Here is a 57,671-nt window from a genome sequence, read left to right as displayed (position 1 = left end):
ATGGCTCAAACTTCTCACTTCACCCTATAGTACTAAATTAACGTTAATTTCTCGTTATTTAGCATTCCTGTACTACGATTTTAATAATGCATCCAAATTGTATGAATGCGTTTTAATAAGGAGAACGATGTGTCTACCACTAAATTTGTATCAGTCGTTGCTCTATTGGTCTTTTACTCTAGTTATGCTGTTGGACAAACCCTTGAGCAAGCCGTCGCTCTAACGCTAGCGAACAACCCTGAAATTAAGAGCTCATTTAACGAATATAAAAGCGCCATAAAACAAGCTGATGCTTCTGGCGGCGCTTACCTACCATCTATAGATTTAGATGCCGGGATTGGCTATGAAGGCATTGATCCTGCCGACTCGACCGGCCAAGCGGAAACAGACTTAACACGTAAGGAAGCAACCTTGAGTCTGACTCAGTTACTGTGGGATGGGAATGCCACCATCAATGACATCAACAGAACAGCAGCGGAGGCTGAATCAATCAGGCTTCAATTGCTCTCTGATGCATCTGATATTGCCTTAAGAGTCACTGACATTTATTTGGAATCCATTAAAGCTACTGAGGTGTTAAAGTTATCTGAAAACAACTTAGCCGTTCACAAAGATATTTACACAGATATAAAAAAGCGCGCCGAATCTGGAATTGGTTCTACCGCAGATGTATCACAAGTGGAAGCACGGCTTGCCAAAGCACATAGCAACCTGCTTGCCGCACAGAACAACCTCTTTGACACTCACACTCAGTTTCGACGCATTGTAGGACAACAACCGCTTGGTTTGATTTACCCAAGAGCAGACGAATCAAAGCTGCCTTTATCATTAGATGAGGCGATTAAACTGGCCTTTGAACGACACCCAGTAATACAAGTATCAAAAGCAGATGTCGATTCCGCACGCTACCAATATAAACAATCCAAAGGTAACTACTACCCTACGTTGTCGGTTGAAGCGAGTCAGACTTGGCGTGACGATGCAGGAGGCGATCTAGGCAACAGCAACGAATCTCTTGCCATGCTAAGGCTAAGATACAACTTGTTTAACGGTGGTTCTGACAGTGCTTTATCCGAAAGAGCGGCATACCAGCTCAATAAAGCCAAAGACCTTCGAGATAACTCCTATCGACAAGTCGAAGAGGGCTTACGTTTATCTTGGAGCGCACTTGATTTAACCTTGCAACAAAAGAACTTTCTCGCCGATCATGTTGACTCTGCTTCTGCAACTGTCATCGCGTATGAAAAGCAGTATCGCATCGGACAAAGAACATTACTCGATCTTCTCAACACAGAGAATGAGCTTTTCGAAGCTCGCAAGGATTATTTGGACGCCCATTATTCGGAACAATACGCCAAATATAGGGTAATGAACGCAACTGGAATCCTGCTTAACGCCTTGCTTGTCGATGTACCTAAAGAATGGACCAAGGAAGTGGAGTACTGATTATGACGCGTACGCTGTTTTTTTCATTGTCACTTTTAAGCGCCTCTGTCGCCTGTTCACTTCAAGCCTATGAAGACCAATACGACTACATACAAGCACCCAAAGCCCTCCAGATCTCAGATTTAACGGATGATGATCGGGACGGTGTCGTTAACGCACGTGATTTGTGTCCAGAGACACCGTTAGGCGCACAGATCGATAATGACGGTTGTGGTTTGGAGGTCACGGAAAAGGAAGAGAGGCAAATGAGGATTCTATTTGCCAATGACTCCTATGACGTCAGCCCTGTCTTTTTAGACCAAATCCGTGCAATGGCGGATTTTTTGGATAAGTACCGCTCCGCTTCGATAGAAATACAAGGCTATGCTAGCAAAACCGGAAGCCCTAACTACAATTTAGCACTATCAAAGAAACGTGCGTTCGCCGTAGAGCAGCAGCTACTTGCCTATGGTACCGCTCCTGAAAGAGTGACTATCATAGGCTATGGAGCAACACATTTGGAATCAGATGGTGAAGGCGAAACCGACCATGCGCTTAATCGAAGAGTGACAGCAACCGTCGTTGGCTTAACCGAAACCGTCGTTGAAGAGTGGACCATATTTTCAGCGATAGATCGATAGCCCGCGAATAGAAAAAGCCCCGATGTTTTCACATCGGGGCTTTACTTTGCTTGGTTGAGAGCTAGTGGTTTGTTTCGGTTGCTGGCTTATCTGCCAGCACTGTCTTTTTTGGTAAAGAAATGTGCAGTAGCACGTATCCTATAATCGCAGCGGTCGTCGAGCCCATCAGGATGCCCAGTCTCGCATAGGTATCAAACTCAGCGTTAACCGGACCAAAGGCCAGCGAAGAGATGAAAATCGACATGGTGAAGCCGATACCACACAACACCGATACTGCGAAAATATGTCTGAATGTAATGCCTTCTGGCAATTTGGCTACACCTGACTTAACAGCAACCCAGCTAAAGCTGAAGATACCCAGAGGCTTACCGACCAACAACCCTAATGCAATACCCAGTGGGAGCATCGAAGTCAGTCCTTCCATCGAGATTCCCTCAAGAGAGATACCTGCGTTGGCAAACGCAAACACTGGAAGAATACCAAAAGCAACGTACGGGTGCAGTGCATGTTCCATGTGTTTGAGCGGAGAGCCCTCACCTTTGTTTCCTTTAAGAGGAATCGCAAAACCTATCACTACACCAGCTAGTGTTGCGTGCACTCCCGATTTCAGCACCGCGAACCAGAGTATCGCACCTACTATCATATAGGGGAGCAATTTGGTGACCTTCCTCGAGTTGAGAATGAACAAGGCTGCGGTCATGGCAAATCCGACGGCTAATGCGGAAGTCGACAGGTCTCCTGTATAGAACAGAGCGATAATGACAACAACACCTAAGTCATCAATGATTGCCAGCGCAAGTAGGAATACCTTCAGGCTGACAGGGACACGCTTTCCTAGCAAGGCCATGATACCCAGAGCGAATGCGATGTCTGTCGCAGCAGGAATCGCCCAGCCTTGAATTGCCTCAGAGTTGCTGTAGTTGAATGCAACATAAACCAATGCCGGAGCTAACATACCACCAACAGCAGCAATAGCAGGGAAAATAGCAGTTTCGCGGGATTTAAGCGCGCCCTCTAGAAGTTCACGTTTTACTTCTAAACCGATGAGAAGGAAGAATACAGCCATTAGGCCATCATTAATCCAGTGAGATACAGACATGCCAAACACATAAGAATGCAATAGTGCCTGATAAGATTCGTTCAGTGGCGTGTTAGCAATGGTCATTGCGATTGCAGCAGCGATGACTAAGAGAATCCCTCCTGCTGACTCCATTTTGAAGAAATCGCGAAAAATATCACTCATGATATCGTCCTTTTATTTTTTATGTTAATAAACGATTAACAAAGAATAGAGTTGAGTTTATATATATCGATTCTTCAGGAAAAATCGCTTGTTTGGATGTTTAACTTCGGAATTTTCGATATAAACACTTCAACGCAACGTTTATTCCATACGTAAAAGTATAGGTAAAATCAAAAAATTACCAACACAAACAAAAACGCAGCTTTTCAGACAATGAAAAACTGCGCTAAGAGTCACTAAATGGCTTACTTTAAATTAGTATCCTGTCAACTGCATAAACCCTTTTGCCTCATGACTGCCCGTAGTTTGAACGGGTCCTTCCCAGTAAGGAATGATGAAAGGTAACCAAAGTTCTTGGTTAAGTACCTGGGTAGTCAAATCAATTTTATACTCCGGAATCTTGATATCCCACTGCAAAGGTAGTTGCTTTCCATTATTAAGTACCGTGGTGTCATGGGGTTCAATGGTAATATCTTCGGCGGATAAGTTGACCACTGTGCCATTCTTACGGGATAAGACACCAAAAAGGTATGGTGAACGATGGGCATGGCGATAGCGACTAATTGATAAGCTAGTTTCCTGATCAAGATGAACAACAAACCAATCCCAACCTTTTTGCTCCTCTGCCATTAAGCCACTACCCCATTCCTTACTCATCCACGCCTCTCCCTCAACTGGAATCAGCTTGTGTGTACCTAATCGGAGAGCGCCTTTGACCTTAACAAACGGAGTGGTTAAGTTATACGAAGCAATAGGCATAAGATCATGTTTTTCAACGTACCCTTTGTCACCAGGTAAGACGTACGGCCCGTAAGCAAAGGCTTTCAATTGAACATCAAAGCTATCTGTCGTCGCGCTCAACTGCCCAGGAAAGGGGCTATCCCCTATTGAGCGCCAAAGCCAGTTATCCATCCAAATACGAAACGGTCGATTCGTCATACCAGCCTGACCGATCCCTCCCCTCGCGAGCCGCTGTTCTTTCCAGATCTTATCTTTATTCGAGACCACCACGTGAGAGATGTATAGTTGAGGGCTTTGCCAACCTAAACCTTCTCTGTCATCCATTGCAACTCGAAAATAGCTCCATTGGATGCCGTATAGCTTGCCATTCTCGTCTCTGACGTTAGCAAAAAAAATGCCACCATTCGTGCTGGTACTCATTGTGAAAGCGAAAGTCTTGAGGAACTTTAACAGGAATACTAGGTAAAACAGGTTCAAAAACTTGTGTTGTACCCGACTGGATGACCGTATTCGCTAAGTCTTTGCTGGTGACTTCAGACGTCAAGTTGAATCGGTAACACATCGTCCAAGCAATCACACCTGCTGCTGTAAGCAGCAAAAAACACCGAATAATGACTGATTTTCTCATTTACAATGCGTCCCTGAGTGACTTCATGGGCGTATTTCGAATCATACGAAGTACCGGTAGTGCACCTGCCATCATTAACGACCCCATCGCCATCAAAAACGTATTAAGATACGCATCTGGAATTATTTGTAGTTCAAGTGTCCAGCCGAAAGATTGTCTTATCACGATATCCACGACTAAATTAGCCAAAGCGAGCCCGAGTGGCAGTGCAATCAATATCGATACAGCACCAAAGACAAACAGCTGCAAGCCACCCATGACAACAAGTTCTTTACCTGACATGCCTAGACATCGCAGCAAAGAAACATGACGCTGACGCGATACCTCACCGGCAACCGTCGCAAAGAAAATACCGAATACAGCGATAATCAATGTAATGTTACCTAAGGTGTCGGCAATAGAGAAGGTTCGATCAAACACTCGCATCGCTTGTTTGTGGATATGACTGTTGTCGAAAACACGCTCCGAACTCAAACGGAAAACAGACTCCATGCGCCGTTTGAGGCCAACGGAATTAACGCCATCTTTTAGTACAGCACCTAAAGCGACGCTACCGCCTCCTGCAAAGGCATACAACCAGTTTCGATGTGACAGCAAAACTTGGTTATACGGGTTACCGTAATCGTAGTAAACCCCCACCACTTGCCAGTTTTGCCCTAGCTTGCCAGACAAATCTATGTAATCGCCGGGGCGAATGCCAAGTTTGAGCGCCATAGACTCACTGATCATCACACCTTTCGAATGATGAAGATGATACCAGTAGTCAGGGATCCCTAGCTTGACAGTGAGCGCATTCAACTCACCTTCTGAAGCACCAGTGCTGACCACCTGAAGCACCCCTTTATTCGAGTTGACTTCTTTTTCCCAGCGCCACCAAACAGAATTAACTTCAGGTTGTTTGGCCAACCAACCACTCATACGAGCCGCAGCACTATTATTGGGGTAGATGTATAGATCGGCAGCTAAACGTTGGCTCAGCCACTTATCAGTCGTATCACGGAAACTGCCCACCATGGTTTCAACACCAATATTAGCCGCCATGGCCAACATGAAAGCCATGGTCGCCACACCACGATAACTCATACTGGCAGCAGCATCAGCAAAGAACCAACGGAGCTTTACCCATTTGAGTGAATAAGAAAGACCATCGAAAACTTTCCAAATCAGGTAAGGCGTAAACAAGGCAACGCTTAACAACATTAAGCCTATGATTGCAAAACCAGATTCCTGAGTCTGAGGTGCTTGGTAAATCGCAATCGCGGCGACACACAACGCACACGCTATCAATGCCTGAATGAAAAACTCGGTACCAGCGAAGCGAACTAATGATAAACGAGCAGTTAATCGGATGGGCTGAGCTCTTAACAAACGTACCAACGGCCAAGCACAAGCAATGAAAGCACCAAGTATCGTCATGTAAAGGCTATAGACACTCGACTTCCAACTCCATGAGATCAACAGACCTACATTGGCATCATACAAATCGCCCAGACTAGCGGAGACCGCTGGAATAAGCTGGTTAGCAAGCAAAATACCAAGCAGATTACCGCAAACCCAACTCACCAAAATAAGTACCAAAAGCTCCAAACACAGGGCTTTGCCTAACTGCCACCCAGAGACGCCTGTCTGGCGCATTGCCCCCACCAAAGGCTGCCTTTGAGTTAGAGATAAAGACATCGCTTGGTAGAAAATAAAGAGACCCACCAAGAATGCCAGCATCCCCATCGCACTAAGGTTCATATGAAAAGCTTGCGTCAGAGACTCGAGTTCTGCACGCGTGTTGCGAACCATACTCATGCCATTCGGCAGATACTCTTTTAAACGGGCCAACTTCTCAGCAGGCATCTCCCCACACGCAATAACCGAGATACCGGAGCTCCTTTCCAGCATGCGCAGTAAAGAAATATCCGCAATGATTCGAGTACCGTTTAACCTATCTTGTGTATCAACAATAATCGGGCCTAATTTACTGCCATCGCTCAGATGGATGAAATCGTTATCTTGCCACTTCATGTGGGCCGCAAGATCTGAACTCACCAAGATAGGATACGGACTGTTCATTAGCTGTAGCGCAGAGAAATCTTTTAGGACCGTTGTCGGACGGAACTGGAGCATGGCCACTGTGTCCACACCAACTAAAGAGAGATCCGTACCATTCGCCATGCGTACTCGAAGGCTTTCAAATGGTGCACACTGGTTGAATCCATCACGGCGAAGCTGGACATAAAAACCCTGAGGGATCTTGTTGGTTACATGTTTAGGACGAATACGGTAAGGGAGGGGGTTTGAGAAAAGTTTTTCACCGTTTTCGTAACTTTTTCTGGCGTGATCATTGATAGAAGTGACACCAACTAGAAGAGAGACACCTAACGTAAGACCAAGCCAGACAAGAAGGATTTGAAAAGGGTAACGTCTGTAGTGGCCAAGCAGCGCTTTAACTACGGGCCATAACATGAAGTTGCCCTCCTTGAAGGCGAACTCGGCCTTCCATATGCTCTGCAACCCGCTCACTGTGTGTAACCAGCAACAAGGTACAATCCAACTGGCGGGTCAAGGAAGTCAAAAGACGCATAACCGCTTCTGCGTTACGTTCGTCAAGGCTACCAGTCGGTTCGTCCGCCAGTAAAATCTTCGGTTCCATGTAAAGTGCTCGGGCAATGGCGGCTCTCTGTTGCTGACCACCAGACACCTCTTCTGGATAACGACCTAGCAGCGGCATTAAGTCCAATGCAGAAAGGATCTGACGCCACAATCCCTTATCTTCAGGCAGCCCCTTCAACTGACGACAGAAGCGAATGTTGTCCGCAACGTTCAGTGTTGGCAATAAATTAAACTGTTGGAAGATAAGCCCAATATTATTGCGGCGATAAGCAGTACGTTTAGTTTCTGCGATCTCATGCATAGAGAAGTTAGGAAACCAAATTTCACCGGAGTCGACGGTATCTAGACCCGCAATCAAATTCAGCAAAGTACTCTTTCCAGAGCCACTTTCGCCCATCAGAGCCACTTGTTCGCCTTGTTCTAATGCCAACTCAGCACCTTGCAAGACAGGGTGAAATTCACCTCCATCCACATACCCTTTACATAGGTCTGTTAGTTGCAGCATTAAAAGTCTCGCAATCGTTCAAAATTGGACTGTGAATCTACACTAAAACCACGCTTGGAGGAAGTATTTTGGATACTGGATCACAAGATATGCATCAAAACACATCTTCTGGACGATTCACGTCTAATTTTCGATCAAATTTTTCATCCAACGTTGAGTTTTCATTCTATACAAAGACCCTCCCCATTTGATCACTTCTTCTGTTAAGAAGAGTAAGAAAACCCATTCTGGCTGCCACCCTAGAACAATAGCGGCAAAGGCGGCGAGTGGAATACCAATCAGCCACTGAGCAATCAAATCTTGGTATAGACAAAACTTCACGTCGCCACCTGCTCTAAGGACACCAACAATCACCATCATAGGAATTGAGCGTAAAACAATACCGAAGCATAAAATAACCATAAACTTTTCTGCTAGGGCCCGAGTCTCCTCAGTTAATGCACTAAAGGTGTCAAGCACTAACCCTTGACATAAGTACAAGAGCAACGCAACAACGACCCCCACAATCAAACTGAGTATAGTCATTCCAATCGCCTGAAAATAGACCGCCTCATAGTTCTTGGCACCGATCTGATTCCCCACCAATACCGCTGCTGCATTGGACATCCCAATTAACAGTGCCAGCGCAATCGACTCTACTGGTGATAGCACAGACAATGCAGCAAGCCCTTGAACACCAGACTGCCCCATGATCGCGTGGTAGGCGAACAACCCACCAGCCCAAGCGAGAAAGTTAAATGTGGTAGGTAAAGAAAGTGTCAGAAATCTCACTACCCTTTGCCATTGAATGACCGCTTTAAGATCATTTACCCCGAAAGCCAGCAGATGCTTTTTGGCGTAGATATAGCCAAACAACGTCGCCACTTCAATCGCTCCGCTTAACACTGTAGCGATTGCTGCACCTTTAATGCCCATAGCTGGAACTCCCAGCTTGCCGAAAATGAACACCCAATTGAGGAGAATATTGGATACGATCCCGATACCACTAAAAAAGGTACTAATGCCAGGTTTGTGCATTGAGCGAAGACCAACGGACATACTGGCTACGCAGGCAACCGCAAACATGGTGACAGCGGTGATCACCAAGTACTGGCTGCCCAACTGGTTCACTTCCTGAGAGTCAGTGGCCAGAGACATGATTTCACTCGGAAACAAAACAAATAGCATGACGGTAAACACCGCAAAAATCATTGCTACCAGCCAAGTTAGAGCCGTACTTTCCTTGACCCCTTGACGATCGGCCGCCCCCCAATATTGAGCCGTTAATAAAGCGCCGCCTGTTGTCACTCCCACTAACATAATCGTGGTGACAAAGGTCGCTCTTGCGGCAACACCGACGGCTGCGATCTCTGCCTCACCGAGTTGCCCTAACATGAGAACGTCCACTAAACTGCGGCTAGAGAACATGATACTTTGCAGCGTAATAGGCAGTGCAATGGCAATCATCCGTCGCAAAAACTCGCCACGGGTATGGAATAGAATCTGTGAGACCGTGCTCAATTACTCACCTCGAACGACAACATCATGATAGAAAAGGAAAAAACATAATGTTTATTATATGATCAGCTTTGCACATAAACCATACTATTAATAAGGGGTCGAGATGAAAAAAAGTACTAGTGCTCGGCGCATCCGGCTATGTGGGATCGCAGTTACTGCTTCAACTGTGTCGCAAAGGCTATCATGTGACGGCAGCCGCTCGTCAGATAGAGTATTTGAAAGCACGGGTCACTGCCCACCCAAATCTAGAATTGATTTATCTTGACTTAGCAGACCAAGAGGAAACACTGCGCGTTGTACCAGAATATGAGGTCATCTACTTTTTAGTTCATGGGATGGCTCATGGGCATGACTTTCTTGAATATGAAATATCTCTTGCTGAGCACTTCTCTTCCGCCTTGAAGAACAGTCATGTTAAACACGTGATCTATCTCAGTGCAATTCAACCCCAGACTGGCAATTCGGAACACCTGAAAGCACGTCGAATGACCGGCGATATTATTCGTAAAGCAGGTATACCCGTCACCGAACTTCGAGCGGGTGTCATTATAGGCCCTGGTTCTGCGGCGTTTGAGATCATGAGAGACTTTGTCTACAACATGCCCCTCTTGATCACTCCGAAATGGGTCGACTCGAAAGCCAACCCTATTGCATTGGAAAACCTCAATCATTACTTGTTGTCGCTTATCGAGGAATCCCCAACCTGTCACGCACTTTACGAAGTTGGAGGACCAGATACACTGAGTTATCGTGACCAATTCGAAACCATCAGCGCCGTAATTCAAAAACCTATCAAGTTGTGGTCCACATCTTTTCTCACTCCTCAGCTCGCATCGCGCTGGCTAGGCATCATCACTTCCGTTCCTTCCAGTATAGGGGCGGCGCTGTTGTCAGGCTTAGAACACGATTTTATTGCCAACTCCGAAGAGATCCATCAACGCTACCCTCAAGCACTGGTCAGTTACGAGCAAATGGTCAGAAAAAGCATCGACGAAGAAGGTCATTTTGTTCGCAGCGAAGTCTGGGGCTTCGACCCAGCGGCTCTTAAGCGCTGGCAAGCTGGCTATGGCTACTACCCAAAACAGACGGGGGCCAGTATAGAAACGGATTTAAGCTCAGAACAACTATGGGAAGTAATCAAGCAAATTGGTAGCAGAAAAGAGGGTTACTTTTTTTGCCAACCTGATGTGGCGTATAAGGGAGTGGCTCGATCTGTTTTTTGGCGGAGGACGACCTGTCCGGCGCTCTCCACCTGGGCCAGAGTTACAAGTGGGCGACTATATTGACTCTTGGAAAGTGATTCGCTGTGAAAGAGAACACTTTCTGTCCCTGCTGTTTGGCATGAAAGGGCCAGGCCTAGGGCGCTTGGAATTTTCATTGGAAGACTTAGGCAGCAAACGCAGACTGATTGTTAGAGCATGGTGGCATCCGCAAGGTTTAAGAGGTTTACTTTACTGGTTCGCCATGATACCTGCGCATTTATTTATATTTAAAGGCATGGTGAAAGCCATTGTCCGAAAAGCAAAAGAGCTTCCCTAATGGAAGCTCTTTTCTAATCAAAATGCACAGCGAGCTATGCTGGATAACCAATTGGAATCTCAGCCAAGTGATTTCCTTGGTTGCCTGGATAAACCAGATACTCCCCGTGGTACTTAACGTTTGACTTGTAGTCGGTGATCTTATGCAGCATGAAACCTGCTGCCGATGCTTTTTCAACAAATTGTGCGTGATTACCACGCACAAACCAACTCATTGGCTTAATCAGTCTTTCTCCGTCGAAACAGTCATCGCACTGATTCGTGCACAACGCGAACGAGTTTGGGCCTTCAGTAAATATCTGAACTTTACCGCAGTTAAGAAGCGGCTCCGAGGTCGAGATCTCCCAGCCACTCTCTTCCATCTGGTCGATAAACTGGTTGATTTCACTGTCTGTAATCACTCGCTCCGCTTCCCCTTGAGGGAAAAACTCAGCGTAAAACTTAGAGATACGCTGAAATGTAGGCATTAATCCTGCCTGATTGCCTTTCGAGCGCCCCGCTTTTTGCCAACGAGTGAGGTCGTCAACGACACAGCGATGAAAACGCTGTGATTTCAAAGCACGAGTCACCCAACGCACCAGATAATGATTGTTTGCTACCGGTGCATCCGCAGCCTTACCTGATTTATGATCTGCGGCCAACTCTTCCAAAGCGGAGTTGACCAAGTTTTGTATTTCAGCAGTGTACTGAGACATTACGCCTTTCTTCCAAATATCCAGTAAAATGCGGCGGACAGAATTGAACACGCCGTCATAACAGTAATCATTGGCCAAGTAGCCCCATCAGGCAATATTGCCACGACAAAACCTATCACAGACCCCGTGCCAAAACGTAGTGTTCCTGCAAGTGAAGAAGCCGTGCCCGCCATCGCTGGATAGCCACTCAGCAATAAGCCCATGGTGTTACTACCTATGGTCGACAACGTACCAATGAAAAGGACCACGAAAGGTACAGTGCCCCACAGCCCTAGGTCAAGTACCCAGCCCGCAAATAGGCCTAACCCAGCAACAAGTTGGACCAACAAGCCGAATCTGAGCATGGAATGAGAGCCGACCTTCTTCACCAGACGACCATTGATGGTAGTCATAATGATCATCGCGACAATATTCAACGCAAACAGATAACCAAAGTGGTCCGGCTGCACACCATATATATCAATATAAACGAATGAACCTGCGGTCAGAAACGCGAACATGCCAGCAAAAGAGAACGAACCAGATAGAATCAAGCCCATAGCGACCGGATTCTTGCATAAACGGAAATAGTTACGCATCGTCGTCCCAAAGCGAAGGGGTTGCTTGTTCTCTTCGCTCAATGTCTCTGGAATTTTCAACAAAACCAGAGCGATCACGACCACAGAAAACGCAGCCAAAATCCAGAAAATCGCACGCCAGCCAAACCAAACTGCAATATGCCCGCCTATCATAGGGGCAACCAAAGGCGCAATCGTAATGACTAACGTGACAAATGACATGGCACGAGCGAAATCTTCGCGGTCGAACATGTCACGCACAACAGCTTGAATGATGACAGCCGCCGCTGCACCTGCAAAACCTTGTGCGGTACGGACTAAAGTCAATGCTTCAATTCCGGTCGTTGTTGCACTAACAACCGAAGCAAGACCAAAGAAAAACACACCGAGAATCAAAATTGGCCTACGGCCATAACTGTCGGCAAGAGGTCCGTGAATCAACTGACCGATGGCAAAGCCGGCGGTGTACATAGTGAGAGTAATTTGCACTGCCCCATCCGCAACACCAAGGTCACGGGCGATGGTCGGCATCGCGGGCAAGTACATATCAATAGCGAGTGGCGTTAATGCGCCGATGGCACCCAGAACAAGAAAAAGAAGAAAAGTGATTTGGGGTGCTTTGGTTTGCTCTAATGCAGTATCAGACATAAATCTCCTACTCAATTGCGTTAGATATGCAGCTTCCGTGCTACAACCAAACAGAAAAGAAAGACTCGCATCCACGAGCCTTGTAGCCGATCTATACTGAGCGATAACTAACTAAAAGACTAGTTCCTAATTGGAACTAAACTATTTCCAATTTAGATGATTAGTTCCAAACTGAATCAATTTCTTGTTGCGTCAGATAACGATACTCACCGGGCTCCAACTCGTCATCAAGAACGATACTACCAATACACTCGCGGTGGAGATGCTCTACTTTATTACCCAATGCGGCAAACATACGCTTTACCTGATGGTACTTACCTTCCGTTATGGTCAGCAGAACTTCTTTTTCTTCTTCATCAACAATGTCTAACTTCGCTGGCAACGTCGCCGCCTTTTCATTTCGAAGTTCAATACCCTGCTCAAATCGTGTTACGTAATCGGCCCCAATCGGGTCAGCCAACCAAACCCGGTAGGTTTTCTCGCATTTATGTTTTGGCGACGTAATACGGTGCGACCACTGACCATCGTCGGTAATCAACACCAAACCCGTTGTATCGACATCTAAACGCCCTGCGAAATGAAGGTCTTCCATCTTCACCTCATCGAGCAACATAAAGGCCGTTTGATTAAATCCATCTTCATGCGAACAGACAAAACCATCGGGTTTGAACAACATGATATAGCGAGGTCCCGGCTTTTGGATCTCACGCCCTTGCCACTCGACAATACAGTCGTCGGTCACTTTCACGGCACCACTTTTCTGTACAGTATCGTTAACGGTGACGTCACCACTTTTAATGATTTTTGTTGCTTCTTTACGTGTCGCACCCAGTGCATCACACAAGTATTTATCTAAACGCATGAATACCTCATCTCAATCAGGTGGGGTATTATAAAGCCACTAGACTAAATAGTTGAGCTATTTCACACGATTTATGTATACACTCAGACCTTATCAAGCCGACTCGGTGAAAGCCGTGATCCACTATTTCCGTAAACACTCCAGCCCCGCCGTTCTCGTGTTACCAACAGGAGCAGGAAAAAGCCTGGTGATTGCTGAACTCGCCAGACTGGCTAAAGGTCGGGTATTAGTCATGGCACATGTTAAAGAGCTGGTGGAGCAAAACCACGCGAAATACGAAGGGTACGACCTCAAAGGGTCAATCTATTCTGCCGGTTTAGGCCGCAAAGAGACCGACCAACAAGTGGTGTTTGCGTCCGTACAGTCCGTCGTGAGAAATCTCGATGACTTCAAGAACCAATTCTCACTGCTGGTCATTGACGAATGCCATCGCGTTCCGGATAACAAGAATACGAGTTATCAGAAGGTCATTTCTCACCTTCGTGAGCTAAACCCGGGCATCAAGGTGCTCGGTTTAACTGCCACGCCTTATCGTCTTGGCATGGGTTGGATTTATCAATATCACACGCGCGGCCTAGTCAGAACAGAGGAGCCAAGGTTCTTTCGAGACTGCATTTTCGAGTTGCCTATTCGCTATTTGCTTGATGAAAAGTTTCTCACCCCTGCTCGCATGATGGACGCTCCTGTACTGAGCTACGACTTCTCACAGCTCAAACCCGCCACCACAGGCCGCTACAAAGAAGCGGAACTGGACATGGTGATCGACAAAGCCAAGCGTGCGACACCTCAAATTGTCGAGCAAATCATTCACCTAGCTAAAGACAAACAAGGCATCATGGTTTTTGCAGCAACGGTGCGACATGCTCAAGAAATCTATGGTTTGCTTCCCAAAGGCCAAACAGCTCTTGTGATTGGCGACACCCCAACACCAGAGCGCGACACCATCATCCAAGATTTTAAAGATCGTAAAATTAAGTACTTGGTGAATGTATCTGTGTTGACCACGGGATTTGATGCCCCTCATGTCGACCTGATCGCCATTCTGCGCCCAACTGAATCCATCAGCTTATATCAGCAGATTGTTGGACGAGGGCTACGTCTTTCGCCGGGCAAAGAAGAGTGCTTAGTTTTGGACTATGCCGGCAATAGCTACGATCTCTATCAGCCGGAAGTGGGAGATGCAAAACCAGACTCGAACAGCGAAATCATCACCATCCCCTGCCCGGCTTGTGGTTTCAACAACAACTTTTGGGGGAAACTCGATAGTAATGGCTTTCTGATTGAGCACTATGGCCGAAAATGTCAGGGCTTTTTCGAAGACGAAGAAACGGGGGAACGCGAGCACTGCAATTATCGTTTTCGCGCAAAATATTGCGGGGAGTGCGGTGCGGACAATGATATCGCAGCACGAATTTGTCACGAATGCGACGCCACCTTAGTCGACCCAGACAAGAAGCTTAAAGAGGCATTAAATTTAAAAGACGCCTTAGTATTCGAGTGCTTGTCGATGGATTTGAGCGTTCACAAGGATGACAAAGGCAAAAGCAGCCTTAAGGTTTCCTATGTGGGAGAAAACCAAGCTCAAGTGCATGAATTCTGGTCTTTAACGACGAAGAAACAGAAACAGACATTCAAGGATATGTTTGTTCGCCCGCATCTTGCTGATAAACATCGTCCATTTGACGATGCCTCTCCCACCAAAGTGGTCAATAATCAACATCGTTTCAGGCCGCCGCAGTTCGTGATCGCACGCAAAGCTGGGCGATTCTGGAAAATGCGTGACAAAATCTTCGAAGATGAGCTGACCAATTAAGCCCTAACAGCTAAGTCTTAATATTCACTTTGTATTCAGAAAACATCCATTATACTGAGTCATAGAATTTCTGAGAAGGTAACGCTATGTTTCATAAGCAGTTAATTTGCTCCCTTGTTGTCACTTTCGCTATGGTGCTGGCTTACCCTACCTACGCTGACAGACATGATGATAGAGATGGCCATGCTCTGGTACAGGATGTCCATAAAGCGGGGACAGAAATTGAATTTGAAGAAGATCAGGACGAAGTCTACGACGCGGTTCGTAAAGGCTATATTCGCCCCTTTTCCGAACTATACGCGGCGGTAGAACAAGACCTTCATGGACGCATTATCAAAGTCGAGCTTGAAGAAGACGATGATATCTGGATTTACGAACTAAAGTTAAATTACAACAACAACATCATCAAAGTTGAATACAACGCGAAAACGCTGGAAATGATGCTCATCAAAGGTCGCAATTTCAAGCAAGCCCTGAAAAAATAGTAGAAGAACGTCATGAAAATACTTGTAGTGGAAGATGAACCTCGTCTTGGGGAACAAATTGTACAAGCACTTGAACAGAATGGTTGGGTGCCCGAGCTGTCTATAGATGGCATTGACGCACTTTATCGTGCGACCTCCGAGGACTGGGACGCCATTGTGCTCGACCTTGGCCTGCCAAAACTTGACGGTCTGACCGTGCTCAAAGGTATTCGAGATGAGAACATCAATACCCCCGTCATTATTCTCAGTGCGCGAGACACACTTACTCAGCGCGTTGAAGGCCTCAATGCAGGTGCAGACGACTATCAGACTAAACCGTTCGAAATGGTTGAACTGATCGCTCGAATTCGTGCTCAACTTCGCCGCGCGTCCGGTAACGCCTCTCCTGTCATGCAAGTAGGCAACCTGAGCTTAGACACTCGCTCGTCTAAAGTCATGTGGCAAGGCCAGGCGATTGACCTAACAGCACTCGAATATAAAGTGGTTGCTTACTTTATGCATAACCCAGAAAAGGTGATCTCGCGGACCGAGTTAGTAGAACACATCTACAAGCAAGATTTCGATCGCGATTCCAATACCATAGAAGTATTTATCGGCCGGATACGCAAAAAGATCGCACCGAAGGTGTTCAAAACCGTCCGAGGACTGGGATACCAGCTCAATGCCGAATAAAAAAGCGCATTTACTTAAAAAGCTTAGCCTTAGGAGCCGCCTCGTTCTAGCGGCGGTTGTCTGGCTGACCGCGATGATCATCGCCGCTGGCGTAATGGTACCTTCTCAGGTGTATGTCTACATGGAAGATGAAGCCAAGGCTCAGCTAGCCACCTACATGGACGAAATTGCCGCGACAATCGAAGCAGATGAAAAAGGCAATATCACCATAGGGACTCCCCTCTCTGATCCAAGATTCAATCGCCCCTATAGTGGCCTCTACTGGTCCGCCAAAACAGATAAAGATTTATTGCGCTCTCGTTCTCTGTGGGACAAGGTGCTGACCGAAAAAGGTGATCATAATGTGCTAGGCGCCCGAGAGGAAAAGCTCATCCATATCGAATCAACACTGTATTACCCTGATTACGATGGCCCTATCGAAGTCACCATCGGCATTGACGAACAACCCATAGAGGACACGGTCCGCAACTTGATGGGGCAGCTTTGGGTCATACTCGCTCTGCTTTACCTTGGGGTCCTGACACTTATTGTCATTCAGGTACAGTGGTCTCTGAGCCCATTAACCAAGATGCACAGAGAGCTCTCTCAGCTCCGCTCCGGCAACAAGACCCAACTCGAAGAAGACTATCCACGTGAAGTCGCGCCCGTCGTGTCCGATTTGAATGCTCTTGTTTTCCATTATCAGGAATTATTAGAGCGTGCTCGCCACCATGCGGGGAACCTTTCTCATGCACTGAAAACCCCGCTTTCAGTGCTAAAGAATGAAGTCGCCAACCAAGACCAACACACCAAGCAACAACTTCAACCTTCGCTCGATCAGATTCAAAGCCAGATAGATTACCACTTGGGCCGCGCCCGAATGGCTGGCGCTAAAAACATTCTTTCTGTGAAATCCTATCCATCTGAACGTGTCGATGCGATCTCAATGGCTTTTGATAAAGTCTACGCTGAGCGTGATATCACACTGATCAATGAACTCGATTCTGAATTGGTTACCGCGGTCGAACAGACTGATCTTGACGAAATGGTCGGCAATATTCTAGAAAATGCTTATAAATGGTCTGACAGCATCATTCGCGTTCACGCGACTCAAAATAGCGAAGACGCCGAAGCCATCGATATCATCATTGAAGATGACGGGCAAGGTATCCCCGAAGAGAAACTCAAGCAAGTACTTAAACGCGGCGTACGCTTAGATGAGACCACTCCGGGCACAGGGTTAGGTTTGAACATTGTCAGTGAAATGGCCCACAGTTATCGTGGCAAGTTAACCTTAGACCGCAGCTCTATGGGTGGTTTAAAGGCTATCTTATCAATGAAAACCACCCACTAAACCACCTCCCCACAACACACCTCAAAAGCAGACATTTTTGCCTGCTTTACTGTTGACTATTGCCGCCCAACAGCCTCATTCCATCGTCTTGGCTCAGTCACCATATCGTCAAGCAGATCAGCGCTTCCTTTGACCGAATTTGACAACATGAAAACTAAACCAATCATGATTTATGATGATTCAGTTAACATTTGCGGGCATGCAAACATAATGAGCAAACATTGTACCAAATCCGCTTTATTCAAATGAAAACAAAATCAATGATTGCTTTGGCTGTTGCTCTGGCTACGACTGAAGCACACGCAGAGGAAGAACAGCCCCTTCCTCAAGATCCTTTTTCAGCTCAAACAAAACTGGGGTTTATCTATACCGAAAACACCAGTTCATCGCTGTCTTATAATACCGCATTGATTTTAGGCTATAGCAAAGACCAATGGGAACACAAAGGTAGTTTTGAAAGCTACTATACGGAGGCCGATAACGCTGAAGACGGAGCCAACCGCTACACCATTAATGCGGGATCAACCTATGACTATACTCAAACCAGCTTCTTAAGAGCAGCCACTCGTTTTGAGAACGACCTATACGGCACCTATCGCAAGCAGTGGGTCCTGATGAGTGGCCTCGGTTTCTATTTGCGCAATACCGATAGAACTAAACTGTCAGTCTCACTGGGTCCGGGTTACCGAATCTCTCAACGTCAACCAACGGATAGTGAATTTCCCTCTCTGCGTAACTACGAAGTGATCGCCACCTCAACCTTGGATGGTTCGATCGCCTTTTCAGAAACGTTTTCCATCGGTGCCGTTGTAGACCTAGCGCATGGTGAAGAGAATACTCATTACAGCACTAAAGCGTACGTAAAAAAACACGCTAATGGGCAGTCTATCCTTGGTCTTTGATATGGAATACATCTACAACACTACCGTTGCTGAGGATCAATCCAATGATGAAATCTACTCAACCATGAGCCTTAATTACGATTTTTAAGGTTATTTTATTTATTAATAAGCTATGCAATCAGATAGATTTGAGTTAGGAAACGACGTCAAAACTCACCAAAACAGCAAGAGGCTACACAAGGATGATTGTATGAAAAAAGCCCTCGTAGTGTTGTCATTGACTGCCACCATTATTGCTAGCGGCAGCCTTATCACCAGTTACCTGCGCTTGGAGCAGAACAAACGGGTAGATGCACAGGAGATCCTGACAACCATTCAGCACGACAACCAACTCAGTATCGCCGATCGCATTGTGCATACCTCTGGTATCTTTATTGGTGTTGACTATAAAGACAATACGTTGACCTCTATTAATTCAGAGAAAGAGGTGCTGATCAAAGACTTAAACCACGTCGATTGCTTTACTCTGCTCGACTACGTCACTTCCCTCGCCTTTTCCGACTCCTTCGGCCAATTCGATAAAAACCTTAAGCTCGCACGCTACTTATACGGTAACGTAGACTTTCTCATGCGCCGTCATTTCTTTTCTGATTGGTTGGATAATAGTCCATTTAATGTCCAAGATGTGACGCTCGACCTTGATTCTAGAGCGGTCACAACAGTGAAGCAGATCAACCAAAGAACCTCAGACGGTGAACGCTGGGTACCTTCAGTACCAATCAAAGACAAGAACATCAGTTTCATTCCACGTGAATTTATCGATGAGGCATTAATCAAAGAGCTTAGAAATGGTGATCTGATTGGCATTTATAGCCATAAGCGCGGGCTTGATGTTTCCCACACGGGGATCTTTGTCGAGAATGGTAATCGACCTATCTTCCGCCATGCCTCTTCCCTTGAAGGCAAAGTCGTCGACACACCAATGCTGGAATATCTAAAAAGCAAACCCGGTATCATCGTTTATCGGTTCTCCACCAGCACTTCTTCAAGTTAAAAAAAACGGCAACTTAACAAGTTGCCGTTTTTGTCTGCGATTAACGCCGATTTAGTAAGTCATATGCAATATGACTTTATGCCCCACAAGCGCCGCATTGTTTTCCCCCAATTTGGCCACTTTCATGTGACCGTCAAAGGAACCAGGTCTGACGAACAGTTGCTCGATAATGCCCTTACGTAACGGTTCTATATCTAGCGGTTGATGTTCTTGCATAGCAAAAAACACACCATCACTGTCAAGCTCGTAAAGCCCTGAACCCGTATAGCCAACTCGACTTTGCGGTAATACCGCGTAAACGTCGTAGCTGCTGTTCTCTTTCAGGGTCAGTTCAATTCTCATTGGTAGCGTAACGGCAAAATCATCGTCCGGATTGGTAGAGGACACATGCACTACCGTATGGCTGATCATATGGCGGTTCACTTGGTTGTCATCGCCATACGAAACCGCCGCCCCAAAGGCAACGCCCGCGATAAGCGGAGTAATGGTCAATAATTTATTCACAACTGAGCACTCCACTGTCTGATTTAAAACTCAGAGATCGACCTTTTTCGTCCACGAGCAACGTCAACTCGCCAAAGTCGTATAACGTCGAATTTGGGTAATGCACTTTCGCTGCGTTGTTTTCCGGGGCAAACCAACAAGAGGCAAACGCTTGCTGCTCAAAAGAGGCATAAGCCAATGGTGAGCTCGAATTTTCGATGATTGAGTAGCTGGCGACTGCGCCAAAAACAAACCATCCAGTTGCAATAAGCAGGGAGCGGTACTTCGCCATACGACTGTGCAGCGCGCCTTCGAGTTGTTGATCGGTGGAGGTTTCCATCCTTTCAGCGAAGACCTCTTCCACTTGCTCAAGGTCACTTTCGGGCTGGTACGTCTCTACCCTTCCGACAAATTCATAACCGATACCACGTACCGTGCGGATGATGTCACCAGCACGATCTTCCAGTGCTCGACGACAATTGGAGATGCAGTGTAACAAACTGCTGCTCTCGACTACGATGCCCCGCTTTAGCCACACTTCATGCATCAATTCGTGTTTAGTCAGCGTCTCACCCTCTCGCTCGATCATATAGTTCAGTAGCGCTATCTCATTGATTCCTATCGGATGACGAACATTACTCCCCTGACTGTGAATATAACCTTGCTCAACATCGAGAATATGGCTTTCATTAATCAGTAACATGCTTTAACCCTCAACGAGCTGCTTACGCAATACGCTTTTTCGCGAAGCTTTGCTACCGCAACATAAGCCATTGGAACAAAGAACAGCGAGAAGAAAGTACCAAACGTCAAACCGCCGACCAGAACCAGACCAATGTTTACTCGACCTAGCGAACCCGGACCTTCTGCCAGAGCAAGAGGAAGTGAACCGATGATCATCGTCAGAGACGTCATCAGGATAGGACGTAGACGAGAGCGCGCACTCATTAACGCCGCTTCCATCACTTCCACACCTTCCTTACGCTTAAGGTTGGCAAATTCCACCATCAAGATGCCGTGCTTGGTCACCAAACCAACCAAAGTCAGCAAACCAATCTTAGAGTACAGGTTCAGGCTTTGACCAAAGACACTTAACGTCAGTATCGCCCCCACCAGACACAGAGGAACGGTGATGAGAATCACCAATGGGTCTACAAAACTCTCAAACTGAGCAGCAAGGATCAGGAAGATAAAGATCAGCGCCAGACCAAACAGCATCTGCATACCCGCTGATGACTCGTTAAGCTCTTTAATCACGCCATCGTACTCATAGCTTTGCCCCGATTTCAGCAGCTCAGGAACCTTCTTATCAAGAAACGCTTGAACATCATCGGCGCTGTAACCCGGAGCCAAGTCTGCGGTGATCTCTGCGGCGTCTTTACCTGCGTAGGTTTTGATGTTTGATTCTGCCGTCACAGGCTTAATCGATACGAACTGAGACAGTGGCAACCTTTGACCAGATTCAGAGCTCACATACAGCTTATCTAAAACTTTAAAGTCACCTAACGCTTGGCGGTTTACCTGAACCTGAATTGGGTAAGTAAATCCATCATCGGCTTGCAGATCGGCCGCTTTCACAGAGCCTAAAAAAAGTAGAGATGGCATTGGTGACGTTGCCATAGTCTACGCCAGACAACACAATCGCATTACGGTCAATCGACATATCAAATCGTAACTGGTCGCGGTGCGTCGAGTTATCTACGTTCGACAGTCCAGGGTAATCCTCAAGTAGCTCCGCCACTTTTGCAGCGGTATCAGATAACTCCTCTAGATCGCGGTTCACCGTCGTCAACTGAAGAATCAAGTTATTTGCCACATCAAGGTTATCCGCAGAACGAACAGAGAACGATGTCGTATAGGCCGAAACGGTTTGTTTCGCTTTCGCAATCATCTCATTGATGATGTCATCTGCGCTCTTACTCCGCTCTTGCCAAGGTTTCAGCAGCACATGGTTAGTTGGAGCACTTTCAATATAAGCCAGATTCGCTTCAATTTGGTTATTGCCAGCAAACACTGCGTTGATTTGGTCTGCATTATCCAGGTCGTAGAGACGACCTGCCCCCGCAGGGCCATGAGACGTCACTTCAATGAAGCCAGTATCTTCAGTAGGCAGAAGAACTTTTGGCATAAACCATACAGCAACAACAGACAAAACAGTCAGGATTGCAGTACCCGCTAAAACCTGACGTGGACGCTTAAACCATGCATTCAGGTACACCATATACTTGTCGGTCATGGCGTTCAGTTTGGTTTCGACCCACTGGAACCATTTTGGTGACGTTGTCACCGATTTCAACATATAGGCACTCATCATCGGAGATAGAGTTAATGCTACGAATCCTGAGATGATGACTGATGCCGCTAGCGTAAAGGCAAACTGTCGAAACAGATCCGCCGTCAGACCTGACATCAAACCAATCGGTAAGTACACCACGGCCAACGTTAAGGTCATCGCGATGACTGGAAAAACAATTTCTTTACAGCTCTGAAGTGCGGCTGCAAATGGTGAAAGACCTTCCTCAATATGTCGGTAACAGTTTTCAACCACAACGATAGCGTCATCTACCACTAGGCCAATGGCAAGAATAATAGCTAAGATGGTCAGCACGTTGATGCTAAAGCCCAACATTGCCATCACACCAAATACACCGATCACACAGACAGGAATGGTTATAAGAGGAATCGCTGCAACGCGCAGTGAACCTAAGAACAAAACAACAATCGCCGATACGAGCACAATCGCTTCAAGCAAAGTCATAAAACCTTGGTCAATCGCTTCTTCGATAAAGTCAGCCTGATTGTAGACCATCTTCATCTCAACATTGTCCGGTACTTCCATCGTTGCCATGGCCGCTTTTACGCGGTTCGCAACCGTCACTGGGTTTTCAGATTTAAGTGGTAACACCTGCAGAGACATCGCCATATCACCATCGACATGAAGCATGCTTGGCTCAAGGCTCTCCTCACCCATTTGAACGTCGGCCACATCGTTAACACGAACAATATTGCCATTATCGACACGAATAACGAGGTCACGCACATCTTCAATAGACGTAACCTGATTAACAGGGTTGATTGAGAAGTCACGGACTTCACCCTTGATCGTCCCTGCAGTAAACGTCGCATTGTAAGTGCTCAATGTACCCACAACGTCAGAAGCACTGACGTTCAGAGCGGCCATGCGTTCAGGTTGCAACCAAACACGAATCGCTCGGTTAGCGCCACCGTAAGGTCCCCACACACCACCAACACCCAGTACGTTTTTGAACTGGGGGGCAATCTGCTGACTGATGAAGTCATACAGCTCCTGCTTCTCCATCTCACCACGGTTAACGAATGTGATAATGTTACTTGGCATTGCCGTGTCAGAAGAGTCATCCGTTACTGTCGGTTTGTCTGTCATCGCTGGGGGAAGTCAGAAATACCATCCACCTTACTGCGCAGATTGTTCATCAGGCTTGCATACTCCACCTCACTGACCCCATCCTCAAATTGGATCTTGAGAGAACAGCTGCCTTCCTGACAATCGGTTGTCATCGTCTTGATCTTATCCAGACCAGTAACCGCCGTGATCAGCTCCTGCGCGACGTTTTGTGACATAAACTCTGCGCTCGCCCCGGTAATTGATGCACTGACCGTTGCCGTTGCCGTCTGGCGTTCAGGAAAATATTGAATCGCAAGTTTTTGATACGAAACTAGGCCTAATAAAACAATCGCAATGCTCAATACTGATGCGAGTACTGGATGCTTAATGCATATCTCAGGCAGCTTCATTCGTCACCTCCGCAGGCTTTTCGTTTGCCGGCTCAGCGACCTTTTTTTGTACTTTTTCTACTTCGGTCGGAAGTTCAGCGGCAGGTTTCTCAGCCTCCGCTTCTATGGCTGGCTGAGCAGGTAAAGTGCGTGACGGCAAAGTCACTGGCGATGTAGTATTTTGAACAGAGACAGGCGCCTCGTGATTGAGATTTTGTCGGCCTGTTACAACCACGGTTTCGCCTAGTTTGAGGCCAGATTCAATTGTCACATAACCACTATTGGTATTTTCACCAAGCTCGACTGGACGCTTGATCGCTTTGTTGTCTTCAACGACCCAAACGAAACGCTGGTCTCCGTCAGCGCCAACCGATGTCTGAGAAACGACGAGGTGTGGTTTTGCCTCACCAATCGTTTGAGAAACCTTGGCGAACATGCCTGGCACTAACGCATTTTCAGGGTTATCAAAATGCGCGTGAATTTCTACACGGCCAGAGCTTTCATCAACAAGTGGTGCGATATAGTTTACCTTGCCAGTGAACGTCTGGTCTTGGTATGCATCGACCGTTAAAGACACGTGCTGACCCAGCTTCGCTTTACCGACTTCTGACTGGCTGATTGAGTAATGCACTTCCACCGGATCAAGCTTGATCAAGCTTACCAAAGCCGTTGCTGCTTCCACTCGACTACCAACAGAGTGGGTAAAATTGGTCAGCTGACCATCAAATGGAGCAACCAACTGATAGTTCTGCATATCCGTTTTCTTTTGACGGAAGTCTGCACGCGCCAGATTTGCTTGTTGCTTCAGTTCTTCGACATCCTGAGCAGACATGGAGTCAGGTTGTTTCTTTAGCAATGCCAACACACGGTCTAGCTTAGACTCAGCCAAGGCCAGCGAGCTTTCTGCTTTATCGAGTTCAGCTTTAGCTTGGTCATCATCAAGTTGAGCGATGAGCTCGCCTTCCTTAACCACGTCACCATCGCTGAATTTTAACGACTTAAGTTTTTCACCTGCACTGAACGTCAACGCAGCAGAATCGGTTGCTTTAATTTTGCCCACTTCATTCAGTGAAACCGCGCTTGATTGCTCGGTGACCACTTCGATGGTGACCGGAATAGCAGGAACTTGGTCTTGTGCAATCACGTTAACGGCGTAAACCGAGCTCGCAGTGCATAAAACAGACAACGGTAAAGCCTTAGCATTTTTCATGACTTGTCTCTAATTGATGAAACTTGCCGCTTGTTATACCTAAGATTTTCCTTACTAAGTTAGGGCTTTGTCAGGTGAGCAATCTTTAATCATTAACCATTATTAAAAAACCTCAAACCCATGTTTTAAAAGAAGAAATACACAAAAAAGCCAGCATCTAAATGCTGGCTTTTGCACTATTTTTGAACACTAGGGCTCTGCAAAAATAAACAGGTAGGAGTACCTTGGTGCAACCAAGATCGTTTGTGCTTTACCGATACGAATGACTTTCAAATCTTCCATTGAGTGCATTCCCCGTTGACTAAACATCGTTTCCATCAGGTTTAACTTTTTACCATCTGGGACAACTTGCTCAGCAGAGGTCGGCATGAGTGATAACCCATAAGAATCAAAATGGTAGTTGCCTGCGGTATTAAATCCAACCAGATTGCCGGTTAAAAAATACAATTCATACTGACCAGAGCGCTTCAAGTTCATTGAAGCGCGCATATTAACTAACTCACTGCCTTCGATTTTGGGGACAACAATTTTCGTGTGACTTTCGAAGTTTTGGTGCATGGTCGGAGAGTTGACGTAAGCCGCCATACCACCAATTGCTAAGCCAGCTATGACACTGGTGATCGCCATGGTCTTACTCACACACCACCTCCACTTCCTCTGGCAGGTAACTGACCGACGTGCCATCCTGATCAACCAAGATCACCTGATTACCCGTTTGGAAAGCTCGGACATTAGCCAGTGTAATCGGCTTATCCGTTTTAACCGTACACCCCAAATAACGCGTTTCCGTATAGTCAGCTTCAACCCAAGGCGAGCGTAAATTAAACATAAGCAGGTATCCTACCAATGCACTCAAACTAAACGACACCAAATAACGTGCATTACGCTTTTTCAATACCGTTGACGCAAGATCTGAGGCCACCACATTGTCAGGCGAAACTAAGGGTGCCACCTCATTAGCAACAACCTCAGGTGCGTATTCCCTGACATCACCGTTAAATTGATAACCCACACCACGAATCGTGCTGATGATTTCACCGTTTTTATCTTGGAGTGCCTTGCGGCAGCTTGACACGCAGTGCAACAAACTGCTTTCTTCAACAATGACGCCTTTTTTTATGCCAGACCTGTTGCAAAAGTTCGGTTTTAGATAGAGGTTTATGAGGGTGCTCGATCATGTATTGAAGCAACGCAACTTCGTTACCGCCTAGCATGTTTTTTTGGCCGGACTCCGCGTTTTCCACTGAACCGGCAAGCAAATTGAGAATATGATTATTATTAATTATCAGCATCGTAATCGACTGAATGGGGGAACGTTCTATTCTCTAACCATATCTCAAAACTTGAAAAAAAGAAAAACCCAACCCAAGAAGAGTGAGTTTTCGCAAAGCTTTTTGTTGGCTATTTTCCAGCGTGAGCCACCATTGCTTCTTTAATAACCAATACTTGGCCATCCGTAAAATAGTCATGTTGATCATCTAACGCAGTTGGCACAGAAAGCGGTTCAAAAGCGATGGTTCGCTGCGGCCGTACCAACTTCACTTGTTGAGCAAGTTTATCTCGCTCTTCATCCACATTCGGATCTACGGTGTGTAGTACGGTAACAATGCCCGAATAAGCAGTAAGCGTTAATCCATCGTCATAGCTTATTGCTCCTAGCCAAAACGGCTGATTACTTTGTGGGTCTACTCCTCCCTTCCACCAACGAATGTGGCTTCGCTGAACCCAATCTCCGGGCAGCTGAAACGCCATATCTTGAGGGATTTGGTTCCAAAACAAATCAGACACTGGTGGAGTCTGGTTATTCATCAAATCCAAATATATGGATGGGTCAATCTCATGACGTGAAAAAGTGTGATTTTCTATCCAGCCAAGTTGTGACATCAGTTGACGAGGAGATTCCCCAAAATAGAGCACATTGATTGCCTGGGCATCAAACACGGAAGATTTCCCCGGATAGGCTTTGAAGTTAAGCGCTGTAGGCGCAATTTTGGCAGCTGGCCCTGTCTGCACAGCAAAATCATCAGATAGATGGAAAAAATGCGTGTAGTTGGCATACAGCATCGAGCCCAGCAGAAACAGCGAGAATTTAGGCAACATTAAACGCCACTTTAAGCGTTTACCGATAAACAGAAAAATAACACTAGCAGCAACAGCCATCAGGCTGGTTTGGTGCTCAACAATGACGGCTTTGACTTCAGCAACGATTGGCAATGAATCGATACCATAAGCGAGCAGATAGCCCCACATCACAAATTGGCCAACGCCCAACACTAGGCCTATCGAAGAGAAGATGCTGAAGCGTCTCCATGTTACCTTGTGGGTTCCGGCCATAAAAGGGACCACCCATGCAATAGGCCCAAGTAGACGAGCAAACACCAATACTGTGTTACCTCGCTTTGCCATCAGATGGCGACATCGGGCTATCGGACGCCTAGTCTTAGGCTGCCACTTAACCAGTTTCTTCTGAGCAGGTAACCCTACTTTTCGTCCTATGAAATAGCTGGCCTGATCGCCAAGCAAGCCACCAAGCAGTACCGCAAAAACGCCAGTGATAACCCCCTGATGCAACTGATAACCCGCAGCGATCAGAAAAGGCTCTCCCGGTACAAATAGATTGGGGCCTATCAGCGCATCCAGTAAGGCCCCAACAAACAGGCTAGCTCCTTCAAACATCACCAAGATCCCTGAGCTTTATTGCTCTTTGTAGTGGCCGAACTTGTATTCCATCTCGTTATTGCGCATTTCCCCAAAGAAGAAACGGCGAACATTGGCTTTAAAATAAGTCATGCCCATTTTGAACATACCCTCTTGATCTAAGCGACGAGGGTCAAAACCAAACGTCAGGTTCAACAAGCGGAATCGCCACGTCTTGCTGGCGCGTTTCACATAGTCGCAGTCTTCACACAATACGATTTGCTCATCAAAGCCATTCAGTTGTTCATGTACGCGTTTGGTCGAGAAAATACACGCCCCTACCGCGGTGGGGAAAATAAACTGCGTTGTAAACAGACCTAAGTTAAACAAACCATAACCTAGCTTGTGCACCACGGGCAGATCTTTGGCACCCATATACACACCCGCAACCTCAAGCTGCTTTTCTTCTAACTGGCTGACGGCGTTGGCTAAGAAGTTTGGCGCTAGTCGCACATCGGCATCGAGAAACAACAAACGCTCATGCTTAGCCATAGTGGCTCCCGTATTACGCCCTAGGCTCACACCACGCGTTTCCATCTTATGCACCGTCAATGCAGGTAGAGAAGCCTCATACGCGCTGGCCACTTCTCTTGTCGCATCTTCGCTGTCTGAGTCGACAAGAATCACTTCAAAATCGCGATGTGTCTGCTTGCTCAAATCTTCCATCAAACGGCCAATGCGCTTTTCTTCATCCAAGGTAATAACAACAATACTTACTGGTCCCATAATGAACTCCTCATCAATCATTCACGATATGTACAATACGCCGGTGAGACTTAATCATTAGTGAGGAGAATGTTCAGATTCGGTTCAGATTGAAGGCCTACTTTGGATACTGTAATGTGAGCCAGTGGCTCCTTTTGCAACCAAGGCTAAGCCACTGAAAGTATTTACTCAAAAGATCACCAGTTAGATGGGTTTCCTATTGCGGGAAAAGCAAGACAGTGATAGTATCCGCGCTCGCTTGAAGAGTTACTACCAATTACTCGAAAGCGTTTACCACATTCACGCGAGGTCGCATCGCAGAATGTGACGTTATTTTTTTCATATTTGAGAGTAAATACTATGAAATTTGAAGCAGTAGTACGTACTGAACTAGGTAAAGGTGCGAGCCGCCGCCTACGTCACGCTGGTCAATTCCCTGCTATCGTTTACGGTGGTGAGGCTGCGCCAGTATCTATCGTTCTTAACCACGACGACGTTGTTAACCAAATGGACAAGCCTGAGTTCTACGAAGGTATCGTTCTAGTGATCGACGGCGCAGAAGTTAAAGTTAAGCCACAAGACGTTCAGCGTCACGCTTACAAGCCAAAAGTTGAGCACATGGACTTCATCCGCATCTAATTCCCTACCAAGGAATTAAATCGGATTAAATCCAGCCTTTTGCATATAAGATAATCGGACTTACCAACCGAGAAATCTAAAAATTCGAAACCCCGATGCTACCAACATCGGGGTTTCACCGTTTTTGGGCCCTCAAAAACGCTCTCAATTCTCTTCAACTTACTGAAACTTAGTCACTTTAACTCACGCTACAATAGCCACATCATTTCTGTGTGGATTAAGTCATGTATGAGAGTGCCTCCAAGAACATCTAAACGGTTTGCGAGTAAATCCTATATCATTGTTGCACTTCCTATTAAATCGCTTACTAATGAGGCTACAGGAATGGATAACAAGACTTTTACCGAGCAAGAACGACTCGAAGGATTAGATGCTCACACTGCACATGCAGATGAGTGGGCGGATCTGGTTAAGGAAGAGGTTGGTTTGGATGAAATAAACGAAGATGGCAGCTACGAATAGAGCATTTAGTAGCAGCTGCTTAGCTTTAAATTGACCGGAGGGGCTTACTCATTTTTAAACAAAAGCACGTTAAAGTATGGATTATAACGAGCCAAAATTGGATTAGAAAAAGTATCTTGAAGCATTAAATGTGTTAACTATTTTTTAATGGCTTCCCTTGTAGGTTTACCGCTTTGTTGATGGTTCCCCAGAGCATATTAGTTCCCCACAAGATAACTACAAAATAAATAAGCCAAAATGTAAGTGCGAGGTATACAGTAGCCGCATCATTAACTTGATATATGATTACACACCAAACCAAAGACAAGAATGCAAGTAAACCAAAGCCTACACTCACAATTCTCAGTTTTTCAATCATTCGTTTTTTACGAGTTGAAACTATTTCAGTTAGAGAAAACTCATTAAGTTCTAAGTCGACAGTGCAATACCTACCATTTATTCTGCCATAATGCTCAAGTTTTAAGAAAGCACCGGGTTCATTTAAAAACCACTCGATTTCACCCTTAGTTAACTCTGCCCTTGTAATTCCATTGAGTAAAATTAGTATCTCCGGATAGTTGTTATCAAGGTCACTTGCGAGTCCCTTAATTGTGGAATACTTGCTGTGTAGCTCTTTGGCTTGTTCTCCTCTTATACTTTTTAGCTTTTGGAAGGTAATTAAAAGAGTAGTGATACTAACCATTATCCCAACTAAACCAGCAAGTGGAGTTATATAATTACTAATGTCCATGTAATTCCCTTAAGATAGTTAACGCCTTGCTCTTACGAATCCCCTCATAATTTCTATATAAAACAATGAGTAGACGCGCATCGCTCATTCTTATCTAATGAATTTCGCCAAAAACACACCTGATTAAATCGATCTAATAGGGAGCCCTAACGATGCGCGACATTCAATTCTACAGCAAACTATTGTGAATCAATGCCCTGAAATTCACAAAAAACGACTTAGTTCTCTGATACTTGCAACCAAAGCGGTTTTTGATGGCTCTGACCTAACACTCACTAAAATTGTAAGAGCTCTCGACACCAATACCACAGTGAAACATGCCATCAAACGTATATTAAATTCAGTACACACACCAAAAGACCCACCAAAGACCGCCTTAGTGACTAATACATGGCCCATCGTTCGACAATATTGAGCTCAGTAGTTAGAGCTACTACAAGATTCCAATACCACGACACATGGAGACTGTTGACGCAACAACTCACTAAACTGCTGAGGTGTCAGTTCTTTATTGGAAAGCACCTTTGAGTTTAAATAAACACATACTTGGATAGCCTTAGTGGCTAGGTCAATACCAATGATCGTGGATTTCATCTTGTTAAGCGACTCATATACCAGAAACCTGTAATGACAAACTAGGTTTTAACCCTAGCTTATGGAAAAGTTCAACGAGCTCTAAAGCTATATTGATTGCTAATGATGAGTCTTCAGCATTGGGCTTATACTTTAGATCTGAGTGCGCTATTTTGTTCCTAGCAACACGAATTTTTTCAAGTTTTTTATACAATGCAAACGGAAGCACGCCTCCTAGTTCAAGCATATTGATGATAATGCTAATCGTATAGTCTCGATCCGTCAGTTTCTTTAATCTTTCTGAGTTAACTCGCTTACTTTCTTCTCCGATTTGGTTAAATGAAATTAAATACTCCACCCACTTTTTCGATAATAGGCGTTCGATACAGAACCAAGCTAAGACGATTGATGTATCATAATTACCAATCTTATATTCGCTTATGCTTTTCGAGATAGATGCTATTGATTTCTCCATACCTGGAAATGAAAATAACAACTCAAAATTACAAACAGCTAGTTTCAGAGCCTCGGCACTAACGATTCCTCTAGCTAAAATTCTATTATCGATGCTTAATGGAATGTCCCGTCTATAACTGGATAAGTACCTAGCCATTTGATATGTCGAAGCTATACTTTCAGTGGAAATGTTCTCGCCTTTAACACGACTTCCTTCAACCGTCATAGAAAAAGCATCACGACTAGTTACCTCATGAAGAGAAAATATTGCAATACGAGAAGTCAGAATGATTGCCGAGTCTAACACCAAATAAAAAGCGTTTAGATAACTAAGATAAAGACCCCAACGGTCTATCGTCTCTTCAAGATTCAGGTCTAAAGATCTGCTAGCATCTTTCAAACTGAGCATGATTCGTCCATCGCGACAGATTGCTAACTCAAACTTTTCATGTTGATGCTCAAAAACAATTTCACTCATTAGCTCTGTAAAACTAGCCTGTGTCTGAGATTCATCGACATTAAGAGGAGCGATAGCCCAGTAAGGCTTTGATGGATAGAATGCTACATATGATTTTGTCACTGAAAACTCCAAATTATTCGCCTAATTTTCTTAATGACAGACAGTCTAATTTTTGTAGTGGTCAACAAATTCCGGACACTAACTTAAGCCGATTTTCGGCAGTAACTGGGGACAGCCCATCATTTGCTTGATGAGGCCGGTGCCTATTGTAGTAATTCATTAAGTAATAGCTGATATCCCTCTTTGCCTGAGTTTGGGTTAAATATCCTGTCGCTGGTATCCATTCGGTTTTTAGGCTTCTAAATAGCCTTTCCATAGGAGCATTATCCCAGCAATTACCTCGACGACTCATGCTCTGAGTTATGCGATATCGCCAAAGCCTTTGACGGTATTTTAGGCTACTGTATTGGCTTCCTTGGTCTGAGTGGAACATCACGTTGTTAGGTCGTCCTCGTTGTTCCCAAGCCATGTCCAAGGCTTTGCAAGTCAACTCTGCATTAGGTTTGTCTGATAGTGCCCAACCCACTACACGACGGCTAAATAGGTCGAGTACAACAGCCAGATAACTCCACTTTGAACCGCACCAGATGTAAGTAATATCGCCACACCAAACTTCATTTGGAGTGGTAACAGAGAACTCACGCTTCAACCTATTGGGGATATCTGGTCGCTCTAGCTTAGCCTGCTTATAGCGATGCGAGCCCGGTTGTTTGCTTATCAGCTCTGCTTCTTGCATAAGCTTACGTACTTTGAAACGTCCGACATCAAAGCCTTCAGACTTCAGCATAGAAGCAAGAGTTCTGCTACCAGCAGCGCCGCGACTCATGTTAAAGAGCTGCTTCATTCTGCTGGCTAACCGAATGCGATTAACATCCGGCTTTCGTTGTTTAAACTCGTAGTAGCAGGAAGACGCAACATCGAACAGCTCACAAAGAACTTTGACCGTTTCGTGCTCCCTCAACTGGTCAATTAGCGAGAACGTTCTAGTTCGTCCGACATTAAGAGAGCTGTAGCTTTTTTTTAGTATGGATTTTTCTCTTTCTAAGCGATTAATCCTAGCTTCTAACTCTTGGATCTTCTGCTGTTCTGGCGTCAAAGCTTTAACCGTTGGCGTTTCTCCGCCACGCTCAATCTTTAGTTGCTCGACCCAGCGTCGTAAGGCTGTATCACCGATGTCTAGAGAGCGTGCCGCCTCAGATATTGAGTAACCTTGATCAAGAACCAAGCTTGCAGCTTCTACTTTGAATTCAGAAGAAAATGTACGTCGTTGTCGTTTTGTCATTGAACACCTCATGTATGGTGGAGACTTTACCACCTAATTTGGTGTCCGGGATCATTAAACCACTACATTTTCTGTCCACCTGACTTTTAATCAAATTACCATAACTCATTAAAAACCATCTAATGCGCACAATGTTGCACACTCTTCCATCACATAAAAACGCGCGAGCGCGTTATCTTGGCAAGAATTGCGCTAATCCTATGGCTAACAATAACTTATAAAACCCTTCAACAGCTAAACAAGACTGAACTCTCAACAAAACAAGCCACTTTTCATACTCAAACCGAGTCTAACCCCAATAAACGGTATAAATGAACACCCCAAAAGCTTAGAGCGAACACTCAACTCCAAACCTCTGTAATATCAGACCTGCTCGTTGATAGCCAGTTAACGCGAGGTGAGAGTTTGCTCTGCCTTAAGCGTTTTCACGATGCCGTCTCGCTGACTATCAGATAGCGGAAACCAGCGGTTCTTCTGGATCTGCGGTTCAGACAGTACCTCAAGCAGTGCGTCTGGGCTGAGTTTCGCCTTCCCATGCGCCACCAGCTCGATCGGCTGTGCACACAAAGACTGTAAACGACAAATACATTGGTCAACGTCTTGGGTAAAACATAAATTATAGGCATTTTGGTTCTGCATCTTAACTAAACAGAGATCGGGGGTGTCACGAGATGGGGAGCAATGCTCAGTAAAGCGATTGAGTTGCGCTTGTCTAATAATCGCTTCAAGCCAGCTATATTTGGACGTTTGTTTAGGGTCGGGCCCATTGAGCAGCGTCGATAAATCACGCATATGGGAGCGAATCGATTCCGGCTCGGTGTGAATGCGATAGCAAATAGAGTTGAGAACCTTCAGAACGTGCTCGTCTGTGAGTTTTGGCATGGTAACCTCCAACAGGAAAACATTTCCATCACCACACAGAGACCCCATAACAAAGGGTGGTGAACTGAACAAGGTTGATACTACCGGAACATTCGAAACGGCCAGCCGAAGCTGCCTCGCCCAGCTCACCGTAATACCGAATCGAATTGCGCAATAACTAAGCAATTCGAATTTCGACGGGTGCGCCGAAGCACACATAGCGAAAGCCAACAGTTCAGTTAGCTACTATGCGTAGAATGTTCAACGGGGTATCAATCCCGGCACCGGATTTTGCCAGTGCTTTTGCAGGATATCGCTGGGGTTCAGAAGAGTCAACGGTTTCAGCGTGTAGGCCGATTAACTGGTCAAAAATCAGTATCTTGTAAAGAGGTGTGTTAACAATGTGTCGAGTAAAGGATGAGGTTTAGAAAAGCCCGTCACAGAAAACGGCTTCTATTGTTTGAGGCAGAGAAGAGATACCCGACCAAGAAAGTAAAGCTTACCAAAGATGTGACGAACGATTTAGGGCTTTTTGCAAAATCCAATTGGGACAGACACCTTAAAAATCCGTGCTTAATGACCAAAATGACAAAGCGAAGTGGATAACTTTGTTGTTCGAAGAGCATTGGCTGCTCGGGCAGCCAACAGGATGTTATTGCCTATTGACAGGCAGAAGACTCATATGTGTTAGGCGCTTTGCCCCACCACTTCAGCTGTTCCAATACAAGCGACTCGGCCTTCAATATCAGTAACTATATCTCCGTATAACTGATGATTAAGCTGAACTTGAACATTAGGTAGGCCTATTGGTGAAATATTAATTAAGTACCCATCTTTTATGGTTTCCACTACGTATTTATGCTCACCAGAAACTTTAAGCTCAGATAGAACGAGCCCTAAATTGCTATCGATTGCCTCTGAAGATGACGCAGATAAGCTGAAAACACACTCTCCTGATTCGCCTGAATTGGGAGATAACAACATGAAACCCACATGTCTACCATCTATTGTTTTCAATACCATCGCTTTTGGAAGTTCATTACCCATAAATCCCTCGATATTTAAATACGCTAGCGCATAACATTCTTATTATGTGCGCGGTTAAGTGATTCTCATATCTTTTCTGAACGATGCATCACCGTATAGTGAGTGCCCAGTTTTGTACATTAATCTGATGAATTCAGGACACACACCAAAAGACTTTGGTGCGCACCCATAAACGAACAGCAAAGTTGCTTACACCTTGGCTGAGCCTGAAGATAACTGGAAAACAACTGTTTAACCATTTTTTTGAATAGCGCCTGCTGAGGTTAACCGATAAGTGTCTAGTGACCCTATGACAAGTCATAGGCAGCGGCGAGACCGCAATAAGAGATCCTCAATATGTGTTTGTCGTAAGCCATGCTTAATGACCGAAATGACAAAGCGAAGTAGATAACTTTGTTGTTCGAAGAGCATTGGCTGCTCACGCAGCCAACAGGATGTTATTGCCTATTGACAGGCAGAAGGCTCATATGTGTTATATTCCAGACTCACCATATTTACTGTATTTAGCAAACCAACCGTCGTCAGAGAATAACTCACCATTTAACCCATCTGACTCTTTGGCTATAGCTTTGCCATTTATTGATACAGACAGTTCGTCTTGTTTCTCACCAAGAGTATAAAGAAAATCATGAATACCAGTATCAACGCAGCTAGTTACTAGCCGCTTTACGACGGAGATTTGCTCATCCGTTAAGCTAGATAAGCTGTCGTTGATTTCTATACATTCTTGAGATTTCACTTTTCGTTCTATGATATCCAAGCACCTTTCCAAGGCTTGGTCTCGTAAACTTTTAGATATCAACTGACCAAATTCATCGATATTTTTCATATTTATCACCTTAGGAATATAGACATAATGCCCCCCATGAGGTGCTAGTCTCCAATTTCGTGGGTTCAAATCCAATTGGGACAGACACCTCAATAATCCTGGTAACCTCCAATTAGTATTGAAGATGTCCACTAGATCGAGTCAACTACGCGGGTCACCTTGATTGCCTTGTTAAGGCACTATGCCACTGATGCGAGTGCTGGTAAAAATGGCGCAACTACTGGACCCAAAACCTGCATATGATCAGCTAACATAGACATAAATTTTTGATAGTGCCCTTTAAAACTTTCTGATCCTTGAGTTGAGCGCATATCTTCTACTGTTTGCGATAAAGGTTCCGTTAATTCCCTATAAATCCAATTGGGACAGACACCTTAACAATCCGTGCTTGATGGCCGAAATGACAAAGCGAAGTAGATAACTTTGTTGTTCGAAGAGCATTGGCTGCTCGCGCAGCCAACAGGATGTTATTGCCTATTGACAGGCAGAAGGGTCATATGTGTTATGTTTAGTCTACGAGGTTGTTTTCTTGTGCATATTGAGCATACAAAATATCTGCAAAATCGGTTTCCGATATTTCAGCAAGCACTAGGTCTCGAACTGCATCAGCCAACAAATCGTTATCACTTGTCAACTCAAAGTCATTTAAAGACAAGTACTCAAGAGCTACCATTAAGCCAGTTCGTTTATTTGCATCCGGAAGTGCATGAGCTACCGCAATACTAGCTGTATATTTTGCTGCAATCTCAAAAATATCATCCAAACCATCGTAAACAATAGCATTATCTATCCTCCCTAAAGCTCCCTACATTTAGGAATATCGACAGCTCCATTCATACCAGGCTCAGTATCTAGTATGAATGTATTGATTTCTATGACTCTCTCGAATGGAAAGCAAATAATGTCCATTACATATGAGCCAGTTTTTCAAACGTTTTTCGATGAGTTCTCAATGCTAACTTGGACTCTGACTTAACAATCTGCTGACCATAGACACCTGACAAATCGAGCTTTTTCGTAGCTTTAACCCTAGGTCTTTCAACAGCGCCTACACCATAAGACTCAACTTTCTTATTCATCTGCTTTCCCCTCTAAAACTAAAACAACAAATTCAAGTATATCATACTACCAATCTCACCAAAAAACGTAACGAGCCTGTAGGATTTCTTCCTTACTCGTTCTTAATTCTGATCTTACTTATATTTCGAATTAAAATCAGGACACACACCAAAAGACTTTGGTGCGCACCCATAAACGAACAGCAAAGTTGCTTACACCTTGGCTGAGCCTGAGTGTCTAGTGATGACCTTTCCCCGAGATTAGTACCATAACCTTGATGGCCTTGTTATGCTTCATTAAGAGCAGGGACACTAATTACATGCACTAACCAAACACCAATAGATAAGCTCGATAAATGCCAAAGCAGATTAATATCTCTAAATGGAATGCCATCGATTTCTTTGAACAAACCTAGCATACCAAAGCAAAGGCATATTATTGATATAATGATAAAAAGTAAGTTGTCTTGGAAATATGTTGCGAGATAGCAGAGCAAGGCGTAAGACAATACAAGAGCAAAAGCAACCATCAACATTGTACCGACAGTCTGCACACCAAAAACTATACTTTCAGATATAAACAAGAAGGATTGGCTACCCTCGTCGCCACTAACATGACTTACGCCAAAGTCCATATAATAAGCTATCCAAGTGAATGGGATGATAAACCATGCAGAGTGTCTTTTAATATGTTCGAAGATATCCATGTCAAATCCTTAGAGTAAACGCCCCCTCAAATATACAACTAACTGCATCTATGGCAACCAGTTCTGAGCATAACATTCTTAAGCAAATCCAATTAGGACAGACGCCTTAACAATCCGTGCTTGATGGCCGAAATGACAAAGCGAAGTAGATAACTTTGTTGTTCGAAGAGCATTGGCTGCTCGCGCAGCCAACAGGATGTTATTGCCTATTGACAGGTAGAAGGCTCATATGTGTTAGGCGTTTCCTTCCAACAAGCTGCTGTCATACCAGATATCTTCGTAGCCATTGTTATCTATTAGGAAACGGTAGCCAGGAGGCAAACCAAGATAAGCTTGCACTTGAGGTAGGTATTTAACTATATGCTCAACATGTAGCGGGGCAAAGAAGTCTGCGTTTGAAGATAACTCTTCACCGCACCAGATATACCAACCATTAGTACCATTTTCGGGAGCGACTCTCATACCATTAATCGGAACCTGACTTAAGGTAGAGAGTGCAATTCCTAGTTTGCTACCGGCTCTCGGATGTTCGCTTGCTAAATCTTTAAACTGATTATCCAACTCTTCCTCCTGACGCCAGCGCCCTGCTAAGTGGCTAGCAACACAACCACTGAACTCAAACAAACCACCGTAAACACTGTACCAAACTAGAACCAAAATCGCCGAGCGTTGATAGTCCGTCTGAAGCAGCTTGTAATGTGTTTAATCTTCTAAATTTCCAAAGCTCCACTTCGACTTTAAGCTTTTACGTTCGGCATATGACCCCGGTTCCATAATTGTAAGTTCGTCAAGCGTGGAGTCCTCGGACAGGAGATGCCCTATTCCTACATGGTGAGGCTCTCCACTTTCAACACACCCTTCTAAACCACACAAAAACTGCCAACTACCGTCATAATCTCTAACCGATAGCAAGATTGGTCGTGTTTTTTTAAATACATGGGGACATACCCATACACCATAGTCTTCTCTAAATTTCACAAATACCTCTTACACATAACATTCTTAACAACAGGCAGTCTCGTTTTTCTCTCTGCCTGACTTGCCATTAACCTATCATAAGCAACTGAAACTTAATGTAAACGCGTCAAAATATACATTTTATCAATACACAAAAGAGAGCGTGGGGGTTATCTTCGTAAGAAGAGTAAAAATTCCATTACTAACAATAATTTAGAGCGAGCACCCTACTCCAAAGCTCAGTGATTCTGTGCCTGCTCATTGGTAGCCAATTAACGCGAGGTGAGAGTTTGCTCTGCCTTAAGCGTTTTCACGATGCCGTCTCGCTGACTATCGCTCAATGGAAACCAACGGTTTTTCTGGATCTGCTGTTAAGAAGAGTCAACGGCTTCAGCGCGTAGGCCGATTCACTGGTCACAAATCAGTACCTTGTAAAGAGGTGTGTTAACAATGTGTCGAGTAAGGGATGAGGTTTGGACAAAACTTTTTTATAGCAAAAACTTTCATTCCACCTATATAGATGAAAGAAAGTATAGTGAAACTGTAGCAGTCAAGCGTTATGACAATAATCTATATAGAGTAATCATTTATTCCGAATGATTGGTTATTTATACCGCGTTCCAACTTCCTACTCTCTTGTAATATTGGCAACAACATGAGGAATTGATATCCGCCTAAAGTTAGGTTGTCGGGCACAAGACTGCTTATTTATGGCCAGTTTTGAGTTCACTTAATACTCCAGACGCCTGTTCAGATAGATTAATTGTCCTATATCGAGAAAAAAAATATCCCAATAATTTAATGAGGTATTAAAATGGATGCAGAAATCAAACTAAAACATTTAGTTAGTGTTGTAGATGGCAGAGATATTCTAAATGGTGTAGTCAAAGATCTATACCAGAAAGGTACTGCTAACCTAGCTCCGGAGGATGTTATTTCCTTAATTGACAAGAACGTCTGGAAGGAGTGTGACGAAGATTTTGTGCCAGCAAGTGGGCTAAATAGTAAATCGGACGGACGCACTAGCGACATTTGTAAGTTGCTTAGAACCTTTGATTACCTAGACAAAGAATTAAAAAATTTCGAGAATCAGTCGGAAAAATTAAAATTTCTTCTGAAAGCCGATACCATTATGAGAATTCATCGTAGCATCTGTGTGAGCGACTCAGTCTGGAGTGACGCTATACCAATTGATATTTGTACGGAAGATTGGACAATTCCAAATATTATTTCTGTATTACTTGAACTCTACGACGTTACAAAGTTAATGCAAACTCATGACACTGAAGCTAAAGATAGAGAATCCCTGACAAGACTAAAGGCACGTATGTCCAAATTTGGTGATGTTATCGTACCCTACATGGAAACTCCAGATTGGACTACCCGTCATAGGTTCATGAATGATTTAAGCTATACCCAATATTTCGATGCGATACAAAATGATGCTGTTTTAAAACAATATCTGAAGGCAGAAGATGTTAATGTAGCTTATACGAGTATGCAAAATGTCATTTTGAAAGACACCAAAATTTATGAATGTAAATGGGACGGAAATTCCATTAGCTGCGGCGAAGGTGTTAAGCTCGATAAAATTTTAACCGAAGTTGCAAATTCGACTTTAGAGGCAATTGTAATTAACGATGCTTCGGAAAGAAAGGCTGCACTTGCCACATTGGAATGGCGTATTGATCAACTGCATGCGCTACCCAACGGTAATATCAGAACAGGAAGGGTAATTGCTACCTTTGCGCGCGAGATTCTTGGATTATCTCCTTGCTCGTATATGAACCCTAACATTATAGACATTGTATGTCCGGCAGCTCTCATTGTCGCTGAAAAGGCTGGAGAGAAATTACATCACATGATAATGCAACATTTACTGAGAAAGGTATAGTACCAATTGCTTTTTTGCGAATATTCCCGCATAAAAATGTTATTCATAATATCATATGGTTTTAGGAGTTTTGAAAAAGACCGAATAAGAATAATGAATCGAGCGTAAAATAAATGCTGATCCCCCTATAATGGAGTAGAACCTCAGTTTGTAAAGCTCAAGTCTCTTGCAAAGAATGGTTCAGAGGACAAACTTGAACCAATTACAGAACTTGTGCTCATTAGGTTTTACTTCTTGCCATCCATTAGATTTGGTATTTTAAAACTAGCAAATTAGCGTCAGTATTGTAGGTTTCAAATTCGATTCAACTTAAGCCAACTCTAATAGCACGTTTGGGGGCATTTCGGTGTTACACGCCCCGCCAGAAAGCTATTGGACAGAAATGAGTCAGTGATCTTGCTAAATTAGTGACTCTTTATGGCAAGGCTTTCTATGCCCCACGTATGGGCAATGCAACCTGAGGTTTTGGACAGGTCGATAATATCTTTGATCGCCTGAGTAACTGGAATTGCGACCGCATAAGTCTCAGACTTTTGGACTTTCTGGCGGTGGATATGAAGTGTGCCATAGATGGGTTGGCCGTCAATGCAGTCAACCCTACCCTATGGATTCCAAAAGCTGTCGCATACGCCTTCTTTTGGCTCTAAAAACCTCTAACTTTGCTTATCATCTGTGACAGCGTGATTAGCCAGTTTATCTTTTAACGCTTCGTTTTGAGCCGCAATTTCATTAAGAAACAAAGAGTTATTTTTCTTTGCAAGCAACAAGGCCTTTTCAGATGCATCCATGGCTTGGTTTAACTCATGATTCAGTGAATATGCCGTCGCCAAACTATCCCAGAGAATTTCTGATGCACCAAAGGTCTTAACGCCTTGCTCTAATATCTCTACTCCCCAATCCACTTTGCCTTCATAGGCCGCTTTTAATCCGTAGACATTATATTGGTGAACCGACATCGGAAACGTATAGCCGTACTCATTTGATTTTGCCAAATAGAAAGCTTGTAACTCTTTCAATGACATCACGTCTACTTCGGGTACCGCATTCCACCCATCAAAAATAACTTTAAGTGCTTGGCTATTGCCTATTAAGGGGGTGCTATCGTGAGTTTCATTGGGGTAGTTTGCATGAGCCCAAATGACATTATTGGGCGATTTTCTGTTGAGTGATTCTATCATTGAGCTAAATGCATCTTTCATTTCACCGGGCTCATTCGCTAAGCTCAAGAACCACTTTACAGGCTTATCTCTCTCAAGTTTTTGATATTTTGAATATTCACTGATAAGCGTAGCCTTGTCCCACCACAAACTCGGACTGATAGAAATGGCCGCATTAAACTCCGAACCGTCACTCAAAGCTAAATAACTGGTGAATAGACCCGATAATGAGTGTCCTGAAATCACTTGATATGGTGCTAAGCGATAATGTTCTTTTATCTTATTTAGCAGTTCATCTTGTAAAAATTGCTTGTATAACTCTGCTTGGCCAGATCGATTTTTATACTGTTCGAGCTCAGTGTGAGTATAGAATTTTAGTCGGTTGTAAGGGGTGTTTACACCGACCACAATCATCTCAGGAATGATGGCATAAGTACTTAAGAAGCGAACACTTGCCGCAATATGTTCAAACTGAGTCGAACCATCCAGAGCTATCAATACTGGATATTTGAAACTATCGGAATGTTCGTATGTGTCTGGTAAAGATACTTGAACGGTAACTTCTTCATTAATTGTCTCTGAAGAAAACATCAAGCTCTTCGTACCCGCAAAAGAATACGAAGAAATAAATATCAGGGTTAGATAGATTAGTCTCATACATTCCTTATGGCTAACCCCCTAACCAGGGGTTGTTGCCTGTGGGCTGAAATGTGAAGTGAAGCGAAGCGGAACCCAGCCAACGGTTAACAGCTCCTGCTCGCAATAGCTTATTCGATGAAAAATGTCAGATGCGCGCTTTTATACTCAGGTTTTAGCGTTACTCAATGAGCTGCGAGAGCAATCACAAGCGTAAAATACAATTCTTTACTGGACTTGTTTCACGAGTAACTCGACTCTCAATCAATTTTGCTAACTCATGATAAGCACTGTCTTTAGCTCGTTGCTTCCTTGGCTAAACCCATCGCTATAGGCTTAAGATTTTGCCTCCCCGTACTAGACTGAGGAGGCAACAACACAAGAGTCCGCCAAAACAGACAATATGGCCCCGTGCTTTTAGTCTTCAGGTTGTGGTTCTGGTGCAGCACGAAGGCTCCACGAACGAGCTGGTTCGCCATCAGAGCTGTATGTCACCATTGAAATCATCTTCCCTGATTGTGCTGCACTAATGAGATCGTCATCATTAACGATGCCATAATTTAGTGCAGAGGCATTTTTTAGCACCTGTTTAAACCCATCCGCGTTGGCAGCGAGTTCATTCGATTTAAGAGGCCCACTCATGATTTGACCACCTGCAGAACGCCCCGAGAAACCGTTAAAAGTTTGGATGCTCCAAATTTGTCTTCCATCTGCTCCTACAGAGGGGCCATCAACCCACCAACTGCGCTGACGGTTATCAAGATAATGCCCCGCAACCAGTTGATTAGCACTTGCAAAACCGACTGATTTCACAGAGTTTGTGTTTTTAAACAACAGTTTGCCGTTCTTATCTACGGCAAACTCTGCACTCATGTCGAAGAACTGAGTTTCACCTGTGTCCGTGTTAGTAACTGGTACACGCAACATAGTGATCTGGTTACCCGCACCTTGGAAATGGGCACCTTGGAAAGCGATATCGAGATTGTTAGTGTCGATGTCGGCGGCAAAAGTAGAGGTTGTAAAAAGTGCCACTGTCGTCGCGAGTAGAGTTTTCTTCAACATGGATATAAGCCTTAATCAATGTTTTCAATAAAGTGAAATGGTCTGGTTACCAGTGCTGGCAGGGTGCTGACGTTTTAGATCACCCTTTTCAAATGAAGTAGATTTCACTGGGCCATAGACTTTTTGCTAAAGCGTATCGAGATTGCGATGACCTTTGATTAGTTTCAACATCGGGCCTAATTTTGCCGATATTACGTGCGTTGGCCATTGACGATTCGATGACGCTTGATTGGAATGAAATGCCATATGGGATTGATATCACACCAGGTCGGCACCCTATATATTCCATCAGATGAATACAAGACGTCATCTTTATAATGAGATCGGTGTCAATATTATAATCATCAATTTTGAATCGACCTTGTAAAATAATTTTAACTTATCTTTAAATTCATACGCTTAAACACTTGCTAAGTCACTATTTAACCGCAATAGCAATCTCGACTTCATGGGCACTTTTATAGTATTCAAAGTCTGTTGTGTATGCTCGTTGGTACAAGCAATTTTCACTACTAAAGTAGCTCCACACCTCTCCCCATAGGTCTATAACGGCTTGTGGCATCTCACCGCTTGCAGTAAACGTCACGTATTTGCCAGAAGCGATCTTCACTTTTACTGAGTCTGACAATCGCTCTGGTGATAACGTATCCGAACAAGCGATAACTTCAAAAGCCCCCGAAAAATCAGATTCATAGTTAGTGTACACACCGTAAACTTTTGACTTTTCGTTCAATTTTGGAGCAGCGTTTGCGTAAAACTTGGCCCAAAGCTCTCCAATTTTTGCAGTCGATGGATTCATTTCATCTGCGTTAGTCGTACGAATGGCATAACCTGCCAGGTCAAAACCGTTTATCTCACCAATGTTCATTTTTCCTCCTAGTTGTATAGCGTCTATTTAAATGTGAGACGCGAGACACTGATACTGCCACCTACCCGTTCAATGGCGATTGCGGATGCAAACTCCAATGCTATCGGTGCTGAACCTAGATACTGACCGCTTCAATTTTGTTTCCATCCGGATCTCGAATGAATGCAGCCTAATAGGTTTCACCATACTCTGGTCTAAAACCCGGCAGACCTTCGCATGTAGCACCTAGTGAGATTGCCGTAGCGGAGTATTTAACCGCTCTTGCTACATCAGAGACACCAATTGAGACATGATTGAAAATCATCTTTAGCCCTTTTAATTGCTGAAAACCTAAAGAAAATCAGCTATCCAAATACTGAAGATTTCAATCGCACTCTAACACATACTGTATATAAAAACAGTATTCATGGGCATTTTTGAGACAATGTAAAGTACATAGCGCGTATTGGGCTACCAAACGTCGGTTCAACGCGTTCACGGAATTGTACTTAATGAGCTGTACTAAATGAGTTGAATAAGTTTTAGTAAGTAACCATTCATAAGCGAGATGCAAATGAGTCTAGGGTGTTACCCACTTTGCGGCGTTTCTAAACGAAAAAATGCCGCAAGTAACCATTCAACCAATGGAACAAGCAAACATTTTCAGATCAGTGATGTGGGTAAGTAGGCAGGTAACGCAGCAACCACTTAGGCGGACTCACGCAAACATGCCAAGCATGATAAATCCGCTTAAATCTTGTTATTTCGGTGAGCAACTTCTAGTACAAACTTGGCTCTGGCAAAACGGGTGGCGTACTGTCCATATAAGTTAAAAAGTTTTCCCATAATTCATGCGTTCTTTGCTTGGTAAGCTTAGTTTTGCAAGAGATCGACATCGCTCCACGAATCGTTCCATCACGCCATTGTGTATAAACTGAATCACAATGTGAGGACATATATGTTTGCCAGTCCGTTTGAGCGAGTTTAATTGCTGCGACTAACTTTGAATCAAACGAATTATGGTCCAAACTGGCCTTGAGGTATTTCTCCAACTCAGTGTTGGCAGCATCCAGCTCTATGGCGGCACACTGATTTATCTCGATGGTTGTAAACGCAGCATCACAGTCAATGGCTTGCTCATCAGCCATGGCGCCAAACGAAAGACAAGCCAAAGCTAGGATTACACTATTTCTCATTATTTTCTCCGCAAGCACATCAGGTTCAATCCTGGGCAACACATTGCCCAATTTACACCAGTGTGCCCTAAACACTAACGATCACTCAAACCGTAAACATTTGTTGGACCGCTAGTTTTCAGGCCTACCTTATCTAAAATCCACACCATGAAGAGCGACAGCAAGAAACAATAGAAGTGTCCCTAAGCTAATGGGTAGCAGCGCGATAAGCCACAACGCGACATGGCCCAATTTAATCAGTAGCGTCTTTGTCTTTTGCGATCGAGTAAGTTTGCGAAATTGATAAGCCGCCGTTAGTGAGCCAACACACCACAAGATGATTAGCGCCATGATTTGAAAATCGCTACCGCTAGAAAGCGCATGTTCTACCGTGATAAACAGTATTACATGCATCAACAAAGTAGCGACTAGCGTTGCTTTAGTGCTATTTATCATCATCGAAACTCTAACGCTACACATTGCGAATTAAGCCGATATGCTATCACTAAACACTAGGTTAAGCCTTTACTTTTTCAGGTACTCTCCATTTCGATTGGCGCGAAATAATGCTTCCAATTGACCAGATTGCTTCAGTTCGATTAAGCCCTTATTAAAAGCTTTAATGAGTTCAGGACCAGCTTCTATTTGACGGGAAATAAGTAAATAAAATAGCTTATCAGTATTGAACCTTTGTTCCGATATAGACACTTTGTTTTCTAGTCCTAATTTTCTTAGTATGTATAAACCTACTTCTACATCGGCAAGTACAACATCTAGCCTATTTTTAACCAACATCTTCAGCGCGACATCTAAATCTTCAAGCCTAAGTATGTTGATTTTCCCTGATTGTTCCCACTCAGAGAGTCCATAGTCATAGCCAATCACACCACCGACCCGATATTGACCAAGCTCTGGTATGTTTTCCCAACTCACCTTTTTGCCTGATTGAAAGAATACGGCGGTGGATAATCCAACGACAGCATCTGAAAAATAAAAACTCTCTTCTCTTTGGGATGTTTTACCCCAAATAAACGTACCATCTAGAGCGCCAAATCGAGCTTGTTGGTAGCCTCGTTTCCAAGGTAGATAGGTGAACTCCACCTGAACCCCTTGGCTTGCAAAGGCCTCCGCTACGATATGCGAAACAAAACCACCATGATTGAGTCGACTGGACTGAAAAGGAGGCCATTCACCATTGGCTAGATGTACGGTGTTTCCCCGGCAGGGCAAAGTGGCAACGACGAGAAAAAGCAGCACCATCCTCTGTAAAAAAGGCTGTTTTCTCAACAAGAAACGCATCCATGCTCTCCAATTCATATTGACCATTAATGATAGCATTATACATTAAATGGAGGGCATAGAGTGACGGTTGCCACCAAAACAATGCTCGGGCGGGCGCCTCCACAGCCAAATTTATGGAGCTTTCTTTAGCGCGAAAACCACTGTGTGAAGCTAGAATAAGCAAAGTTGTGGTGAATGGCTCGAATAATGCGCCGTTTCAAGCGGATTATCACACTGCCTTAAGTGTTGAACATGACTGTTGTTGCAGGTAGTGACGAACCAAGAAATTCATTTTCTCCTTCAACCATTCAGGGCCGTCATCTGTCATATCATTGTGGCGAGAGTCAGGAATGGTCACCACACAGATGTGGCTTTGCTCTTTTTCCAATGGCAAAACGCCTTTATCTGCAGGGAAATCACTCGCCCGAATAGAGCATGCTGCTATAAGCACTGGTTATGGCCATTTACTTTAGACTGGCTTGAATAATTAATAGCTCAATTTCATCGTTTGATGTGTTGATCAAACCATGGGTACCGAAGCGTTTATTCACTATCATATCTCCTGAAGCCACTTTTCTTTCTTTCCCCTCAATGGTCATAGTGCCTTCACCTTTCAAAATGATGTACATTTCTTCATCATCTCCATGAGTATGTTCACCCATCGAGCTTCCCGGCGGCATAACAACACGAATAGCGAAATCCCATGCACCATCGAAATCTTTGCGCCTAAAAGCACGATAGATATCAACCTTGCCTTCTCCATCATGGCTGTTGTAATCCACTTCTTTATCGCACGTGTAAAAATTACGTATCATTGTTGCCGAATTCCTTTCTTATTATGTTCTGCTGGGCGGCCAAGCCCTCTCACACTATCGATAATAGGCAGTCTTGTTTTCTGTCTACCCAACTGCCATAAAACTACCATAAGCCACTAAAAAATAAAGCAATATATTGAGTATTCTACTATCTCAACTAAGCACTCTACTTTTCGCAATCAAATCAGAGTGAAGGCCAATCCAGGCGACATCCAATAGCTAGAACAAACCATGGCGCCACGGTGTGAGTCAGGACTACACGCGCACTCTGGTATGAGCAAAGTGGAATATCAACGCAATATCAATGTTCGACCATAAATTACCCATTAATTACTCAAATCCACCCTGCGTTTCGTTTCCAATCTTTCAAGTTAACAAACAAAAAGGAGGAAAATATAATGGGTAATCGTAAGGATCTTTTCACCCTTATGGTATTGACCTTGACGGTGTTGCTGATCTCAGGCTGTGGGGTTCGGAAGATGGGGCTTCTCAAATAGAAGGTGGGCCTCCACAGTCACCCCCTTCAACTAGACCAGCCCCCAGCCAAGACGCGGCTATTGCTCAATTAGAGCGGCTTACTCTTACTGCCTTCCCAGTCAAAACCAAGGGGACGAGTGAGATCACGCTGATCACGGGCAACGAACAATCATTTATCGCGGTGGGTGAATACTCTAATGGCCAATCTAAAGTGTTAACCGAGGAATTAGCTGTTGAGGATTGGCAATCCAGTGACACAGAGTTAGGCGAGTTTATTCAATCGGGTGTTTTGAAAGGGAAAGCGTCGGGTCCAATAACGGTCACTTTTAGCAAAGGTAACCTCACCAGTAACACGGTGGAAGTAAAGGTTGCCGACGCCGTTATCACAGATATCGTCGTCACACCTTCAGCAGTGAAGGTCGCAAAAGGCTATCACCAACCATTAATCGCCACCGCGACATACAATAATGGTCTGTCGATAAATATCAGTGACTCTGTCTCTTGGGTGTCCGATGATACTGCCACTGTCACAGTGACCACCAAAAACGAGCATGGCTTACTCAAGGGCGACAATGTGGGCGATACGACCATCTCCGCCGTGAAAGATGGTGTCACCAGTAATACTGTGAACGTTGATGTCACCGATGCCGTCCTCACAGCCATCCATGTCACACCCACGACGCTTACCGTAGCCAAAGGACAGGAAGCCCCCTGACGGCGATGGCAATATACAATGATGGCACGTCTTCCAATATCAGTGACCTCGTCAATTGGAGTGTCGGTACCAGCAACGCAACCGTCACCGATAACGGTGTGCTTTCAGGGAGCGCAGTGGGCGACGCCACCGTGACCGCGTTTAAAGATGGCGTCACCAGTAACACAGTGAGCGTGAAGGTCAGTGATGCCGTGATCAAAAGTCTTGACGTTACACCCACAACGGTCAGTGTCGCCAAGGGGCAGGGCCAAGCGTTGAAGGCCGAAGCCACCTACAGTGATGGCTCGATACACGACGTCAGCAAGTCCGTTATCTGGGCACCGATTGGGAACAAGGCAATGATCACCCCTGATGGCTTATTGTCAGGAGTGGGTGTCGGCAACACCACCCTGACCGCGTTTAAAGATGGCGTCACCAGCAATACCATTGACGTGCAGGTCTCTGACGCCTTGCTCACCAGCATTAGCGTCACACCAACCACCGTCTCTATCGCTAAAGGTCAGACAGAACCACTGACCGCTATGGCAACGTACAGTGACGGTACCTCTTCCAATATTAGTGATTCCGTCAGTTGGGAATCTATCGATCCCATCACCGCAAGCGTCACCCCTGAGGGCTTACTGTCAGGAGGGAGCGTCGGCAACACCACCCTCACTGCGGTTAAAGATGGCGTCACCAGTAATACCATTGACGTTGATGTCACCAACGCGGTTATGACGGGGCTAACGTTGAATCCGCCCACTGTTGGGTTGATGCTCAATGCCACCCAACCGATGAAAGCCACCGCCGTCTACAGTGATGGTTCCTCCTCTGACGTCAGTGATTCTGTTACTTGGTTTGCACCTGTGAATAGCAGTACTATGTCAGTCACTACTGACGGCTTGGTCACAGGGCTTAATGAAGGCAGTACCAGCATCACCGCTTATCATAACGGTTTTAATCATAGCGTTGATATCAACGTATGCAGTGGCGACGGGACCAATGTAACCGGTAAGTGTCTTCACACCATAGACAATAGTAACAAGCTGTTTACCACTACCCCTTCCATTGCTTACCTTGATAGCCTTGGACTCGGCGGGAGTCCACATACAAGTGGCACTAATGGTATGTTTTATACATTCACTCAGCCAAAAGCGGCTGCCTTGTGCACCCGGTACGGTGAGAGGAATCTCTTCGGACGCTCCAACTGGCGTTTATCGACACTGGATGAAATGAAGAGGTTGCATGAATATTCTTGGGCCGCTCAAAATTGGAACCGAGACGCGGATTATTATTGGACCTCAACCCCTGCTGCTACTAAAGGTCGTTGGGAAGCCTACAATAAATTCGAATCCTCATGGCACTATTGGGGCCACGCCCCTGGTTCAAAACATAAGTTCTTCGCTTCGTGTGTTTCAAATAATCCTTAGATTGGTCTTTCCGCCTCTTTTTGAGTGGATTAGCTTACTCTATTTCGCCTATCGAAGACTGGAAAAAACCTTGAACCTTACAACGTGTGTTATGTGCGCTCCATTGTTTGCGCTACTCATAACAGACATGTGGGAGAGTAATAAAGTCTGAAATCAAGTAATAATCATACTGAGTATTAAAGTATCATACTAAAAAGGCAGCGTTCACAGCGGTACGATGCCTTTTCTGAATCGTCTGTGGCCCATTCCGTGTTAACACGATAACTGACGTATTGATCGAAATCAGTCTAATCGAAGATTGATGGATCGAAAACACTTATCACAATCTTTAATAGTTTATGTACTATGTCACCTACTGGAAGCTTTGTGAGTGGTATTGACATGAACATATCTCAAATTGATTTGAATTTACTGTTTGTTTTAAAGCATCTTCTGGAAGAAAAGCATGTCTCGAATACTGCTATGGCTTTAAACATGAGTCAGTCGGCGGTAAGTCGAGCATTGCAAAAAATGCGAGTTTTCTTTGATGACGAATTGTTGGTACGCAAGAAGTACGGATATGAGCTGACACCCAAAGCTGAGTCGGTAAAGCATGACATCAACAATGTCATTACCAGTTTAGAGAAACTTGCCCACAAAGACTCTTTTGACCCAAGCACCGTCACAAGCACGGTCAAGGTTTATGGGCTTCTTCCGCAGATAAATACTTTAATGCCTAAGGTGATTGCCAAGATTCGACAACAAGCCCCGAATCTTACGGTCAGCTTGGATTCAGCACCAAAACGTCATTTTGATGCATTAGTGGCAGGGGATGTTCATTTCGCCCTGTCTTCTCACCAGCCGCCAAGCTCTGAGCAAAATATCTACCGAATGGTCGTTGCGAAGCGCACATTCCGCTTGTTAATGAACCGCGAACACCCATTGGCTGACCAAGAGCTTACCCCCGAAAAACTCGCTGATTTCGATTTTGGACAAGTTTCTTTGCAGGGTGAGAAACGGCTGTCTTTTGAACATAAGTACCAAGAGCTTGGATTAGCAAACAAAAAACAACGCTTGTCAGCGCCAGTTCAACTAAGCAATTTTAGTTCTGCCCCCAGCATTGCTGCGGAAACAGATATTATTTTTCATCTGCCGACACCATTTGCTGAAGCAGCCTGCCAAGATCCTCGCTTAATCGTACGTGAAGTCCCCACTAAGTTGCAGTTGGACTTCCAAGAAGTCTATCTATATTGGCATAAACGCTTTAACGATGACCCGATGTGTGAGTGGGTACGTGATATCTTTAAGCAGCTTTATGTTGGCAAAGACACCTTATCTTAAATGCTTTAGACGGATAATCTAACTTTAACTATTCGTATTATGGATAGTCACATTCTGTTTTTACGATAGAGATTATCTTGTCAGTGATTGTTTGAATCATGTCTAATTGAGAATAGTTATTAAATGCAATTACATTCTAAATTAGCTCAATATGAAACCTATTTTCTCACATACTCTACTGTCTACATCCGTCGCTTGTGCATGTCTTGCTGTACCTATGGCAAGTATTGCGAGTAACCAACTTTCCGCTTCAGATAACAACAATACAACGACCATGGAGACCATGGTCGTTTCGGCCTCTGGGTACGAACAACTGGTTACAGAAGCACCCGCAACAATCAGTGTTCTCACTCGAGAACAACTTGAAAACCGTTCTTATAAAGACCTTACCGATGCCCTAACTGACATCCCTGGAGTCACAGTGACGGGGGGTGGTGATGGACAAGACATCTCAATCCGAGGTATGCCTGCTCAATATACGGCAATTCTCGTCGATGGCAGAAAGCAGTCTGGCCGAGAAACCCAAACCAACGGTAGTACATTTACCGAACAAGATTGGCTACCGCCACTAAGTGCGATTGAACGCATCGAAGTCGTCCGTGGCCCTATGTCGACTTTGTATGGCTCAGATGCATTAGGTGGTGTGATTAACATCATTACTCGAAAAGACTATCAACAATGGCACGGCAGTTTGCGAACTGAAATGACGCTTCAACAAAACTCAAAATCAGGGAACAGCTATCAAGGACAGTTATACCTTGCTGGCCCAATTGTCGATGGTCTATTAAGTGCTTCTGTGACTGGCCTATATCAAGAAAGAAAAGAAGACGAGATAGAAGGTGGTTATGCGGGTAAAACCCTCGATAACTATCGAGCGTCTGTCTACCTGACTCCAACGACGGATGATACCTTCACGTTAGAATTTACCAATCACAACCAAGAGCGAGTGACGACCCTAGACAAGTCAGTGGTGCGAGAATCTCAAGTCGCCGAGCGAGAATATGAGCGTCAATCTATTGGTCTTGGTCACGATGGTGATTACGCATGGGGGACGAGCGCTTCATTTATTAGCACTGAAACAGTCAAAAATATCGGTGCAGATAAAGAGGTCAAAAATAGCCAAATCAATACTCAGCTAGGCCTGCCTATTGATGCTCACTACCTCACACTAGGCGCATCATTTGAGCAAAAGGATCTAACAGATAATAGTTTATCGCTGACTTCTAAAAACCAACAATGGGCAATATTTGCTGAAGATGAATGGTATCTGACGGATACATTCGCTCTCACTCTTGGCTTACGTTACGACGACAATGAGATTTTTGATGGGCAGCTTAGCCCAAGAGTCTACGGGGTTTGGTCCATTGATTCGAGCTGGACACTAAAAGGTGGTGTCTCTACCGGCTATCGAGCGCCTAGCCTGACAGAAATGGACGAAGACTGGGTTCAAGAGAGCTGTCGAGGCCGTTGCGCCATTTATGGAAATCCAGAGCTAACGCCAGAGACATCAGTCAACACGGAGATGGGGTTATATTACGTCGATGATAGAGATCTTTCTGCAAACGTTACTCTGTTTTACAGCGATTTCAAAAATAAAATAGAAAGTGAATTTGTCGATCCAACTTGTACAGATAGTAGGCGCTGTGACCGCACCTATATCAACATTGATGATGCGATTAGCTATGGTGCGGAAAGCTCAGTATCTAAGGGCATTACCGAATCGATCATACTAAGTGCAACCTACACTTACACTCGCAGTGAGAAGAACACCAGTGACGAAGATAATGGCTTACCACTTGTTCAAGCACCTGAACATCTAATCTCGATTAACGGTGATTGGGCAGTGCGTGACGATGTTGCTTCATGGGTGCGTGTGAACTATCAAGGCGAAGAGAAAAATAACATTACGAGCGATAGTACAAGAACATTAGCACCTTCTATTACTTACGTGGACCTTGGTGCGAACTGGCGTGTCACTAACAATGTGAAGTTAATGGCAGCGGTTTATAACTTGTTCGATGAACAAACCACAGAGGAAGAGTTTGGTTACATTGAAGATGGCCGACGTTACTGGTTAGCGGCTGAAGCGACTTTCTGATCGAGTTACCTTTTTAGGCGAAGAACAAAACTATGAATACGAAAATTAAGTCTGCAATGACCTCTCTATTACTCATGCCTTTTGCCTGTTTCGCAGGGGAGTTCAATGTAGAGAAAGACATCTTGTTCAAAACCGTAGGTGAAAGAGAGATTAAGCTCGACCTTTATACACCCTCGGCTGAAGCAAATACGCAATACCCGTTGTTGGTTTGGGTGCATGGTGGTGCATGGAAACGTGGGAGCAAAGATGCAATCCCAGAAAAGAACCCTTTATTACTCCAATCTGTATTGAATGAGGGCTATGCGTTGGCGTCGGTTGATTATCGTTTGAGTGGGGAGGCGACCTTTCCTAAGCCTGTTCAAGACATCAATGATGCACTGAACTATCTGCACGATAATGCTGAAAAGCTCGGTATCAAAGCAGATAATCTCGTGATGATGGGACGCTCTGCGGGTGGCCATTTGGCGGGCTTTATCGGCGCAACTAACTCAGCATACAATCAAGTGGATTTCTATGAACCGCCGAAATATAAGGTTTCTGCTGTGGTGAGTTTTTTCGGTCCTACTGATTTACTTGAGTTAGGCAATAAGGGGGGTAAGAAAACCAGCAAGAAGTCGTCAGTATCTCGCTTCTTAGGGGATATCCCTAGCAACATCCCAGAGGTTGCCAAGCAAGCATCAACGACGAGTTACGTGAGTGAAAATACTCCGCCATACATTCAATTACATGGCACCTTAGACAAACGAGTACCGCTATCTCAAAGTGAGATACTTAAAGCGAAGCTTGATGAGCACGGAGTCACCAACCAACTTTACATTGAAGAGGGTGTCGGACACAGTGCACCAGTCTTTGATACTGAGAAGTACGTTCCTCATGTTTTGGAGTTCTTAAATAATCACTTTCCGAACAAACAGATCTAATCAATATTCGGTCTAAAAGTTTAGAAGGCTTTTTCATATCTATCGGTTGGAGTCCTAGCCATTCAGACTAATGGCGAATCAGTTTATTCCTTAGGAAATGGTTAAGTCAACTTATAGCCATTTGGGGGGATACTCTAACGCATTTATGTCCAGAACCTTCACAGTTGGCACTTTCAAACACGAGAGTGCCCCTAATGAGTCAAGTTGACACTAAACCTGATTTCAAACCTAGCATTTTGACTTATTTTATCTAATCGCCAATCACTTGCAGTACAAAAAATCATGATAGGCGGATTAAATCTAGTTTTTTGCGCCTCTTTAACTATTCTCCGTTTAACTTGTTGATTTTTTTAATGGCAACCATCTTGTGGTTTAATGATGTAAAGAGCTAAATAGATAGACTCTATATTGAAAGAGAGGTTTTTGCTGTCTAATAAGAGTTATCTGATTTAAAAGGATTTTCACATATGCGTAAAATTTTCATTTTATCAATTTTGGCATGCTTTAGTTCTATCACGGTAGCGGATAGTACATCGTCTTACGTGGGGCAAGAGTCAAGAGAAATTAAGGCATTATCGCAAGAAAAAGTTCGAGGTTTGCTCGACGGAAACGGTTTGGGTTATGCAAAAGTAGCTGAACTAAATGGCTATCCTGGCCCTGCACATGTGTTGGAGTTGTCTAAGGAACTGCAACTTAGTGAGGAGCAAAAAGAGCAGACTGAAGAACTCTTTAATACTATGAAAAACAACGCTAAGGTGCTTGGTTCTGATTTGATTACAGCAGAGAAAGAACTTGAAATAGCTTTTGTTTCTGGCGAGATCTCTGACAGTAAAGTAACGAGTAGTATACAAAATATTGCTTTAATTGAAGGTAAATTACGAGCGGTTCATGTAAACGCACATTTAGTACAAAAGGCGATCCTTACTCCAAATCAAGTACATAAATACAACAAGTTACGAGGTTATAGTTCTAAGGGACACCACCATCACTGAAAATCAGCATACAAGCGTTTAAGGTTTCAAGGTACTTTTTCTAATTTGAACGAAACGGTTTAGATCAGTAAACCTAAAACATTTATGTCCAGAAACGTGTTTATCGGATGGCCAAGTTAACGAGTATGAAACTTTATTCCTCTCATACAAGACAGAGAAGATGACTCGCCCTTAGTGAGTTATTGCTTCCTGTCCCAGTCAACCACCTTTCCATTTTCAAGCGTCACCTTAAAGCGCTGGGGATGCAAAGACACCGAGGAAATACGGCCACTTCGAGCTGGCTCGTATTGCAATACTTTCGTTTGGCCGTCATCTTGCAAACAATGAGCAGGCTGCCCAATCGCATCCAATAGTTGCTCTTCAGTCTGACCTTGCCAAATCATTCGCATCAACAATTTTTCAACCAATTCTTTGTCATTATATTTGTTCATTAACTGCTTGCGCAGTTTCTCCGTGACGTAGCTACTCAATGCATAGAGAACGATTAGGCTAAGGATAAAAGCGATAACACCAAAAAAGAACTTCATATCATCCTTGCCACTCTGTCGAGAGCACTGACATTAATACTTTATCGACAAATTGACCGTTGCGAAAACCTGATTGTCGCATCACACCCTCATGTTGATAGCCGGCATTTTCATAAGCTTTAATGGCACCCACATTAACAGCGCTTGCGGTAAGTTGCACTCTGTGCAGACCAAGCGTGTCGATAGCGTAATCCGTTACTCGTTTCGTCACTGCCGTACCGATGCCCTTACCCCAGTCACTTTTTTTCACCAATCAGAATAAAATACTCACCACTGCGATTTAACGTGCTGATACCTGATAGGCCAGCATATCCAATAAGGCGATCACTTGCTTTACAACAGATGCCAAAAGAGACTGTCTTTGTACTCGAGTTAATGGATAAAAGCCATTTTTCTATATCTGATTTGGATTGTGGGTAAGCATATGAAGATAGGCTGTACACCGTGACCTCACGATCACAAGACCACTGATAAAATGTGTCCGCGTCTCCTACATCCAACGAACGTAAATAATAACCATCTAATTCTAATTGCATGATTTTCCTTATAAGCCCTAACTGACACAAAACGCTTTGCGATAACCAGCCCTGTGATCATTTTCTAATAATGCGCGACGTTCCAATTCGATCGTGAGTCTAATTTTCTTTTTTAGGCTGCTATTTTCGTTGTTTTGCATTTGCTAACAAACTAATTGAATCACCCGAAAGCCGCATCACACCATAACCATCTAATCCAACGCCTAGCGAAAATGCCATGCGTTGCGAATCCGTTTTCGTTATCAAACCGTATGTTCGTCACTGTAGATATGGTCTGCGTACCACTTCCCACCAATCTTATACGCTTCCGGTACGACCTTTTTAAGAGAAAATCCGCTCTTGGTCAGTACTTTCTCCGAGCCGATGTTTCCTTGTGTCACTATCGCGTCGAAGGAGTGAATACCTTGCTCTTCGGATGCCCATGTTATTAAGGCTTTTAACGATTCCGACCCCAAACCTTGGCCGTGATAGCGAGGTAAAATCAAATAGCCAACTTCTGCACGACCGTCCGTAATACGAAAGCCAGTCACACCTATTTTTTCACCCGTTTCTTTCAGCGTCATCGTCAAACACAACCAATGCTCTGAACGGTTGTTCCATAGAGGAAGCCGTGACTCAAAACTCTGCTTAATTTCTTCCAATGATGGCTCATCGAAACATAAGTGGATCACCGCAGGGTCTTGATTAAGAGCCTGAAACAACCCCCAGTCATCAGCCGTAATTTGAGCCATTTCCAATCTGTCTGTTTGAATTTTCAACTGCTGATTCTCCTGTGGTCATAAACCGTAACTGTATTAGAAGTGAAGCGCTGTGAGTCTATCTTTGTTCTATCTTGTCACGACGCATTGTGGTTATTGTGTAACCCATTTCTCGGTACTTCCTGCAGCGCTGTTGCAAAAACTCCGGGTACTGGCTCTCTTCAATTTCTTTAAAATTGATTTGTTTATAAAAGTCGGTCACATGTGCGAGAGGCATGCAGTAGGCTGTACGCAAATTTAATACAGGTTCAATGTGCTGAAGAAATTGGCGCCCTAACCCTTGACCTTGAAAATCAGAGG

The 57,671-nt window shown here is 44.5% G+C and carries 49 protein-coding genes and 7 pseudogenes (1 of these 56 running past the window's edge); 18 read left to right on the top strand and 38 right to left on the bottom strand.

From position 1 onward, the window contains the following. Positions 1-165 precede the first annotated feature (165 nt). Positions 166-1,446: a TolC family outer membrane protein gene (locus KW548_09365; GenBank protein ID QXX08024.1), complete on the top strand. Its 1,281-nt coding sequence runs from the start codon at positions 166-168 to the stop codon at positions 1,444-1,446. Between the two features lie 2 nt (positions 1,447-1,448). Then, complete coding sequence (locus KW548_09360) at positions 1,449-2,066, top strand: OmpA family protein (GenBank protein QXX05461.1); 618 nt, start codon at positions 1,449-1,451, stop codon at positions 2,064-2,066. A 61-nt stretch (positions 2,067-2,127) separates the two neighbouring features. Here the strand turns inward: KW548_09360 and nhaA are convergent, their stop codons facing one another. From nhaA to KW548_09335, 5 genes and pseudogenes are all read right to left on the bottom strand, one after another. Further along, complete coding sequence (nhaA, locus tag KW548_09355) at positions 2,128-3,309, bottom strand: Na+/H+ antiporter NhaA (protein QXX05460.1); 1,182 nt, start codon at positions 3,307-3,309, stop codon at positions 2,128-2,130. Between the two features lie 255 nt (positions 3,310-3,564). Then, positions 3,565-4,678 (bottom strand): annotated as a pseudogene (locus KW548_09350) (carotenoid 1,2-hydratase). Continuing rightward, positions 4,679-7,132 (bottom strand): FtsX-like permease family protein, encoded by a 2,454-nt coding sequence (locus KW548_09345; protein ID QXX05459.1) that lies wholly within the window; start codon positions 7,130-7,132, stop codon positions 4,679-4,681. It abuts the pseudogene before it with no gap. Continuing rightward, positions 7,113-7,784 (bottom strand): ABC transporter ATP-binding protein, encoded by a 672-nt coding sequence (locus tag KW548_09340; protein QXX05458.1) that lies wholly within the window; start codon positions 7,782-7,784, stop codon positions 7,113-7,115. The genes KW548_09345 and KW548_09340 overlap by 20 nt, the downstream gene beginning before the upstream one ends. A 123-nt stretch (positions 7,785-7,907) precedes the next feature. Next, entirely contained in the window at positions 7,908-9,284 is a 1,377-nt protein-coding gene (locus KW548_09335) for an MATE family efflux transporter (GenBank protein QXX05457.1), read from the bottom strand. A 119-nt stretch (positions 9,285-9,403) separates the two neighbouring features. Between KW548_09335 and KW548_09330 the strand changes: the two are divergent. Then, positions 9,404-10,823 (top strand): annotated as a pseudogene (locus KW548_09330) (SDR family oxidoreductase). Positions 10,824-10,857: 34 nt separating this feature from the next. On the opposite strand, the gene KW548_09325 reads toward KW548_09330, so the two are convergent. The 3 genes from KW548_09325 to rsuA form a co-directional block, all read right to left on the bottom strand. After that, on the bottom strand, positions 10,858-11,517 hold the full coding sequence (locus KW548_09325) for a DUF2913 family protein (protein ID QXX05456.1): 660 nt from the start codon (positions 11,515-11,517) through the stop codon (positions 10,858-10,860). Next, positions 11,517-12,722 (bottom strand): Bcr/CflA family multidrug efflux MFS transporter, encoded by a 1,206-nt coding sequence (locus KW548_09320; protein ID QXX05455.1) that lies wholly within the window; start codon positions 12,720-12,722, stop codon positions 11,517-11,519. Before KW548_09320 ends, KW548_09325 begins: the two co-directional genes overlap by 1 nt. A gap of 160 nt (positions 12,723-12,882) precedes the next feature. Beyond that, positions 12,883-13,584, bottom strand: a complete 702-nt coding sequence (gene rsuA / locus KW548_09315; protein QXX05454.1) for a 16S rRNA pseudouridine(516) synthase RsuA — start codon at positions 13,582-13,584, stop codon at positions 12,883-12,885. 73 nt (positions 13,585-13,657) lie between these two features. Between rsuA and KW548_09310 the strand changes: the two genes are divergently transcribed. The 6 genes and pseudogenes from KW548_09310 (at position 13,658) to KW548_09285 (ending at position 19,783) form a co-directional block, all read left to right on the top strand. Further along, positions 13,658-15,397 (top strand): DEAD/DEAH box helicase, encoded by a 1,740-nt coding sequence (locus tag KW548_09310; GenBank protein ID QXX05453.1) that lies wholly within the window; start codon positions 13,658-13,660, stop codon positions 15,395-15,397. Between the two features lie 86 nt (positions 15,398-15,483). Further along, complete coding sequence (locus KW548_09305; GenBank protein QXX05452.1) at positions 15,484-15,882, top strand: hypothetical protein; 399 nt, start codon at positions 15,484-15,486, stop codon at positions 15,880-15,882. 12 nt (positions 15,883-15,894) lie between these two features. Continuing rightward, positions 15,895-16,554, top strand: coding sequence for a response regulator transcription factor (locus tag KW548_09300; protein ID QXX05451.1), 660 nt, complete (start codon positions 15,895-15,897; stop codon positions 16,552-16,554). Beyond that, complete coding sequence (locus KW548_09295; protein QXX05450.1) at positions 16,544-17,887, top strand: ATP-binding protein; 1,344 nt, start codon at positions 16,544-16,546, stop codon at positions 17,885-17,887. Before KW548_09300 ends, KW548_09295 begins: the two co-directional genes overlap by 11 nt. A 260-nt stretch (positions 17,888-18,147) precedes the next feature. Further along, positions 18,148-18,877, top strand: a pseudogene (locus KW548_09290) (DUF481 domain-containing protein). Between the two features lie 102 nt (positions 18,878-18,979). After that, complete coding sequence (locus tag KW548_09285; GenBank protein QXX05449.1) at positions 18,980-19,783, top strand: DUF1460 domain-containing protein; 804 nt, start codon at positions 18,980-18,982, stop codon at positions 19,781-19,783. A gap of 51 nt (positions 19,784-19,834) precedes the next feature. Here the strand turns inward: KW548_09285 and KW548_09280 are convergent, their stop codons facing one another. The 8 genes and pseudogenes from KW548_09280 to KW548_09245 form a co-directional block, all read right to left on the bottom strand. Next, positions 19,835-20,287, bottom strand: a complete 453-nt coding sequence (locus KW548_09280; protein ID QXX05448.1) for a hypothetical protein — start codon at positions 20,285-20,287, stop codon at positions 19,835-19,837. Further along, a complete protein-coding gene (locus KW548_09275; GenBank protein ID QXX05447.1) occupies positions 20,280-20,969 on the bottom strand; it encodes a winged helix-turn-helix domain-containing protein in 690 nt (229 codons plus the stop codon). The genes KW548_09280 and KW548_09275 overlap by 8 nt, the downstream gene beginning before the upstream one ends. Beyond that, positions 20,960-24,040, bottom strand: a pseudogene (locus KW548_09270) (efflux RND transporter permease subunit). The gene KW548_09275 and the pseudogene KW548_09270 overlap by 10 nt, the downstream one beginning before the upstream one ends. Beyond that, positions 24,027-25,229 (bottom strand): efflux RND transporter periplasmic adaptor subunit, encoded by a 1,203-nt coding sequence (locus KW548_09265; GenBank protein ID QXX05446.1) that lies wholly within the window; start codon positions 25,227-25,229, stop codon positions 24,027-24,029. Before KW548_09265 ends, KW548_09270 begins: the two are co-directional and overlap by 14 nt. Positions 25,230-25,418: 189 nt before the next feature. Beyond that, entirely contained in the window at positions 25,419-25,868 is a 450-nt protein-coding gene (locus KW548_09260; protein QXX05445.1) for a hypothetical protein, read from the bottom strand. After that, positions 25,861-26,521 (bottom strand): annotated as a pseudogene (locus tag KW548_09255) (winged helix-turn-helix domain-containing protein). Before KW548_09255 ends, KW548_09260 begins: the two are co-directional and overlap by 8 nt. A 109-nt stretch (positions 26,522-26,630) precedes the next feature. Further along, complete coding sequence (locus tag KW548_09250) at positions 26,631-27,905, bottom strand: LssY C-terminal domain-containing protein (protein ID QXX05444.1); 1,275 nt, start codon at positions 27,903-27,905, stop codon at positions 26,631-26,633. Positions 27,906-27,923: 18 nt separating this feature from the next. Beyond that, complete coding sequence (locus KW548_09245; GenBank protein ID QXX05443.1) at positions 27,924-28,652, bottom strand: glycosyltransferase; 729 nt, start codon at positions 28,650-28,652, stop codon at positions 27,924-27,926. A 339-nt stretch (positions 28,653-28,991) separates the two neighbouring features. Here KW548_09245 and rplY point away from each other — a divergent pair, with 339 nt between their 5' ends. Next, entirely contained in the window at positions 28,992-29,270 is a 279-nt protein-coding gene (gene rplY / locus KW548_09240) for a 50S ribosomal protein L25 (GenBank protein QXX05442.1), read from the top strand. Positions 29,271-29,594: 324 nt separating this feature from the next. After that, positions 29,595-29,732 (top strand): hypothetical protein, encoded by a 138-nt coding sequence (locus KW548_09235; protein ID QXX05441.1) that lies wholly within the window; start codon positions 29,595-29,597, stop codon positions 29,730-29,732. A 133-nt stretch (positions 29,733-29,865) separates the two neighbouring features. Here KW548_09235 and KW548_09230 read toward each other — a convergent pair whose 3' ends face one another. The 10 genes and pseudogenes from KW548_09230 to KW548_09185 form a co-directional block, all read right to left on the bottom strand. After that, positions 29,866-30,462, bottom strand: a complete 597-nt coding sequence (locus tag KW548_09230) for a hypothetical protein (GenBank protein QXX05440.1) — start codon at positions 30,460-30,462, stop codon at positions 29,866-29,868. Between the two features lie 607 nt (positions 30,463-31,069). Then, positions 31,070-32,071: a hypothetical protein gene (locus KW548_09225; GenBank protein QXX05439.1), complete on the bottom strand. Its 1,002-nt coding sequence runs from the start codon at positions 32,069-32,071 to the stop codon at positions 31,070-31,072. 61 nt (positions 32,072-32,132) lie between these two features. Then, positions 32,133-33,293, bottom strand: coding sequence for an IS3 family transposase (locus KW548_09220; GenBank protein QXX05438.1), 1,161 nt, complete (start codon positions 33,291-33,293; stop codon positions 32,133-32,135). A 387-nt stretch (positions 33,294-33,680) separates the two neighbouring features. Beyond that, positions 33,681-34,175 (bottom strand): hypothetical protein, encoded by a 495-nt coding sequence (locus tag KW548_09215; protein QXX05437.1) that lies wholly within the window; start codon positions 34,173-34,175, stop codon positions 33,681-33,683. 666 nt (positions 34,176-34,841) lie between these two features. After that, positions 34,842-35,201 carry a hypothetical protein gene (locus KW548_09210; protein ID QXX05436.1) on the bottom strand — a complete coding sequence of 120 codons (360 nt, stop codon included), beginning with the start codon at positions 35,199-35,201 and terminating at the stop codon, positions 34,842-34,844. A 472-nt stretch (positions 35,202-35,673) separates the two neighbouring features. Beyond that, entirely contained in the window at positions 35,674-36,030 is a 357-nt protein-coding gene (locus KW548_09205; protein ID QXX05435.1) for a hypothetical protein, read from the bottom strand. A 508-nt stretch (positions 36,031-36,538) separates the two neighbouring features. After that, a pseudogene (locus KW548_09200) lies at positions 36,539-36,939 on the bottom strand (type II toxin-antitoxin system death-on-curing family toxin). Continuing rightward, entirely contained in the window at positions 36,939-37,109 is a 171-nt protein-coding gene (locus KW548_09195; protein QXX05434.1) for an acetyltransferase, read from the bottom strand. The pseudogene KW548_09200 and the gene KW548_09195 overlap by 1 nt, the downstream one beginning before the upstream one ends. Positions 37,110-37,375: 266 nt before the next feature. Next, on the bottom strand, positions 37,376-37,795 hold the full coding sequence (locus KW548_09190) for a hypothetical protein (GenBank protein ID QXX05433.1): 420 nt from the start codon (positions 37,793-37,795) through the stop codon (positions 37,376-37,378). Between the two features lie 234 nt (positions 37,796-38,029). After that, on the bottom strand, positions 38,030-38,356 hold the full coding sequence (locus KW548_09185) for a hypothetical protein (GenBank protein QXX08023.1): 327 nt from the start codon (positions 38,354-38,356) through the stop codon (positions 38,030-38,032). A gap of 1,210 nt (positions 38,357-39,566) precedes the next feature. Here KW548_09185 and KW548_09180 point away from each other — a divergent pair. Continuing rightward, on the top strand, positions 39,567-40,646 hold the full coding sequence (locus KW548_09180) for a hypothetical protein (protein ID QXX05432.1): 1,080 nt from the start codon (positions 39,567-39,569) through the stop codon (positions 40,644-40,646). 653 nt (positions 40,647-41,299) lie between these two features. Here KW548_09180 and KW548_09175 read toward each other — a convergent pair. The 8 genes from KW548_09175 to KW548_09140 all read right to left on the bottom strand — a co-directional run bounded on the left by KW548_09175 (position 41,300) and on the right by KW548_09140 (position 47,619). Further along, positions 41,300-42,460 carry a hypothetical protein gene (locus KW548_09175; GenBank protein QXX05431.1) on the bottom strand — a complete coding sequence of 387 codons (1,161 nt, stop codon included), beginning with the start codon at positions 42,458-42,460 and terminating at the stop codon, positions 41,300-41,302. A 396-nt stretch (positions 42,461-42,856) separates the two neighbouring features. Then, positions 42,857-43,501 (bottom strand): hypothetical protein, encoded by a 645-nt coding sequence (locus KW548_09170; GenBank protein QXX05430.1) that lies wholly within the window; start codon positions 43,499-43,501, stop codon positions 42,857-42,859. A 418-nt stretch (positions 43,502-43,919) separates the two neighbouring features. Further along, positions 43,920-44,369 carry a GyrI-like domain-containing protein gene (locus KW548_09165; protein QXX05429.1) on the bottom strand — a complete coding sequence of 150 codons (450 nt, stop codon included), beginning with the start codon at positions 44,367-44,369 and terminating at the stop codon, positions 43,920-43,922. 758 nt (positions 44,370-45,127) lie between these two features. Continuing rightward, a complete protein-coding gene (locus KW548_09160; GenBank protein QXX05428.1) occupies positions 45,128-45,544 on the bottom strand; it encodes a DUF1311 domain-containing protein in 417 nt (138 codons plus the stop codon). A 129-nt stretch (positions 45,545-45,673) separates the two neighbouring features. Next, a complete protein-coding gene (locus tag KW548_09155; protein ID QXX05427.1) occupies positions 45,674-45,982 on the bottom strand; it encodes a hypothetical protein in 309 nt (102 codons plus the stop codon). A 66-nt stretch (positions 45,983-46,048) separates the two neighbouring features. Further along, entirely contained in the window at positions 46,049-46,822 is a 774-nt protein-coding gene (locus KW548_09150; GenBank protein ID QXX05426.1) for a transporter substrate-binding domain-containing protein, read from the bottom strand. A gap of 211 nt (positions 46,823-47,033) precedes the next feature. Then, positions 47,034-47,255, bottom strand: coding sequence for a hypothetical protein (locus tag KW548_09145; protein QXX05425.1), 222 nt, complete (start codon positions 47,253-47,255; stop codon positions 47,034-47,036). A 13-nt stretch (positions 47,256-47,268) separates the two neighbouring features. Then, a complete protein-coding gene (locus KW548_09140; GenBank protein QXX05424.1) occupies positions 47,269-47,619 on the bottom strand; it encodes a cupin domain-containing protein in 351 nt (116 codons plus the stop codon). 658 nt (positions 47,620-48,277) lie between these two features. Here KW548_09140 and KW548_09135 point away from each other — a divergent pair. From KW548_09135 to KW548_09110, 6 genes are all read left to right on the top strand, one after another. Further along, entirely contained in the window at positions 48,278-48,811 is a 534-nt protein-coding gene (locus KW548_09135; protein ID QXX05423.1) for an Ig-like domain-containing protein, read from the top strand. Between the two features lie 5 nt (positions 48,812-48,816). Then, positions 48,817-50,220, top strand: coding sequence for an Ig-like domain-containing protein (locus tag KW548_09130; GenBank protein QXX05422.1), 1,404 nt, complete (start codon positions 48,817-48,819; stop codon positions 50,218-50,220). 381 nt (positions 50,221-50,601) lie between these two features. Further along, positions 50,602-51,540 (top strand): LysR family transcriptional regulator, encoded by a 939-nt coding sequence (locus KW548_09125; protein QXX05421.1) that lies wholly within the window; start codon positions 50,602-50,604, stop codon positions 51,538-51,540. A 151-nt stretch (positions 51,541-51,691) separates the two neighbouring features. After that, positions 51,692-53,638, top strand: a complete 1,947-nt coding sequence (locus tag KW548_09120; protein QXX05420.1) for a TonB-dependent receptor — start codon at positions 51,692-51,694, stop codon at positions 53,636-53,638. Positions 53,639-53,670: 32 nt separating this feature from the next. Beyond that, entirely contained in the window at positions 53,671-54,558 is an 888-nt protein-coding gene (locus KW548_09115; protein ID QXX05419.1) for an alpha/beta hydrolase, read from the top strand. Positions 54,559-55,025: 467 nt separating this feature from the next. Beyond that, the gene (locus KW548_09110; GenBank protein QXX05418.1) at positions 55,026-55,550 is read left to right on the top strand and encodes a hypothetical protein; all 525 of its coding nucleotides are present in this window, start codon (positions 55,026-55,028) and stop codon (positions 55,548-55,550) included. 179 nt (positions 55,551-55,729) lie between these two features. Here the strand turns inward: KW548_09110 and KW548_09105 are convergent, their stop codons facing one another. From KW548_09105 to KW548_09090, 4 genes and pseudogenes are all read right to left on the bottom strand, one after another. Next, positions 55,730-56,077, bottom strand: a complete 348-nt coding sequence (locus tag KW548_09105) for a hypothetical protein (GenBank protein ID QXX05417.1) — start codon at positions 56,075-56,077, stop codon at positions 55,730-55,732. Position 56,078: 1 nt separating this feature from the next. Further along, positions 56,079-56,613: pseudogene (locus KW548_09100) on the bottom strand (GNAT family N-acetyltransferase). 242 nt (positions 56,614-56,855) lie between these two features. Next, positions 56,856-57,344 carry a GNAT family N-acetyltransferase gene (locus KW548_09095; GenBank protein ID QXX08022.1) on the bottom strand — a complete coding sequence of 163 codons (489 nt, stop codon included), beginning with the start codon at positions 57,342-57,344 and terminating at the stop codon, positions 56,856-56,858. Between the two features lie 85 nt (positions 57,345-57,429). Next, positions 57,430-57,671, bottom strand: partial view of a GNAT family N-acetyltransferase gene (locus tag KW548_09090; GenBank protein ID QXX08021.1) — the 3' portion only. It continues 187 nt past the right edge of the window; 242 of the gene's 429 nt are visible here — the last part of the coding sequence; its start codon lies off the right edge, out of view — the gene reads right to left on this strand; it ends in the stop codon at positions 57,430-57,432.

Origin of the sequence: Vibrio neptunius, assembly GCA_019339365.1 — a bacterium.
In the GTDB taxonomy this organism is placed as follows: Bacteria; Pseudomonadota; Gammaproteobacteria; order Enterobacterales; family Vibrionaceae; genus Vibrio; species Vibrio neptunius.
This window is presented reverse-complemented; position numbering and strand designations above follow the sequence as displayed.

Coding starts and splice junctions, on each gene's coding strand:
- KW548_09360 (QXX05461.1), top strand. CDS start 1,449: ATGACGCGTACGCTGTTTTTTTCATTGTCACTTTTAAGCGCCTCTGTC.
- nhaA (QXX05460.1), bottom strand. CDS start 3,309: ATGAGTGATATTTTTCGCGATTTCTTCAAAATGGAGTCAGCAGGAGGG.
- KW548_09345 (QXX05459.1), bottom strand. CDS start 7,132: ATGTTATGGCCCGTAGTTAAAGCGCTGCTTGGCCACTACAGACGTTAC.
- KW548_09340 (QXX05458.1), bottom strand. CDS start 7,784: ATGCTGCAACTAACAGACCTATGTAAAGGGTATGTGGATGGAGGTGAA.
- KW548_09325 (QXX05456.1), bottom strand. CDS start 11,517: ATGTCTCAGTACACTGCTGAAATACAAAACTTGGTCAACTCCGCTTTG.
- KW548_09320 (QXX05455.1), bottom strand. CDS start 12,722: ATGTCTGATACTGCATTAGAGCAAACCAAAGCACCCCAAATCACTTTT.
- rsuA (QXX05454.1), bottom strand. CDS start 13,584: ATGCGTTTAGATAAATACTTGTGTGATGCACTGGGTGCGACACGTAAA.
- KW548_09310 (QXX05453.1), top strand. CDS start 13,658: ATGTATACACTCAGACCTTATCAAGCCGACTCGGTGAAAGCCGTGATC.
- KW548_09305 (QXX05452.1), top strand. CDS start 15,484: ATGTTTCATAAGCAGTTAATTTGCTCCCTTGTTGTCACTTTCGCTATG.
- KW548_09300 (QXX05451.1), top strand. CDS start 15,895: ATGAAAATACTTGTAGTGGAAGATGAACCTCGTCTTGGGGAACAAATT.
- KW548_09295 (QXX05450.1), top strand. CDS start 16,544: ATGCCGAATAAAAAAGCGCATTTACTTAAAAAGCTTAGCCTTAGGAGC.
- KW548_09285 (QXX05449.1), top strand. CDS start 18,980: ATGAAAAAAGCCCTCGTAGTGTTGTCATTGACTGCCACCATTATTGCT.
- KW548_09275 (QXX05447.1), bottom strand. CDS start 20,969: ATGTTACTGATTAATGAAAGCCATATTCTCGATGTTGAGCAAGGTTAT.
- KW548_09265 (QXX05446.1), bottom strand. CDS start 25,229: ATGAAAAATGCTAAGGCTTTACCGTTGTCTGTTTTATGCACTGCGAGC.
- KW548_09250 (QXX05444.1), bottom strand. CDS start 27,905: ATGTTTGAAGGAGCTAGCCTGTTTGTTGGGGCCTTACTGGATGCGCTG.
- KW548_09245 (QXX05443.1), bottom strand. CDS start 28,652: ATGGGACCAGTAAGTATTGTTGTTATTACCTTGGATGAAGAAAAGCGC.
- rplY (QXX05442.1), top strand. CDS start 28,992: ATGAAATTTGAAGCAGTAGTACGTACTGAACTAGGTAAAGGTGCGAGC.
- KW548_09235 (QXX05441.1), top strand. CDS start 29,595: ATGGATAACAAGACTTTTACCGAGCAAGAACGACTCGAAGGATTAGAT.
- KW548_09230 (QXX05440.1), bottom strand. CDS start 30,462: ATGGACATTAGTAATTATATAACTCCACTTGCTGGTTTAGTTGGGATA.
- KW548_09220 (QXX05438.1), bottom strand. CDS start 33,293: ATGACAAAACGACAACGACGTACATTTTCTTCTGAATTCAAAGTAGAA.
- KW548_09215 (QXX05437.1), bottom strand. CDS start 34,175: ATGCCAAAACTCACAGACGAGCACGTTCTGAAGGTTCTCAACTCTATT.
- KW548_09210 (QXX05436.1), bottom strand. CDS start 35,201: ATGGGTAATGAACTTCCAAAAGCGATGGTATTGAAAACAATAGATGGT.
- KW548_09205 (QXX05435.1), bottom strand. CDS start 36,030: ATGAAAAATATCGATGAATTTGGTCAGTTGATATCTAAAAGTTTACGA.
- KW548_09195 (QXX05434.1), bottom strand. CDS start 37,109: ATGAATAAGAAAGTTGAGTCTTATGGTGTAGGCGCTGTTGAAAGACCT.
- KW548_09190 (QXX05433.1), bottom strand. CDS start 37,795: ATGGATATCTTCGAACATATTAAAAGACACTCTGCATGGTTTATCATC.
- KW548_09180 (QXX05432.1), top strand. CDS start 39,567: ATGGATGCAGAAATCAAACTAAAACATTTAGTTAGTGTTGTAGATGGC.
- KW548_09175 (QXX05431.1), bottom strand. CDS start 42,460: ATGAGACTAATCTATCTAACCCTGATATTTATTTCTTCGTATTCTTTT.
- KW548_09170 (QXX05430.1), bottom strand. CDS start 43,501: ATGTTGAAGAAAACTCTACTCGCGACGACAGTGGCACTTTTTACAACC.
- KW548_09165 (QXX05429.1), bottom strand. CDS start 44,369: ATGAACATTGGTGAGATAAACGGTTTTGACCTGGCAGGTTATGCCATT.
- KW548_09160 (QXX05428.1), bottom strand. CDS start 45,544: ATGAGAAATAGTGTAATCCTAGCTTTGGCTTGTCTTTCGTTTGGCGCC.
- KW548_09155 (QXX05427.1), bottom strand. CDS start 45,982: ATGATGATAAATAGCACTAAAGCAACGCTAGTCGCTACTTTGTTGATG.
- KW548_09150 (QXX05426.1), bottom strand. CDS start 46,822: ATGCGTTTCTTGTTGAGAAAACAGCCTTTTTTACAGAGGATGGTGCTG.
- KW548_09140 (QXX05424.1), bottom strand. CDS start 47,619: ATGATACGTAATTTTTACACGTGCGATAAAGAAGTGGATTACAACAGC.
- KW548_09130 (QXX05422.1), top strand. CDS start 48,817: ATGGCAATATACAATGATGGCACGTCTTCCAATATCAGTGACCTCGTC.
- KW548_09125 (QXX05421.1), top strand. CDS start 50,602: ATGAACATATCTCAAATTGATTTGAATTTACTGTTTGTTTTAAAGCAT.
- KW548_09120 (QXX05420.1), top strand. CDS start 51,692: ATGAAACCTATTTTCTCACATACTCTACTGTCTACATCCGTCGCTTGT.
- KW548_09115 (QXX05419.1), top strand. CDS start 53,671: ATGAATACGAAAATTAAGTCTGCAATGACCTCTCTATTACTCATGCCT.
- KW548_09110 (QXX05418.1), top strand. CDS start 55,026: ATGCGTAAAATTTTCATTTTATCAATTTTGGCATGCTTTAGTTCTATC.
- KW548_09105 (QXX05417.1), bottom strand. CDS start 56,077: ATGAAGTTCTTTTTTGGTGTTATCGCTTTTATCCTTAGCCTAATCGTT.
- KW548_09095 (QXX08022.1), bottom strand. CDS start 57,344: ATGGCTCAAATTACGGCTGATGACTGGGGGTTGTTTCAGGCTCTTAAT.